The organism is Flavobacterium sp. UW10123 (assembly GCF_040538975.1).
Lineage (GTDB): Bacteria > Bacteroidota > Bacteroidia > Flavobacteriales > Flavobacteriaceae > Flavobacterium.
This window is the reverse complement of sequence record NZ_JBEWQE010000007.1, coordinates 1-57671: the sequence shown is the minus strand read 5'-3', so window position 1 is coordinate 57671 and position 57671 is coordinate 1. Positions and strand designations below refer to the sequence as shown.

Genomic DNA, 57671 nt, shown 5'->3' with positions numbered 1-57671 from the left:
GCTTTTAGGGATAGGAAGAACGGGACATATCGGGTTTAATGAACCTGGTTCTCATGTTAATTCAGGAACAAGAAGCATTACGCTTGATCATATTACGAGAGTTGACGCAGCTTCTTCTTTTTTAGGAATAGATAATGTTCCGAGAAAAGCTATTACGATGGGAATTGGAACCGTTAGAAATGCAAAAAGAATTGTTTTACTAGGTTGGGGAATTAGTAAAGCAGGAATTATAAAAAATACAATCGAAGGAGAAATTTCTTCGCAAGTGCCAGCTACGTATTTACAAGAGCACAACAACACAACATTTGTTCTAGATACAGAAGCTTCGTCTGAATTGACAAGAGTTAAAACGCCTTGGCTGGTTAAATCTTGTGTTTGGACAGATGAATTAAAATTAAAAGCGGTGGCTTGGTTAAGCGAACTGACTAAGAAAGCCTTCCTAAAACTGACAGATAAAGATTATAATGACAACGGAATGTCAAGTCTTTTGACTGAGGAAGGAACTGCATATGATTTGAACATTAAGATGTTTAATAAAATGCAGCAAACCATCACGGGATGGCCGGGCGGAAAACCCAATGCTGATGATACGTACAGACCGGAGCGTTCCACGCCGGAAAAGAAAAGAATTATCATTTTCAGCCCGCATCCAGATGATGATGTTATTTCGATGGGAGGAACTTTTGATCGTTTGATCGAGCAAGGACATGAAGTTCATGTGGCGTATCAGACATCTGGAAACATAGCCGTTTCAAATGATGAAGCTTTGAAGTTTGCAGAAATTTCTAAAGCATTGAATCCAGATTCAAGAATGTCTGATAAATTAATCGAATTTCTTCAGAACAGAACTGGTAATGAAATTGATTCACTTGAAGTAAGAAAATTAAAAGGACTAATTAGAAGAAGTGAATCTTTTGGAGCAACACGCTATTTAGGTTTGCCAGATTCTAATGTTCACTTTTTAGATCTTCCGTTTTACGAAACAGGAACAGTTAAAAAGAATAATCTTTCGGATGCAGATGTCGACATTATGTGCGATATCATTGAAAGAATAAAACCGCATCAAATTTATGCCGCTGGGGATTTAGCAGATCCGCACGGAACTCATAAAGTTTGTTTAGACAGTTTGTTTGAAGCGCTAAAAAGATTAAAACACAACGACTTTATGAACGATTGCTGGGTTTGGCTTTACAGAGGAGCTTGGCATGAATGGGAATCGTACCAAATTGACATGGCTGTACCAATGAGTCCTGACCAGGTTTTAAAGAAACGACATGCTATTTTTTATCACCAGTCTCAAAAAGACGGCGTTATGTTTCAAGGTGATGACAGCAGAGAGTTTTGGGTTCGAGTTGAAGACAGAAACAGATTGACTGCAGAGAAATATCACAACTTAGGATTGGCTGATTATTCGGCTATCGAAGCGTTTAAGCGTTATCATTTCTAAGAGCTTTTTGCAGCAATAAAGATAATAGACTATTTCATGGTTTATTTTGGTTAGTTACCTATAATTGAGAGAAAATGCAGCTGTGGTTGGCTGCATTTTCGTTTTTATATGGTTTTGAAGTAAAAAAAGTTATGGGTTATAAGTTATACGTTGAAGAAACTTTAATCTCAAACGTATAACTTATAACCCATAACGTATAACTTTTAACTTAAATAGAAGTAAAAAAGTTATGGGTTATACGTTATGCGTAAAAGAAACTATTATCTCAAACGTATGACGTATAACCCATGACGAATAACTTTTAACTTAAATAGAAGAATTAAAGTTATGGGTTATACGTTATACGTTATGCGTAAAAGAAACTTTAATCTCAAACGTATGACTTATAACCCATAACGAATAACTTTTAACTTAAATAGAAGAATTTAAAATTTTCTGTTTTACTTCGTCTATATAAGATCTTCCTATAACGTATCTTAAACCTTCAATTTCAATGCTGTTTCCTTCTACGGCATCAATTTTATCAATGGCAATTGTATAGGATCGGTGTATTCTGATGAAATCTCTTTCTGGAAGCAAGCTTGTAAAATCTGATAAAGTGCTGTGAATAATGAACTTTCCAGAAGTAGTGCTTATTTTTAAATAATCCTTTAAACTTTCAATTACTAGAATTTCGTTCAAGAAAATCTTCTTCATTTTTTTCTTGTCGATTTTAACGAAGATAAAAGGGTTTTCTTTGCTGTTTTCTTGCGGAAGTTTGCTCCCCGCATTATTAAGACGTTTGTTGATTTTGTTGACCGCTTTCATCAAACGCGGAAACTCAATTGGTTTTACCAGATAATCCAATACATCCAGTTCGTAAGTCTCAATTGCAAACTGATCGTAAGCACTTGTAATGATAAGCAACGGCGGATTTTCTAAACTTTTAATAAAATTAATACCGTCTAAAACAGGCATATTTATGTCCAGAAAAATTACATCTATGGTATTGTTTTTTAAGAAATTTAATCCTTCAATAGAATTACTAAATGTGTTTACTAATTCTAAATCCTCAATCTGTTCAATATAATTTTTAATAACGTTTATTGCCAATGGCTCATCATCGATAATTAAACACTTTATTTTCATTTCTAAATATTATTTTAGGCCGATATTTGGTTTTTTGTAGGTATAGTTTTCTAAACCGATAAAAGCTAGGGCTTAAGTGACTTTTATAACTAGTTTAACGACAAAAATATTCTTTTTATTTTTAAATGAAAGCTTATAGTCATTTTTATTATATCCTAATTCAAGTCTTTTCTTTACGTTTTCAATACCTATACCACTTGCCTTGTTAAAATTATCTTTATGTACGGTAAATTCGGGCATAGGGTTTGAAATTGTGAAATATAAAAAGTCTCCTTTTACTTTAAAGCGAATATCTATAAGTACATTTCCTGTGTTTTTGTTAACGCCATGTTTAAATGCATTTTCGACGAAAGTCAATAATAGAACAGGTGAGATTTCTTTATCGTGAATATCTCCCGAAATAGACATATCTACTTCCAAACGTTCTCCGTTTCTAATTCTTTCCAAATCAAGATAATTCTGAATGCATAAAATTTCATTCTCCAAAGACTGTTTCTTTTCTTTTGTTTCATAAAGCATATAACGCATTAATTCTGAAAGCTTCAAAACTATTTTTGGAGTTTTATTTGATTTTTCTACAGAAAGCGAATAGATATTATTTAAGGTATTGAAGAAAAAATGCGGTGAAATCTGAGTTTTTAGAAACAAAAGTTCCGTTTCCAGCTGAGATTTTTCCAAATCGGTTACACGTCTCTGTTCCTGCAAAAGATCCAGTGTGATTTTAATGGCAGTCACAAAAGTCATTACATACAATTCGCCCATCATCATATCTATTGTATAGTTTAATGTAAGCGTATTAATAGTCTGCGGACCTTCTGGCCAAACATTGTGTGTGATTAATAAATAAGTCAAGTTGAATTTTAAAACCACCATGACAAAAATCGCTGACAAAACGGTAACTATATATAGGAAGTATTTTTTTTTGTATACCAAATGAGGCATTAAAACCAAAATATTCAGATAACATAATGCCATGTGAATAGGGAATCCTAGTAAAGTGGTTTTTAATGAATAAACATAATCGTTAAAATAACTTCCCCATCGGAATGTATTGAACACAAAATATGTCAGCCAGAAGTAAACATGGTAGCGTACAGGTAAGCTGTAAGATTTGCTTGAGTTGAAAATCATAATCGTAGAAAAGAAATGTCGTTTGTTACTATTTTTTGATGTTTAGAGCTGTTTAAATGTCGTCCGTCTAAAAATATTTTGGTAAAAGTTGAATTTATCTAAATTTAAAGTTAAATTAATATTGTTTTGATATGAAGAAAATTACTCTGCTCTCTTTAACGGTAATTTTTGCTGCAAGTTGCAAAATAAATGTTGATAAAAACAAAGATCACAAAAGTTTTGCAACAAATTATGTAGACCCTTTTATTGGTACTGGTGGCCACGGACATACGTATCCTGGCGCAACAGTTCCTTTTGGGATGCTGCAAGTGAGTCCAGATAATGGAATTTCAAGCTGGGACTGGTGTTCAGGCTATCATTATTCTGACTCAATAGTTTCTGGGTTTAGTCATTTACACTTAAGCGGAACAGGAATCGGTGATTTGGCAGATATTTTATTTATGCCGACAAACAAAAAATTAGACTTAACCGCCAAAGCCGCTTCACGCGATTTCCTTCCGTATAAATCAAAATACAATCATGTTAACGAAAAAGCAACACCGGGTTCTTACCAAGTTTTTCTTGAGGATCCTAAGATCAATGTAGAATTAACTTCTACGCAAAGAACCGCATACCATAAGTATATCTATAATAATAACGACACACAATCTGTTGTTGTCGACTTAGGTTTTGCTATAAATTGGGACAAAGCAACAAAAACAGCTATCACAGTTGAAGATGAAAATACTATCAGCGGATACCGTTATAGTACAGGTTGGGCAAAAAATCAGAAAGTATATTTTGTTGCCAAATTTTCTAAGCCAATAACAGAATCTATTATCACAGCTGATAAAAAAGTAGTTTCTGGTCAAAGTGCTGAAGGCGAGAATACAGCTTTGCAATTATTCTTCGATTCTAAAAACTCTAAAGAATTAGGCGTAAAAGTGGCGCTTTCTTCTGTGAGTGTTGAAAATGCAAAAGGTAATTTAGATGCTGAAGGCTATAGTTTTGAGAAAGCAAAATCGGATGCCACTTTAGAATGGAATAAAGCTTTAAGTAAAATTAAAGTTGAAACTCCAATTGATTCTTTAAAAACAATTTTCTATACCGCTTTATATCATGCACAAGTTGCGCCTGTAACATATAGTGATAAAAACGGACAATTTAGAAGAGAAGACGATAAAATTATTACAGCTAAAGATTATACAGCATATTCTACATTATCACTTTGGGATACGTTTAGAGCAGAAAACCCATTGTTAACCATTTTAGAACCAACAAAAGTTTCAGATTTAGTGAGCTCAATGTTAGCCTATTATGAAACTAAAAAAATACTTCCGGTTTGGACATTATATGCTAACGAAACCAATACGATGACAGGATATCATTCGATTCCGGTTATTGTGGATGCTTACATGAAAGGTATTAAAGGTTTTGATGCCGAAAAAGCTTTTGAAGCGATGAAAGCAACCATGATGCAGGACGAACGCGGATTGAATTTCTACAAAAAGTACGGTTATATTCCGTATAACTTATTAGATGAATCAGTTACGATTACTTTAGAATATGCTTACGACGATTGGTGCGTGGCACAAATGGCAAAAGCATTAGGAAAAACTTCTGATTATGAGTTTTTCTCTAAACGTTCAAAAGCATACGAATATTTATTTGATTCGAAATCTGGTTTCATGAGAGGAAAATCGGAAGATGGAAAATCTTGGAACGAACCTTTCGATCCAAAACACTCGAATCACAGAGAACATACCGATTATACAGAGGGAAATGCTTGGCAGCACAGCTGGTTTGTGCCTCATAATGTAGATGATTTTATTAAACTTCACGGCGGAAATGACATTTTCACCAAACGTTTAGAGCAATTGTTTACAGAAAGTTCAGAGATTACAGGAAACAACGTTTCGGCAGATATTTCTGGTTTGATCGGACAATACGCGCACGGAAACGAACCAAGTCATCATATTGCTTATATGTTTAACCACGCCAAACAGCCTTGGAGAACACAATATTGGGTACGTCATATTTTAGATACGCAATATAATACGACAGCAAACGGTCTGAGTGGAAACGAAGACTGCGGACAAATGTCTGCCTGGTATGTATTCAGTTCAATGGGATTATATCCAATGAATCCAGCTTCAGGTGAATACGAAATTGGAAGTCCGATTTTTGAGAAATCAACCTTGAATCTTCCAAACGGAAAAACTTTTGTAATCGAAGCAGAAAATGTTTCAGAGAAGAATTTCTATATCCAATCAGCAACCTTAAACGGAAAAGCATTTAATAAAACAGCAATCTCTCACCAAGATATGCTAAACGGAGGTGTATTGCATTTTGTGATGGGAGCACAGCCAAATCAAAACTGGGGTTTAAACTAACTAATTCAAAAATAAATTATTAATGAACATTATTGACGTATCAATCATTTTAATCTATATCGTAATGTCGGTCGGTATAGGAATCTGGATTTCAAGAAAAGCATCTAAAGGTTTAGATGATTATTTCTTGGGAGGAAAATCTATCAAATGGTATTTTCTTGGTTTAAGTAACGGCTCTGGAATGTTTGATGTTTCGGGAACTTCCTGGATGATTGGCGTTTTATTTCTTTATGGAGTAAAAAGCTTCATGTTTATGTGGCTTTGGCCAATTTGGAATCAGATTTTCGTCATGATGTTCCTCGCAGTCTGGATCAGAAGATCAAAAGTAATGACAGGTTCTGAGTGGATTCTAACTCGTTTTGGAAGTGATAAAGCGGGGAAAGCATCGCATATTATTGTAGCCATTTTTGCAATTATTTCTACTATTGGTTTTATCGCTTATTTCTTCGTTGGAATTGGAAAATTTGTAACGATTATTCTTCCTTGGGATTTAACGGTTCACATGAATGGTTCTGTTTTCTTGACTTCAGAACAAGCTTATGCATTGTTAATCATTTTCTTAACGACAATTTATACGGTTAAAGGCGGAATGTTTTCTGTGGTTGCTACAGAAGTTGTACAATATATTATTATGATTGTTGCCGGAGTTTTAATCGCTGGTTATGCCTTCATTAATTATACTGATATTCAAATCAATTCGGTTATTACACCAGAATGGAAAAATGTTTTCTTCGGATGGGAATTTGAAACACAATGGAGCGATAAATTCGAAACTTTCAATAAATTAATTGATACAGAAGGTTACAAAATGTTTGGCGCTTTCATCGGAATGACCTTGTTCAAAGGATTCTTTGCCAGCGTTGCAGGACCAACTCCAAGTTATGATTTACAGCGTGTTCTTTCTACAAAATCGGTAAAAGAAGCGGCTTATATGAGTGGTTTTACCAACTTGATTTTATTCATTCCTAGATATTTATTAATCACGGGAATTGTGGTTATTGCTTTAGTGAATTTAGCGCCGGAATTAAATGTAAACGTAAATCTAACAGGAGCAGATTTAGAATTATTAATGCCAAAAGTGGTTAATCTTTATATTCCAGTGGGCATTAAAGGAATTCTTTTAGCGGGATTATTAGCGGCGTTCATGTCTGGATTTTCGGCTTTCGTAAATGCAGGACCAGCTTATATTGTAAATGATATTTATAAAAAATACTTTAAGCCAGTTGCTTCAAACAAACACTATATCAAAGTAAGTCAGATTTCTTCTTTCTTAGTGGTTGGTCTTGGAGTTTTCATGGGATTCTTTGCAGATTCGATCAACTCATTAACACTTTGGATTACAAGTGCTCTTTATGGAGGTTACGTTGCAGCTAACTTCCTCAAATGGATTTGGTGGCGTTTCAACGGATGGGGTTATTTCTGGGGAATGGTCGGAGGATTAATCGCTGCTTCTCTTCAATTTATTTTGGATCAAAACAAAGGAAATTTAGCAGCGGGAACATTCTTGCATGACCTTTCGCAAGTGCCATCGATTTACTTATTTCCATTAATTTTCGGAATGTCAATCTTAGGTTGTCTTTTAGGAACTTACCTAAGCAAACCAACCGATATGGAAGTTTTAAAATCTTTCTACAGCAATGTTAGACCGTGGGGATTTTGGACTCCGGTTTACAAAGAATTAAAAGCGGAAGATCAGTCTTTCCAAAAAAATAATGATTTCTATTTAGATATGATGAACTGTGTAATCGGAATTATTTGGCAGTCAAGCATGATTCTGCTTCCGATTTACTTTATTATCAGAGATTATCCGAAGGCCGGTGTTGCTTTAGCAGTGTTCTTAGTGACGACTACGGTATTGAAGTTTACTTGGCTGGATAGAGTTAGGAAGATTGAAGAGTAGATTTTAGAAGAAAGAAAATAGAAGCAAGAAGCAAGATTTTTGAGTTAAGAGTTTCCTCAAAGTTTGTCATTCCGAGGAACGAGGAATCACACTCGAAACTCTACAAAGATTGGCGACAAAGATTGCAACATAGCCCATAGTTTCAACTATGGGAACGCATAGGAAATCTACAAAGATTGGCGACATATATTGCGGAGCTTCTAGTGTGATCCTTCCTTCGTCAGGATGACAAAAAAGACGAATAAAAAAAACAAAAAACTAATAAATAAAAAAAAACAAAAAATGAGTACTATTCCTTGGCAAGACAGACCCGAAAACAGTAAAGATGTAATGTGGAGATATTCTGAGAATCCAATTATCGACAGATATTCGATTCCTTCATCAAACAGTATATTCAATAGTGCAGTTGTACCTTTTGGAGATGGATATGCTGGGGTTTTCAGATGTGATAACAAAGCAGTTCAGATGAATATTTTTGCTGGATTCAGTAAGGATGGTATCAATTGGGACATCAATCACGAGCCAATTGCAATGCAGTCTGGAAATACAGAAATGATCGAATCTGCTTATAAATACGATCCGCGTGTGGTTTGGATTGAAGACCGTTATTGGATTACTTGGTGTAATGGTTATAATGGCCCAACAATAGGTATTGGTTATACTTTCGATTTTAAAGAATTTTTCCAATGTGAAAATGCCTTTTTACCATTCAACAGAAACGGCGTTTTATTTCCACAAAAAATCAACGGTAAATATGCTATGTTAAGCCGTCCAAGTGATAACGGACATACGCCTTTTGGAGATATTTGGATCAGCTACAGCCCGGATATGAAATATTGGGGAGAACACAGATTGGTGATGAAACCTAGTCCGTTTGAGCAAAGCGCCTGGCAGTGTACAAAAGTGGGAGCAGGACCAATTCCAATCTTGACAGACGAAGGATGGTTAATGATTTACCATGGAGTTATCAATACTTGCAACGGTTTCCGTTATGCAATGGGTTCAGCACTTTTAGAGGTTGATTCGCCAGACCAAGTAAAATACAGAACACAGCCTTATTTATTAGGACCAGCTGAGACCTATGAAATGGTTGGTGATGTGCCAAACGTAGTTTTCCCATGTGCTGCTTTACATGATATTGAAGAAGATAAATTAGCAGTTTATTACGGTGCTGCAGATACTCACGTAGCTATCGCTTTCGGAAAATTAAGTGAAGTAATTGAGTTTACAAAAAATAATAGTTTATAATATCAAGATGCATAGTAGAAGTAATTTATTGTCCCTTGCCGTTTTTTTTGTTGGATTGATGAGTTATGCGCAATCTGAAAAACCGGTTACACCGAAAAGTTATATTGCCTATAAAACTTCAAAAGAAATTGTTATTGACGGAGACGGAGCAGATAAAGACTGGGAAAAAGCATCTTGGACAACTCCTTTTGTCGACATAGAAGGTGTTGAAACTCCAAAATACAAGACTCAGGTTAAGATGCTCTGGGACGATAATTACTACTATATTCTGGCAAAAATAGAGGAGCCTCACGTTTGGGCAAATCTAAGACAGCGTGACACTATTATTTTTTATAATAATGATTTTGAGATTTTTATTGATCCAGATAATGATACTCACAATTACTATGAATTAGAAATTAATGCCCTGAATACAGCTTGGGATTTATTCATCAATAAACCGTACCGAGAAAAAAACACCGTTTTAAACGACTGGAATATCGACGGATTAAAATCGGCGGTAAAAGTGGACGGAACTTTAAATAATGCTTCAGATATTGATAAAGGCTGGACATTAGAAATTGCAATTCCGTGGTCGGTTTATAAAACATCATATTTTGATGATATTGTTCCGAAAGATAAGTTTTGGAAAGTCAATTTCTCTCGTGTGAATTGGCAGCATTCTGTTGTTGATGGAAAATATGAACGCAAAAAAGATTCAGAAGGAAAGTTTCTCCCAGAATACAATTGGGTTTGGTCGCCTATGGGAGTGATAAATATGCATGAGCCCGAAAAATGGGCTTATGTATACTTCTCTTCAAAAGAAAGCGATGATAAATTTACAATTCCACAGGAAGAAAAAGTAAAATGGGAACTATATACATTGTACCGTGCTCAAAAGAGATATTTTGATAAAAATAAATCATGGGTAAAATCACTGCAAAGTATCAGTAAAAAAAATATAGTTGTTGATGGAAAAGTTTTAAAACCAGTTTTAGAAAATCATTCATCAGGATTTAATATCTTGGTAAAGAGTCCTTTTTCAAACAAAACCTTAATAATTAAAGAAGATGGTAAAATTATTACGAACGAATAAGCTGCAAAAACTATCAAAAGTTTTAGTGTTAGCGCTTTCGCTGAGTTTATTCTCGTGCGGACAAAAAGAAAATAAAGATCAGCAAAACGGTAAATTCACTTTTGGTGTTTGGACAACAGCTGACGCTAAAAAATCGGATGCAGATTATTCGAAAGAATTCAAAAAATATAAAGACGGCGGTATTGACGAAGTTTTAATTAACACGCAAACCGATCCGAAACTATTAGCAAGATTAGTTCCGCTTGCAAAAAAAGAAGGACTAAAAGTTCACGCTTGGATTATGGCCATGAATCGTCCAAACGATTCAGTTGCGTTACAGCATCCAGATTGGTATCAAGTAAGCAAAGAAGGAAAATCTTGTTTTGATAACCGTCCGTATGTAGATTATTACCAATGGCTTTGTCCAACTAAAGAAGAATCTAGAAATCACGTTTTAGGTTTAGTTGAAGGTTTAGCAAAAGTTGAAGGAATTGAAAGCGTACATTTAGATTACATTCGTTTTCCAGATATTTTTCTGCCAATCAGTTTATTGCCAAAATACAACTTGGTTCAAGATGTAGAATTACCACAATTTGATTTCTGTTATTGTGATGCCTGTGTAAGCAAATTCGAAAAAGAGCATCATAAAAATCCAAAAGAAAGCCACAATACTTCAATCGATATGGAATGGAAAAATTTCAGATTGAATGCAGTAAAAGCAGTGGTTGATGATGCGTATAAAATTGTTCACAAATACAATAAAAAATTAACAGCAGCAGTATTTCCTTATCCAGAAATGGCAGACCACATGGTGCGTCAGCGTTGGGATAAATGGAATATTGACGAAGTATACCCAATGATTTACCATAGTTTTTATGATGAAGAAATTGACTGGGTTGGTTACGCAACCAAACAAGGTGTAGCCGATTTAGAAGGAAAACCGACAAAAGTAAATACAGGAATTTATATTCCAGGATTGAAATCGGATGCAGAATTGAAAGAAGCAATTTTATTGGCTAAGAAAAATGGTGCAACTGGAGTTTCATTTTTTGACGGAAATGCTTTATCTGATAGTAATTTAAAAACAATTAAGTCGGTAAAAGAGTCGTTATAGTCGATTTTACTCGGATTAAAAATTTTTACGAAGTAAATTGCAGCGTCAAGAACAATTGAATTCTTAATGTTGAACCAAAAAATAAGAAAACCAGATGTCAAATAGAAGAGATTTTATCAAGAAAACGGCTTTAGGCACATTAGCTGTAAGTTCTGTTTTGGGCGTAAGCGGATTTGCTGCGAATCATGAAAACGAAGTTGAAGAGCCAAAAGAAAAAAAGCAGACCAAACCAATTATTATTTCGACATGGAATCACGGTTTACCTGCGAATAAAGAATCTTGGAAGAATTTAAAAGAAGGAAAATCGGCTTTGGATGCAATCGAAGCCGGAATGAAAATACCTGAAGCCGATCCGAATGTCCGCAGTGTTGGTTATGGAGGATATCCGGATCGCGAAGGAAAAGTGACTCTTGATGCCTGTATCATGGATCACAACAGTAATTGTGGATCTGTTTGTTTCCTTCAAGGAATTAAACATCCAATTTCTGTCGCAAAAAGAGTGTTGCAAAATACGCCTCACGTAATGTTAGCAGGGCAAGGTGCATTGCAGTTTGCTTTGTCTGAAGGTTTTAAAGAAGAAAACTTACTAACGCCAGAATCGGAAAGAGACTGGAAAAAATGGCTGGAAGATTCTAAATACAAACCAGTCATTAACATCGAAAACCACGACACCATAAGTATGCTAATGTTAGACCAAGAGGGCAATCTTTCTGGCGGCTGTACCACAAGTGGAGCAGCTTGGAAAATGCACGGACGCGTCGGTGACTCCCCAATAATCGGCGCGGGTCTTTTTTTGGATAACGAAGTTGGAGCAGCGGCTGCAACAGGATTAGGCGAAGCGGTTATTAGAACTGCTGGAAGCGCCATGGTGGTTGAATTAATGCGTCAGGGAAAATCGCCTTATGACGCTTGTAAAGAGATCACAGAGCGTATTTACAACAAACACAAAAATCATAAGGACATGGAGTATCTGCAAGTCGGTTTTATTGCTTTAAATAAAAATGGCGAATATGCAGGTTACAGTCTAAGATCAGGATTTAATTACGCTGTTTCTGATGATGTAAAAGGTCACAGAATGGAAGACGCGAAATTTAAAATGTCTTGGGATAAATAATTATAACGTTTAGAACTTTGTCAAAGTTTGAAACTTTGACAAAGTTTTACACAACAGTTTTGTCATCCTGAGGAACGAAGGATTACACAAATTGATCAACAAAGATTGGCGAGTTACTTTGAGGAATTCCTAGTGTGATCCTTCGTTCCTCAGGATGACAAACTAAACCTAAAAAACTAAATCTTTAAATGTTCGAACAAACACTTAAAGAAACCAAAAAACAAAGAATGAAAAAAATAGTATTCCTATTAACCCTAATCTCTTCAATTTTCTCGGCTAACGCACAGAAAATTTACACGGAAAGTGATATTCGTATCATTCCTAAACCGACTCAGACCCTTATTAAAACAGGTGTTTTTGAATTCACAAAAGACACAAAGTTTGTGGTTAACGGCGATTTCCAAAAAGATGCTGCAGATGCTTTGGCTTCTAAATTTGGAACTGCCGCAGGATGGAAACCAGAAGTGACTACAAAAGCTCCTGTAAGTAATTATGTTTTACTGAAAACAGATCCGAACTTAAAGAATGAAGCATACGTTTTAGATGTAAATCCAACCAATATTACTATTTCTGCGAAAGGAAATAACGGTTTTCTATACGCTTTAGAAAGTATTAGACAATTACTTCCAGAAGCAATCGAAAGTCAGTTTGCAATTACTTCTGCAAAATGGGAAATTCCGAGTTTGACTATTAATGACGAACCTCGTTTTAAATGGAGAGGTTTAATGCTAGATTTTTCACGCCATTTCTTCGATAAAAATTATGTTTTAGCTACAATCGATCGTTTGGCAGCGCACAAAATGAACGTTTTGCACATGCATTTAGTAGACGATCAAGGCTGGAGAATCGAAATCAAAAAATATCCGAAACTAACAGAAGTTGGTGCTTGGAGAGTAGATCAGGAGAATTTATCTTGGAATGCGAGACTTGCGGTTACGGCAGATCAAAAAGGAACTTACGGCGGATTCTTCACTCAAGAAGAATTAAAAGAAATTGTAAAATATGCCGCTACAAAAGGAATTGAAGTAATTCCTGAAATCGAAATGCCGGCTCACGTAAGTAGCGCTATTGCTTCTTATCCTGAATTGGCTTGTTTCGATCAGAGAATTGGAGTTCCGTCAGGCGGAGTTTGGCCTTTGACTGATATTTATTGCGCGGGAAAAGAAACGACTTTTGAATTTTTACAGAATGTAATCGATGAAGTAATAACTATTTTCCCTTCAAAATACATTCATATTGGTGGTGATGAAGCGACTAAAACGAATTGGGCAAAATGTCCGCACTGCCAAAAAAGAATCAAAGACGAGCGTTTAAAAAGTGTTGACGAATTACAAAGTTATTTTGTAAAACGCATGGAGAAATACATTAATTCTAAAGGTAAAAAAGTTATCGGTTGGGACGAAATTCTAGAAGGTGGTTTAGCTCCAGATGCAACAGTAATGAGCTGGAGAGGAACAAAAGGCGGAATTGAAGCTGCAGATCAAGGTCATGACGTGATTATGACACCTGAAACTCCTTGTTATTTCAACTTTTACCAAGGACCTCAAAATGAAGAACCTTTAGCATTTGATGCGTATAATCCTTTAAGCGAAGTGTACAAGTTTGATCCTGTGGTTTCTACAATGACACCACAAGAAGCAGCACACGTATTAGGAGGTCAAGCCAATTTATGGGCAGAACATATTAAAGGTCCAAAAGATTCTGAATACATGATTTTCCCGAGATTAGCGGCTTTATCAGAAACATTATGGAGTCCGAAAGAGAAACGTAACTGGAACGATTTTACTTCAAGATTATTCTCAATGTTCAAACGTTACGATTATCAGGGATTAAATTATGCGAAAAGCGCTTATTTGGTAACCGCTTCTTCAACAGCAGATTTGGGTAATAAACAAATTAAAGTAGAGTTGAAAAATGAGTTCCCAAATCCAGATATCCGTTATGTTTTAGGAAATCAAAACATTGATCATCATGCAATAAAATATACAGCACCAATTGAAATCAAAGAAACTACAGTTTTAAAAGCTTCTTTATTTCAGGACGAAAAACCAGTTGGAAAAACATTTACAGATACTATTGTTTTCCATAAAGGATTTGCTCAAAAAGTAAAATATTTGACTCCGTTTAATCAGAGTTATAAAGGAGATGCCAATACGATGGTCAACTCAATCAGAGGAAGTAAAAACTTTCATGATGGACAATGGCAGGCTTGGCTGGTTAACGATATGGAATTGGTAATCGATCTAGGAAAAGTAGAAAGTATAGAACAAGTAATTGTGGGAACTTTAGAAAGTCAGGGAGCAGGAGTTAATTTCCCAATTCAGGTGAAAGTTTTAATTTCTAATGATGGAGTTAAATACAATCAAGTTGGAAAAGTAATGCGTCCGTATGCGGTAAATCCAATTCCGGAATTGAAGGATTTCAAAATTAATTTCCAAAAACAAAATGCACGTTTTGTAAAAGTAATTGGAGGCAACTTAAAGAAAAGTCCAAAAGGAGAAAGCTCTTGGTTGTTTGTGGATGAGATTTTGGTGAATTAAATATTTTAAAAAATGAATAAGATATTATTTAAGCTCGGAGTATTATTGATTTGTTTGATGCCGTTTTTTACAAACGCTCAAACAAAAGGATTTTCTATATCTAATGGAGAATTTCAAAAAGATGGGAAAACTATAAAAATACATTCGGGAGAAATGCACTATGAGCGTATTCCTAAAGAATATTGGAGACATAGACTGCAAATGATCAAAGCTATGGGATTGAACACCGTGGCAACTTATGTGTTTTGGAATTATCACGAAATTGAGCCAGGAGTATGGGATTTTAAAACAGGAAATAAAGATTTAGCTGAGTTTTTACGTATTGCCAAAAGCGAAGGATTATATGTAATTCTTAGACCAGGCCCTTATGCCTGTGGTGAATGGGAATTTGGAGGTTATCCTTGGTGGTTACAGAATAATAAAGATTTGGTAATTCGTACCAATAACAAAGCATTTTTAGAAGCTTGCAGAACTTATCTGCAACAGTTGTACGCAGTGGTAAAAGGAAATTTTGCTAATCAAGGAGGGCCAATTATCATGGTTCAGGCTGAAAATGAATTTGGTTCGTATGTTTCTCAAAGAACTGATATTAGTGCTGAAGATCATAAAGCATACAAAACGGCAATTTACAATATACTTAAAGAAACGGGTTTCCCAGAGCCATTTTTTACTTCTGATGGATCTTGGTTATTTGAAGGCGGTATGGTTGATGGTGTGTTGCCAACTGCAAATGGAGAATCAAACATAGAAAATTTAAAGAAACAGGTAGATAAATTCTATAAAGGACAAGGACCTTACATGGTCGCAGAGTTTTATTCTGGCTGGCTGGATCATTGGGCAGAACCATTTATTAAAATTGGATCTGAAGAGATTGCAAGCCAAACTAAAAAGTACCTTGATGCAGGCGTTTCTTTCAATTATTATATGGTTCACGGCGGTACTAATTTCGGATTTACCTCTGGAGCAAATTATAATGAAGAAAGTGATATTCAGCCGGATATTACAAGTTATGATTATGATGCGCCTATTAGCGAAGCAGGTTGGGCTACACCAAAATTTATGGCTATTCGTGAGGTAATGCAAAAGTATTCTAAAACAAAATTAGCATCGATTCCAGAGAAAATACCAGTTATAAAATATCCTAATCAGCCTGTCAAATCAAGTATGGATGTTTTAAGCTGGATCAAAAAAGAAAAACCTGTTGTTGATGATCAACCTTTAACATTTGAAAAGTTAGGTCAGGGGCATGGATATGTTTTATATCGCAAACGATTTACACAGCCAATTTCCTCTGGCAAATTAAAAATTGAAGGATTGAGAGACTTTGCTACCGTTTATGTAAATGGAGTTAAAGTGGGTGAATTGAATAGAGTTTTCAAAAATTACGAGTTGACAGTTTCTATTCCTTTTAACGGTATTTTAGAAATTCTGGTTGAAAATATGGGTCGTATTAATTACGGAGCTGAAATAGCGCATAATACTAAAGGAATTATTTCTCCAGTATTCATTAATGAATATGAAATTAGTGGCGGATGGGAAATGTATAAAATGGCAATGAGTGAAGTTCCTGCTGTTAAAAATGAAACGGTAAAATCGGGACGCCCAGTTTTATATGAGTCTACAGTAAACATTGATAAACCAGCCGATACTTTTCTTGACATGACCAATTGGGGAAAAGGAATTGTATTTGTTAATGGACACAATCTTGGACGCTACTGGAAAGTAGGCCCACAACAAACACTTTATGTGCCAGGCTGTTGGTTGAAAGCGGGCGAGAATAAGTTTGTTGTATTCGAGCAACTTAATGAAAATGCTCAAACAGAATTAACTTTTACAGATCAACCGATATTGGATAAACTAAACTAAAAACAAAGAATAATAAATTATAAATTAGATTAAAGATGAAAAAAGGAATATTCATAATCGCCCTTTTATTTTCAGCTCAGATATTCGCTCAGGCGATTTATGAAGATGAAAGATACGTACCAGAAACTGATCCATTAGTTCTAAAGAACTTAGACGAATGGCAAGGCAAGAAATTTGGTTTGCTAATGCACTGGGGAACTTACAGCCAATGGGGTATTGTAGAATCTTGGTCTATCTGTCCTGAAGATTACGGATGGTGTGAACGTAAAAAAGGAAGTAATCCGTCTAATTATAATGATTATATCAAAGATTATGAAGGTTTAAGAAAGACTTTTAATCCAGTAAAATTTGATCCTGCAAAATGGGCTAAAGCAGCTAAATATGCGGGTATGAAATACATGGTTTTTACCACCAAACACCATGACGGTTTCAATATGTATGATACTAAATATTCTGATTACAAGATTACTAGTAAAGATGTTCCTTTCCATACAAATCCTAAAGCAGACGTTTTAAAAGAAATTTTCAACTCTTTTAGAGGTGAAGGAATTTCAACTGGAGCTTATTTCTCTAAACCAGACTGGCACAACGAAAACTACTGGGATCCTTATTTTCCTCCTTTCGACAGAAACGTAAACTACGATCCGTCTTTATATCCAGAAAAATGGCAGAAATATGTTGATTTCACGCACAACCAAATCTTAGAAATTCTTTCTAACTACGGAAAAGTTGATATCTTATGGTTAGATGGTGGATGGGTTAGAAAAAGAGACCAAGTGAACATCAAAGAAAACTATGACGAGAAATTTACTGAAAACGAATCTAAAAACGGTTTCATCAAACACAGAGTAGTAGATCAGGATCCAAAAATGGATGAGTTAGTGATCAAAGCGCGCCAAAAACAACCAGGTTTAATTGTAGTTGATAGAGCGGTTCATGGTAAAAACCAAAACTACTTAACTCCAGAGGGACGTGTTCCTGCTAAAACTTTGCCTTATCCTTGGGAATCTTGTATTCCAGCTGGAGGCGGATGGTCTTATTCTCCAGGTGTAACTTACATGACAGGAAGACAAGGAATTCACTTGTTGATTGATATCGTTGCAAAAGGCGGAAACTTATTATTAAACGTTGCTCCAAGTCCAGAAGGAGAATGGGATAAAGGTGCTTACGATTTATTGCAAGCTTATGGTGATTGGATGAAAGTAAACAGTACAGCGATTTACAATACAAAACCAATCGAGCCTTACAAAGAAGAAAACATCTGTTTTACACAAAACAAAGCTGGAAATGTATTTGCATTTTATTTAGCTAAAGAAGGAGAAGACAAAATTCCTGCAGAAGTTACTGTAAAAGCTATTAGTCCTAAAAAAGGAACTAAAATTACAATGTTAGGTTCTAAAACTTCTTTAAAATGGACCAAAGAAGGAAACGGATTTAAAGTAGTAATTCCAGAAAGCTTAAGAAACAATCTTCCAGCAAAAGAAGCTTGGACTTTAAAAATTGAAGCGATCAACAGATAAAAATGAAACCTATGGTTTTAAATACAAATAAATTTAAAACAGCATGTATTTTTTACATGCTGTTTTTTAGCATTACCATTTTTGCGCAAGAGCCAGCAGATTTTGTAAATCCGTTTATTGGAACTTCTAATTATGGCGCAGCTTTTCCCGGACCAATCGCTCCACGCGGAATGGCAAGTATCAGTCCGTTTAATGTGGCTGGAGTAAAAAATACTCCAATGGAAAAAGATAGCCAGTGGCTTTCGAATCCATATGTGAATGAAAATACTTTCTTGACTGGATTTTCTCAAGTAAATTTAAGTGGAGTTGGCTGTCCAGATTTGGGGGTTATTTTATTGATGCCGACAACTGGAAATGTAGAAATCGATCATTTAAAATACGGATCTACTTATTCTAACGAAGTTGCAAAAGCTGCTTATTACAGTGTAAACATCGATAAGTACAAAGTAAAAGGCGAATTCACCGCTTCAAAACGAGTTGGGATTAGCAGATTCACTTTCCCGAAAGGGCAATCTAATATTTTACTAAATCTTGGATTGGGATTAACAAATGAAGAAGGCGCGATGGTAAAAGTCGTTTCTTCTACAGAAATTGAAGGAATGCGTTCAGTTGGTTCATTTTGTTACAACAGTCCAGAAGATGCTTACCCAGTTTATTTTGTGGCTCAATTTTCTAAACCTGCCGATAAATTTGGGGTTTGGAAAAAACCTGCAAAATACAACGGCGTTGAAGCGCAATGGATGGGTTACAACGGAAAATCGAGAATAATGGAAAACACCATTAAAACCGTAGTAGGTGATAGTATTGGAAGTTATTTTACGTATAAATTCGAAAAACAAGAAACGGTTGAAGTGAAGATTGGAATTTCGTATGTAAGTATCGAAAATGCCCGTGAAAACTTAGCAAAAGAAGTGGGTAACAGATCTTTTGATGCAATTTACAAAGAAACCTACAACGAATGGAACGAAGAATTGTCTAAAATTTTGGTTGAAGGCGGTACAAAAGAGGATAATACGATTTTCTACACAGCTTTGTATCACACTTTAATTCACCCAAATACTTTAAATGATATTAACGGACAATATCCCGTAATCAAAAGAAGTAAAATTGCTAAAACCGATGACACTCGTTATACCGTATTTTCTTTATGGGATACGTACCGAAATGTACACCCATTGATGTCTTTGGTTTATCCGAAACAGCAATCTGATATGGTAAAAAGTATGTTGACTATGTTTGATGAAAACGGCTGGTTACCCAAATGGGAACTGAATTCTACTGAAACTTTTACCATGGTTGGAGACCCTGCAAGTATTGTAATTACGGATAGTTATATGAGAGGAATTCGTGATTATGATGTTAATAAAGCCTATTATGCAATGTTGAAAGGCGCAGATAATATTGAAAATAATCCGCTTCGCCCTGGATTGAAAGATTATATCAAAAAAGGATATTTGACAACCGACAACAAAGGGCCAGTTTCGACGACTCAGGAATATAATATTTCAGATTATTCTATTTCGCTTATGGCCAACGAATTTGGTGATAAAGACAATGTAAAACGTTTTAAAGAACGTTCATTATCCTACAGAAAATTATTCGATAAAAACTTAAATCTGCTTCGTCCAAGAACGCCAGACGGAAAATGGTACGAACCATTTGATCCTGCTTCGGGAGCCAATTTTGAAGAAAATGTTGGTTTTATCGAAGGAAATGCTTGGCAGTATGCTTTTATGGTTCCTCACGACATTATCGGATTGAAAAAATTAATGGGAGGTGATATACCATTTTCGGCACAATTGCAGAAAATCTTCGATAGCAAACAGTTTGATATGGCAAACGAACCAGATATTGCCAATCCGTATTTGTTTAATTATGTAAAAGGCGAAGAATACAAAGCTCAGGATATGGTAAAGAAATTGGTTCACGAATATTTCAAAAATGAACCAAAAGGATTACCAGGAAATGACGATACAGGAACAATGTCCGCTTGGTTGGTGTATTCGATGATGGGAATTTACCCAATATCGCCAGGAGATCCAATTTATACGATTACGACGCCAATGTTTCACAGAGTGACTATTAAATTAGATCCTAGATATTATAAAAAAGAAAGCATCATCATTGAAAGACAAGAAAATAATGGTGGAAAAATCAATTCGATTGAGCTAAACGGAAAATCACTTAATACCTTTTTTATTTCGCACGACGCTTTTGTGAACGGAACAAAACTTAAAGTGATTCAAAACTAAACACAACACAACTATGTTACAATTAAGAATGAAGAAAACGGCCATTATTTTTGTAATGGCTGTTGGTTTTTTAAACCAAACCCATGCCCAGAAAAAGTATCTGTATCAGGATGCGAAAGCGCCTGTTGAAGACAGAGTGAAAGACTTATTAAGCCGTATGACGCTTGAAGAAAAAGTGCGTCAGATGGATATGTACAGAGGAGATTTTTTTAAGGATAAAGAAGATTTTGCTAAAGGTAAATCGGCTGAAAAAATCGGCAAATTAGGAATTGGAGCGATTCATGATTTGTATCCGCGTTCAGCGAAAATGATTAATGATTTGCAGACTAATGTAATCAAAGGAAATCGTTGGGGAATTCCGGCGCTGATTATGTGTGAAATGCTTCATGGATATTTAGACGAAGGAAGTACCGCTTTCCCAATGAATATTGGTCTTGGTGCCACTTGGGATATTGCTATAATGGACAAAGTAGGAAAAGTTATTGGTATGGAAGCCAGAGCGCATGGCGTTCATTTTGGTTTTGGACCAAATTTAGATTTAGGACGCGAGCCAAGATGGGGACGTGTTGCTGAAACTTTTGGTGAAGATGCTTTCCTAAATAGTGAAATTGGTTTGGCTTTCATTAAAGGAATGCAGGGAGACGATTTAAAATCGGATCGTTCTATTATTGCAGAACCAAAACACTTCGCGGTTCACGGTATTCCACAAGCGGGAGGAAATTCTTCGCCGATTTTAGTTGGAGAACGTTCTGCGAGAGAAGATCATTTACCATCTTTCGAAAAAGCATTTACAAAAGGTGGTGCTTTAGGAACAATGTGCGCATATTCTGAGTTAGACGGAATTCCTTGTGCAGCCAATCATTGGTTATTGACGGATGTTTTAAGAAAAGAATGGGGCTTTAAAGGTCTTGTAGTTTCAGATTTAGGAGCTATTAAATATATTCAGACAACTCACAAAGTGGCAGATTCTCCAAAAGATGCTATTAGAGAAGCGGTTTCAGCTGGTGTAGATATGCAGTTTTATGATTTTTCGAACGAGTTCTGGCAGAGTACTGTTATTGAATTAGTAAATGAAAAGAAATTGACAACAGAAAACATCGACCGTGCGGCGGGAGCAGTTTTACGTTTGAAATTCTTATTAGGATTATTTGAAAATCCGTACACAGATAAAAATCTGATTAAAGAGCGTTTTCATACTCCAGAAAATCAAGCTGTTGCTTTAGAAGCGGCGCAGAAATCAATGGTTTTATTGAAAAATGATAACAATACTTTGCCTTTAAGTAAAAACTTGAAAAACATTGCGGTTATCGGACCAAATGCAAATGCTTCAAGATTGGGAGGTTATGCTCCAAAAAATAGTGTTGGAATGACGGTTTATGAAGGAGTTAAAGAATTGGTTGGGAAAACTGCAAATGTGGTTTATGAAGAAGGAGTTCCGTTAATCGTAAAAGGACAAATTATTCCATCTAAATATTTATTTACTCCAGACGAATCTCAAAACGGATTAAAAGGAGAATATTTCAATAACAGAAACTTAGAAGGAACGCCAGCTTTGACTCGTATTGATAGTCAGTTAGAGTTTGACTGGCCTTGGGCGCCTGGTGATGGAGTGAATGTAGATGATTTTTCTATCAGATGGACAGGATTCTTAAAATCAGATCAAGCATTAGACGGGTGGTTAGGTTTAAGTTCTGATGACGGAATCAGAATGTATATTGATGATCAATTGGTTATCGACAACTGGACAAAAGGAGCTACAAGCATGGTTACCGTTCCAAAAAACATTGAAAAAGGTAAAAAATACAAAGTCCGCATTGAAATGTGGGAAGGAGGCTGGGGAGCCAGAGCTCATTTCCGTTGGAATTTAGAAAAAGTAAATCTACAGCCAGCAATCGATGCTGCTAAAAAAGCAGATGTTGCGATTGTAGTGTTGGGAGAATCTAACGAATTGGTTGAAGAAAACAGAGACGTAGCTTCTTTAGACTTATTCGGAATTCAACAGCAATTGATTGAAGAAATTCAAAAAACAGGAACTCCTGTAGTTTGTGTATTATTAAACGGTCGTCCGCTTTCTACAAACTGGATTGCTGAAAACATTCCTGCAGTTTTAGAAGGATGGTTCCCAGGAGAATTAGGAGGAAGAGCAGTGGCTGATGTTTTATTTGGAGATTACAACCCAGGTGGAAGATTACCAATTACAGTTCCAAAATCAGTTGGGCAGTTACCTATATATTATAACCAGAAACCATCTGCGATTCATAAATATGTTGCAGAAAGCGAGCATCCTTTATATTCATTCGGTTACGGATTGAGTTATACGAAGTTTGAATATTCTAATTTAAAACTGAATACTACCGAAATTAAGCCAAACGGAGAGGTAAAAGTTTCTGTTGATGTTAAAAACGTTGGAGATAGAGATGGAGATGAAGTGGTTCAATTGTATATTAATGATGTTTACAGCAGTACAACAACTCCTGAAAAAACATTAAAAGGATTCAAAAGATTAAATATCAAAAAAGGCGAAACAAAAAATGTTGAATTTACACTTACACCAGATGAGCTATCTCTTTGGAACAGAGAAATGAAGCGCGTTGTAGAGCCCGGAGATTTTGAAGTGATGGTCGGCGGAAATTCGACCGATTTGCTTAAAACTAAATTCAAGGTTTTGAACTAAAAACCCAAAAACGCCGAAGATTTTTCGGCGTTTTTGCTTTAAAAAAATGAATACAATTATAAAAGGTTAAAATAACTTCAATTAATAAAGTTTTAGACTTTAAAATAAGGCAGAGTAGGATTACAAATGAAAACGTTTTCTTTCAATTAAACGGTAAACATTTACCAACACCTTTTCAAAAATGTCATTTGTCGAAATAATATTTTGTTAACAGAATGTATTCTTAAGTTTAACATGTTATTAACTCTAAAAAAACAACTAATATGATTAAAAACGTACTAAAATTACTGTTTGTCATATGCCTTTTCGGGTTTCAAGCCCTAGAAGCGCAGACAACAGTAAAAGGAACGATAACAGATGCTCAAAGCGGGATCCCGATTCCTGGAGCAAATATTATTGTTAAAGGAACTAAAACAAGTGCTTCAACAGATTTTGACGGTAAGTACAGCATTAGTGTTCCTAATCAGTCAGCAGTTTTGGTTTTTACTTATGTAGGATCTGCTACAAAAGAAGTTGCTGTGGGTGCACAAACTACAATTAATGTAACTCTAGGGCCAGATACACAGCAGTTAGGAGAGGTAGTGGTTACAGCTCTTGGTATTAAGAGAGAGAAAAAAGCTATTACGTACTCTGCACAAAACGTTTCTGTAGATGAGTTATCAGAAGCAAGATCATTAAACGTTGCCAACTCACTTTCTGGTAAAGTTGCAGGTCTTAACTTCTCTACTACTTCAAACGGTGTTGGTTCTTCTTCTAGAATTACTTTAAGAGGTAACAGATCTCTTAATGGTAACAACCAACCTCTTTATGTTGTAGATGGTGTGCCAATTAGTAACGGAACAACAAACACAAATCCTGATATTGATACAGGAGGAACTACTCAGCCTGATGGTATCTCTAACATTAACCCAGAAGATATTGCTTCGATGACTGTTCTTAAAGGACCATCTGCAGCGGCTCTTTACGGTTCTAGAGCATCAAATGGTGTAATCGTAATTACAACTAAATCTGGTAAATCTGGAAAAACTTCTGTTTCGTTATCATCTAACTTTATGGCATCTTCTGCTTATAACTTGATGAATTTACAAAACGAGTATGGTCAAGGTACAAACGGAAACTATGTTTCTAACTCAAGCTCAAGCTGGGGTGCGCCTTTAGACGGACGTCAGGTATCTGCTTGGCAGTTGGTTCGTAATCCAAATTATGCTGGACCTGCGACACAAAGCTATTCTCCACAGCCAAACAACGTTATTGATTTCTATAAAACAGGTTATAACTTAGCAAACACGTTAACAGTTACTGCTGGTAACGAAAAAGCGCAAGGTTATTTCTCTTATACTAACACACGTGCAGAAGGTATTGTGGGCGGAAACAAAATGGATAGGCACAATCTTAACTTAAGATTGACAAGCAAGATTTCTGATAAATTATCATTGGATGTTAAAACAAACTACATCGTTCAGGATATCGATAACTTATTGAGAACTGGTGAAGAGTCTATCGGAACATCTGCTTATTTACTGCCTCGTAGTATCGCTTACAACGATTATAAAGATTTCGAATATTTTGATGCTGCAGGACAAAGACAAGTAAACTATTTTCTTGATGAAACTGGTGCTCCAGGTGGAAACCCATTCTGGTCTGCTTTAAGAGATGATGCTCGTACAGATAAAAGAAACAGGTTTATTGGTTTAGCTTCTCTTAAATATGAGTTTACAAAAACGTTAAGCTTACAAGGTAGAGCTGGTTTAGACCAAATGACAAACAAAAACGTAAGAAACAGATATGCTACGGCAGCTTTCAATAGCAACCTCGGTTCTTATAGCGAATCTTATGAAACAGTAAGCGAATTAAACGTAGATGCTTTACTTTCTTACAATGAAAAATTCGGAGATTTCTCTGTTGGTCTTAATGCTGGTGCGAGTTCATTGCAGCAAAACAGTTCAGCTTTGAATTCTGGAGGCGTTTTAAGTAAAAGAAATTACTTCGCTTTATCAAATGTTCAGACGGTTCAATCTACTTCTACAGCTTCAGAAAAAAGAATTAATTCTATTTATGGATTTGGTCAGATTGGTTTCAGAAACTACTTATTCTTAGATTTAACGGCTAGAAATGATTGGTCATCTACTTTACCAGAAGATTATTTCTACCCATCTTTCGGACTTTCAGCAGTTATTTCAGATATGGTTACATTGCCAGAAGTAATTAGCTTTGCTAAAGTTAGAGCTTCTTACGCAGAGGTTGGTAACGATACAGATCCTTATCAGACACAGCAAAGATTCTCTTATATTGGAGGAAATGGTGGTATGCTATACGGACAGAATACAAAAGCAAATCCAAACTTAAAACCAGAGATTTCTTCTTCTACAGAGTTTGGTGCCGATGTTAGATTTTTCAACAACCGTTTAGGTTTAGATTTTACATATTTCAATACATTGACCAATAACCAAATTTTCTACATTAATACACCAGAGTCTTCTGGATTCTCTAGAGCTATCGTCAATGGTGGTGATATTGAAAATAAAGGTATTGAGTTAACACTTACTGCTACTCCAATTCAAACAGAAAACTTTACTTGGGATATTACAGCAAACTACGCTTCTTATAAGTCAAAAGTAAAATCAATCTATGACGGAAGAGATGAATTAGTAATTGGTGAAGGACGTTTAGTGAGAAGTAAAGTGGTTGTTGGAGGTGAATATGGTGATTTATACATCAAAGGTTTCCAAAGAAATGAAGCTGGACAAATTCTTGTAAATAGTGCTGGTATTCCATTAGCTACAAATGGTTTTGACGTTCGCGCTGGTAACTTTAACCCAGATTGGACTGCAGGTTTCAAAAATAATTTCAAATACAAAGATTTCTCATTAAGCTTCTTAGTTGACTTCAGAATCGGTGGTGAAGTTATTTCATACACTCAAGCTAGACAAGCTGGTTTAGGGGTTAGCGATATTACTTTAGCAGGAAGAAATGGCGGAATCATTGTGGATGGTGTTGTAGATAACGGAAACGGAACTTACTCTCCAAACACAACAAGCATCAATGCTGAACAATACTGGACAGCAATCGGACAGAGAACTCCTATTGCAGAACCATTTGTTTATGATGCAACAAATATCAGATTAAGAGAGCTTGTTTTTGGTTACTCAATGCCAAAACGTTTATTAGGTAACTCAGGATTTTCAAGTATCGATTTCTCATTAGTAGGTAGAAATTTATTTTTCTTCTTGAATAAAGCAGAGCACTTTGATCCAGAAGCAGGAGCAGGTACAGGTAACTTACAAGGTATAGAATCTTTCAATATTCCATCGACGAGAGATTATGGAGTGAATGTTAAATTCGGATTTTAATTAAAAAAGAGATATCATGAAATATAGTTTTAAAATAAAAACACTAGGAGTTGCATTAATGGCAGTTTCGATTTTATCAAGCTGTACTGGCGATTTTGATGAAATAAACAAAGATCCTAATTCATTGACTGAAGATCAGTTAGATGCTACATTGGCAGGACCGGCATTTGCATCTGCGTTATATGCGGGTATACATAACGGGTCTTATTCATCTCCAGGTGTTGATGATCATGGAACATGGGGTATCGCAACTGGTATTTTGCCATCCACTTTTGTGCAATATAATAGTGTTCCTTATGGTACAGAAAGAAATGCTTTTGTTAATGGGTATGAAGGACGTGCATGGTCAAAATTTTATACGGTTGCAGTTCCAGCTTTAAACAATGCAATTAAGGCGTCTGAAGGAAATGCTGAAGCATTGGCAGTTTTAAAAATCTGGAAAGTTTTCATGTACAATCAAATGGTTGATGCTTATGGACCAATTCCTTATAGTCAAGCTGGTAATGGTAAAGAAAGTGTACCTTATGATAGTGTAGAGTTTATTTACGACGACTTTTTTAAATTATTAGACGAAGCAAATGCAGCATTAACTTCGACTTCTGTAACTTCGGTTGCTTCTCTTGCCCCAAATGATAGAGTTTATGCTGGAAGTGTTGATAAATGGAGAGTTTTTGGAAATAGTTTGAGATTGCGTTTGGCTTTAAGAATTTCTGATAAAGATTCAGGAAGAGCAAAAACTCAAGCTGAAGCCGCTGTAGCTGCTGGAGTTATGCAAGCAAATGATCAAAGTGCCTACTTTAAAGCGAGTAATATTACTCCGAACAACCTAAATATGATTGTAAATAGTTGGGGTTATGTAATGACTTCTTCTATGGAAAGTATTTTAGTTGGATATAACGATCCGCGATTAGCAAAATGGTTTTCTCCAATTGACACTGGCGTTTACAGAGGAAGACCAGTTGGAGGATTGCAAGATCAGTTTGGAACTACTAAATTCTCTACTTTTAATAATGATGTTTTAGGAAATGGAGCAGCTAACAATCTTAGTGAAACTAAAAACATTGAAATCTTTATGGCTTCTGAGAACTACTTAAGCAGAGCAGAAGGAGCTTTAAATGGATGGAACATGGGTGGAGATGCCAAAACTTTGTATGAAACAGGTATTAGATTATCTATGATACAATGGGGAATTAACGATCCAGCAGTAATTAGTGCCTATATTTCGGGGTCAACTTTGCCAACTTTGCCAAATGTTTTAACGGTTTATCCAACATTAGATTTACAAGATATTCCAGTAAAATTACCAGTTGCTTGGTCTTCGACAGAATCGAATCAAAGAACACAAATAGCAGTTCAAAAATATTTGGCAATTTTCCCTGAATCTTGGGAATCTTGGGCAGATTTACGAAGAAGTGATGCTAAAGTAATCTACCCAGTTTTAAACACTGATAATCCAGATGCTGGAGTGGGCAAATCTTTGATGAAAAGAATTATTTACACGACAAACGAGTACTCAGCAAACAAAGTTGGCGTAGATGAAGGAGTTTCTAAATTAGGAGGTCCAGATTCAGGTGGAACAAGACTTTGGTGGGACACAAAATAATTAATTTGGTAAAGTAAAAGATCAATCGATTTGTTACTTGAGCAGAAGGAGAGGTAACTCTCCTTTTGTTTTTTATGAAGGCCAGTGAATTTTTGCCCCAACTTTAATTCATAACATACAATATTAATTTTCATCAAAATAAAATGATTTTAAAGACAAAATATACTGTTGCAGCATTGTTTGCTTTATTTCTTTTTTCTAATGGAATAAAAGCACAGATAAAAGCTGTAAATATTGAAAGCAGTTATATTGCCGATCCGCGTGTTACAACCAATAGCCATGCCTCAACTTTGGTCGAATACAAACCAAACGAAATTCTAGCCGCTTGGTTTGGCGGAAAATACGAAGGTGCAAAAGATGTCGGAATTTACATTTCGGCTTATAAAGACAAAAAATGGTCTGCGCCTAAAGAACTGATTCAGCCATTGATTAAAAACGGAGATACATTGCCATGTTGGAATCCAGTTTTGTTTAAAAGCAAAAGCCAGAATTTGTATTTGTTTTATAAAATTGGAAAAAATCCGAGAGAATGGTTTGGCGCTATGATGGTTTCAAAAGATAACGGAACAACTTGGGGAGAACCAAAATATCTTCCAGACGGAATTTTAGGGCCAATCCGAAACAAACCAATCGAAACCACTCCAGGCATAATTTTATGCGGAAGCAGCACAGAAAGCGTCAACACAGACGAATGGCGTGTACATGTTGAAGAATACACAGAAGCAACAGATTCTTGGAAGAAAATAGCGGTAGAAAATAACCAGAATTTTGATGTTATTCAGCCGACATTTTTAATTCATAGTGCCAGTGATATTCAAATGCTGTCTCGAAGCAAACACAATAAAGTAGTTTCTAGCTGGTCGGGCGATAATGGTAAAAGTTGGATAAGAACCAATACCATAAATGTGATCAATTCTAATTCTGGTATTGATGCTTTGACAGTTAATAAAAACCTGTTTTTGCTAGTAAATAATCCGCTTCCAATAGGTAAAGATTGGTTTAACGGACGAAATATTCTAGATGTTGAATATTCTAAAGATGGTTTAAATTGGACTAAACTATTCGATCTAGAAAAACAAGAAAAAGGGGAGTTCAGCTATCCAGCCATAATCCAAACCACAGACAAAAGAATACACGTTTTGTATACTTATGATCGAAAATATATTAAACATACCTCTTTTGAATTATAAGATAATGGAACGCTGATAAAACGGATTCACTTCGTGAAAACGCTGGTTTTTACGGATTTTTTATTTTATTTTTTTAAATCTGTGGTTATCCGCGTCTTTGCAAAGCAAATCCGTTTCATTTGTGTCTCATTTTATAGATTAACAATTATGAAATTAAAACTTCTTTTTACCAGTGTATTTTTTTGCTGCGCTTTAGTGAATGCACAAAAGGCAGAGACCTTTTACAAACATGATAAATATCTTTCATCTGATCAATTAGAAGGCCGTTTTGTGGGGACTAAAGGAAATAATGATGCAGCGGCATATATCAAAAAATATTTTAAGAAATATGGTTTGCAGCAATTCAATGATAGTTATTATCAGCCTTTCAAAGTCTTTGTCAAAGAAGGAATAAATAAAATGAAATCGGATAGTGTGGCAACGCAAAATGTTGTTGGTTATATCGAAGGTTCAGATTCTAATTTGAAAAACGAATACATAGTAATCGGTGCACATTACGATCACTGGGGCTGGGGCGGACAAGGTTCTGGAAGTAAAAAGAAAGAAGCTTTTGCCATTCATAACGGTGCAGATGATAATGCGTCTGGAGTTTCGGCTTTGTTGTGCATTTTAGAAGAAATTTCAAAACAGAAAGTAAAACCAAAACGAAGTATCATTTTTATTTCGTTTAGCGGAGAAGAAGAAGGATTATTAGGTTCAAAATATTTTGTAAATCATCTTCCAGTTCCTAAAGAGTCAGTAAAAGTAATGCTCAATATGGATATGGTCGGAAGATTGAATGATAAAAAAGAACTTTATATGGGCGGAGCAGGAACTTTTCCGAATGGAGTTGAATTAATGAAAAAACTCCAAGAAAACTCAGGACTAAATCCTGTTATTCACGCAGGAGATGTTGGAGGTTCAGATCATGTTTCTTTCTACAAAGAATCTATTTCTGCGGTTGGTTTTCATACAGGCGGACATCCGCAATACCACACGCCAGATGATGATATTGAACTTATTAATTCAGATGGAGGAGCATTGGTTTCAAAATATATTTTTAATGCACTTATAGAAATAGCCAATTACGAAGGGGCTTTGTTTTTTATCAAACAGAATTAAAACAGAATAGTTTTAACTAAAAAATAAGTTGTTGGCTAATATAATTTAACACATAGAAACATAGTTTTTGTAAATTTAAAAAAGGCGTTTCACTCATTTAAATACACATAGCTATGTGTTAAAGCTTGCTTTTTCTCTACTATTAAAAAGAAACAATAAAAATCTATGTTTCTATGTGTTGAAATTAAATTTTGTTCAATTTCACAAAATGAGTTAAGTTAATTAGTTTTTGTTTGTTAGAAAAGACGGTGTCTATTAAGTGCTATAGACGCCGTCTTTTATTTAAAGTTTAAGTGATTGTTTCAAAATTCTAATTATAAAAAAACATTCCGCTTACTATAAATAGAAGCGGAATGTTCGATTAAAAAAAAACTCAAGTGATGAATTTTTCACAGACTGCTTTCACAGTCGTATATTTTTAGAATACTCCAATGTAGTGGTTTCCTGGTTTGTTCAATAATTTGGCACCTTTAGTAACTTTTCCAGAAGGAATATCAATTACATAAATGTTACCGTCTTTTCCAACTGGAGTTACAGCAATGTAGAAATTGTTTCCATCAACTACAAAACCTTGATATTGACCGAAATCTAAATCAGCATCATAATCAATGCCATCTACTTTTTGAGCAGTTCTTGCATTCAAATCAAGTCTTGCTAAATAACCTTGGTTCGTTCCTTCAAAAGTATAAACCGCATAAGCAATTCCGTTTCCAACATATCTCCAAGCGTCGATATAGCTTCCTTTAACTCCTAAAGCAGTATCTAAACTAAATACATAATTGTCGTCGTATTGATTGTTCTGGTTAATTTTTAAGATATAAGAACCTTTTTGAGTATCTCTTTGAGTTGCTTGGTAAATGTTTCCGTCAGTAGCCACAAAACTGTTGAAACTTCTGTATCCGCTAGTATCACCAAATCCAACTTTTGAAGTAATTACTACAGGATTTTCTAAAGAAGGATAATCAACCACAACAGACTTAGATCCTAAACGTGTAAAAGAACTTTCGTTTTTAGAAGGGTCAGCAGTGTTTGTTTTACGCATCCATGTTCCGATGATTAATTTGTTTCCTGCTTTGTTTAATGTTGGAGCATCTAAACGGAAAATATGGTGACCTTGTGCTTCTTCTTCAGCGCTCAACGGAATATCGTATTGTTTGTAAGCTGAGATTAAAGTATTCTGCATATCCAAAGATAATACAGTTGCTTTTCCTCTTGTGTTTTTATATGATTTGTCTTCGTTTACATTCACAACGGGAGCAGTTACATTTACTGCGATACCAGTTTTATCTCCATCAAAAAGTTTTACCCATCTAGGAGTTACTCCTGCATATTGGGAAATGTTAACTTTAGCAGTCGATTCTAAGAAATTATTGGCTCCGTTAACTTTATAAGTCATAAACTCACCGCCATTTGCGCCATTATAAGTAATGTTAAAAAGCGTATTTCCGTCTACAGAAGATTGCAAACGAGCTGTTCTGCTAGATTGAACTGGCGAACCTTGATCGTAAACGTTTACAGAAAAGTTTGGGTCAATAGCGTTTTGTTTGCTGATAGCATAAATTTTAGTTCCGCCGTTTCCGTCTCCTGGATCTGTCTGCATTAGTGCTCCAGCTACTGTAATCCAACGACCATCTGTTACTGGATTAACAGGTTCAGAACTTTTGTTATCGTCGCTGCTGCAAGCTGTGGTCAATGCAAATGCACCAACTAGCAAGCTAGAAGTAAATAATTTAATTGTGTTTTTTTTCATTTTTATTGCATTTAAAAATTAATTATGTATTGAATGATTAAAATTTATTTAAGGTATAGTTGAGTTTTACATAAAAGGCTCTTCCCGGTTTTTGGGCAGCAAAATTGTCATAAACCTGTTCGTCAAATACATTTCTCGCATCAAAACTTACTGTGATTTGCTTGTTCGGAAAAACATAGCTCAAACCTAAATCTTGCGGAAATTGCGCTGTAGTTCTGTCAGTTTCAAGCCAAGAAGTATAAAATGGTGCAACGTAACCGCAGTAGTAATACAGATTAAGTTCTGATTTGCTCTGAATTACATTTCTAAAATTGTATTGAAGATTTGCATTTAAATTGAAGAAAGGCTCATTTGGAAGCTGTTTGTTGTAATTCGGAAGAATGTTTCCGTTTTTATCATATTTGTCTTTAAACAGCGAATTGAATTTTGAAAGATTCATACCTGCAAAAAAGCGATTGTTGTAGGAGTACTGAAAAGAAGCTTCAAAACCAACAGATTGCGCTTTTCCTAAATTTACGAAAGGCGAAGCTTGAATGGCCTCATTTACACGATCGCTAATTTGGCGAACAATTTTGTCTTCGGTATTTCTCCAGAAAGCATTTCCTGAAATGGTAAATTTGTGATGATTAATATCGTATGGACCAAAACGGAAACCAGCATTAAAATTATTGCTCTGTTCAGGTTTTAAACCAGAATTGCTGATGATGTTTTCTCCAGGATTACCAAATATTTCATTTTCTGAAGGAAGTCTGATAGCCTTTTCGGCAGAAGCCATAACCATTATTTTAGGAAGAATAGAGTAGGAAGTTGCCATTCCGTATCCATTGTAATTTGTTCTTTTAGATGTAACCACTTCTTTTACGACATTTTGCCCATTTTCAGTTACAATCTGAGGATCTCTCTGTTCGTTTTTCATATTGTAATTTTTCAAGAAAAGATTGGCTCTCAATCGAGATTGAAAGGCTGTCATTTCATAAGCAAAAGAAGAAACGGTTTTAGCTAAATCTCTTGTAATTATAAAATTTCGAGTGATTTCTGGCTGCATTTCATCATAATCATTTCGATCCAATATGTACGTCATAACATTCACCAAAACCTTATGATTTTCTGTAATCGTATAATTTAATCCTGCACGGGTATTAAAAATATCCGATTTCATGTGATTGATGGTAGGTGCGCCTTGCTGTGCTCCAGTATTGGTTAAAATAGGTTGGCCATACAAACCAAGTGCTTTTTCGCCATTCCAATTGTAGTTCCATTTTACGGTATCATTGATTACATCATTTCTATGGCTGTAAACCGAGATAAGAGAAAAGTCAAGATTTTTAATTAAGAAATCTTTTTTGCTATAATTTAAACTGAAAACATGAGCAGCAGATTCACTAAAACGCCCTTTATATGGTTTCGTCATGTATTGTCCATGCTGAATCTGATTGTAATCCTGAGAACCATTATAGCTAATAAGAAGATTATCTGCCCAATCGACATTAGTAAAACCAGCTTCCAATCTTCCGCCAAAAGAGCGATACATACTCTCAAATCTTTTGGCGCGAATGTATTCGTAACGCCCATTTGGGGCGATATTATAAACCCATTTTCCCCAAACTTCATAATCATTGTCAGAGTAATTCTGGAATGCATTTGCTTTTACAGTAAAGCCATTTTTATCTCTAAAAGATGCATTTACATTAGATTGGACAGTATTAAAAGATCCGTAAGAAACAGAAGCATTTAAACTATTTTTAGCTCCTTTTTTCAAAACCACATTAATAGCGCCTCCAAGAGAATCATCGGCTAAATAAGCTGGAACAACTCCTTTGAAAACCTCAATTCTTTCAATTAATGCGGGCGGAATACTATTTAAGCTGAAAGAAGCGCCATAAGTCTGAATAGGAACTCCGTCAATGAAAATTCTGATAGCATTTCCAGACATTCCGTTGATGTTGTACGTTACAGCAGAACCTAAACCTCCATTTTGTCTAATTCTAACACCACCAGAACGATCTAATAAATCATTAGTCTGAAGATTCCTTTTTGCAGCTTCTTGCGTTTCGATGACATTTACCGCAAATCCTTTTTCTATAATATCTTTCTTGAAGCTCTTTTTCTCTATTTTAACTTCTTTAAGCGCTTTCGGATCGGTTATTTTTTCTAATTCAATATTGATTTGATGAGATGGACGATTAACAGAAACGTTTACTTTTTTGGGTTTAGCTTCCATTGACGAAATTTCCAAGTCGTAACTTCCGTATGCTAAACCTTTTATTTCAAATTGACCGTCATTATCAACGACAACAAATTTTTTTGTTCCCGTTATTTGAACCGACGCTCCAAAAGCGGTTTCATTATTGGTAAAATAGACTTTTCCTGTAATTTTTCCGGTTTGAGACCACCCAGAAAAAGTCATCATAAAAAGGAGAGCGTAAAGAATTCTCATGTAAGTTTACTATTTATCGGACTGCAAACTTATACGATAATTTAAATTTAATCTAAATAAAGTAATTAGAAGATTATTAGAATTTAGAGAGAGGTTCTAATGTTGTTTTAATGTTATTAGTGAAATGTGAATTGTAAAATATGGATTTGTGTTTTGTCTTCCTGAGCGAAGTCGAAAGATATTTACAAAGTGAATCTTTGAATCTCGCAAAGTCGCTAAGGCGCAAAGTTTAATTTTTTTGTCTTTCTGAGCGAAGTCGAAAGATATTTATAAATTGAATATTTTAATCTCGCAAAGTAGCTAAGACGCAAAGCTTATCTATGAGTTGCCTCCAGCTTTAGCTGGAGGTTATTTTTAAAGTAAATAAAAAGGCTTTAGCCGAAATAAGTTTGGCTAAAGCCTTATATAGCTTTATTTTTCACCTCAAGCTAAAGCTGGAGGCAACTGATTTTGAGAAAAAACTTTGCGACCTTGCGACTTTGCGAGATTATTTCATTTCAATGATCAAAAATATACTTTGCGTATATCCTTCGACTTCGCTCAGGAAGACAATCGAATTATCAATTGGCAACTCATAACTCATAACTTATAAGTGAAATTCTTAGACTTAACTATTTTCCCTTTATCTGTAATTAGAACACAGCTGTAATCGGGGAATTTTTGAAGTAAAAGCAATCCTTCTTTCTGACCTAAAACCATCATTGAAGTGCTCAATCCGTTGGCGGTTTCGGCGTTCGGACCAAAAACGGTTGCACTGCATAAGCCCGTTGCAGGATAACCCGTTGCGGGATTTATAATGTGCGAATAACGTTTTCCGTTAAAAACAACAAATTTTTCATAACTGCCCGAAGTAGTGACAGCACCTTCTTTAAGCGGAACTGCCGCCAGAATCTTCTCCGGCTTAAACGGATTTGTGATTCCGATTTTCCAATCTTTTCCGTTAGGTTGTTTTCCCCACGTGCTCATATCTCCAGAACCATTTATAATTCCGGCTTGAACACCTTTTGCAATCATCATTGCGCGGCATTTGTCGGTTGCATAACCTTCACCTAAAGCGCCGAATCCAATCTTCATTCCTTTTAATTTCAAGAAAATAGTCGATTCTGTGCTGTCTAGAATAATGTTTTTATAACCTACTTTTTCCACCGATTTTTTTATGGCTTCCGCCGAAGGCATTTCGGTCATCGAACCATCAAATTTCCAAATTCTGTCCATTGCGGCAAAACTAATGTCAAATCCGCCATTGGTAATTTCAGAAAATTGAATCGCCCTTTTGGTCAATTCAAAAACTTCACGATCCACTTTTATAGGTTTTATTCCAGCATTTTGATTGACTTCAGAAACTTGAGAAGTTGTTTTCCAATCGGAAATTAAATTTTCAATTCTGGTGATTTCAGCAATAACTTCATCAATGTTCTTTTCTGCCGAAAGCGAATCTTTATCTACAATAGAAATATCAAAACGTCCTCCCATAAGAAGAGTCGTTCTTTTTCGTAATATTTGTGAATGTGCTGATAAACAGTAAATCATTACAAAAAATAATGAAATTTTATAGGATAATAATTTATGCATAATATATTTTATAAGCTCCAGAGGAGTAAAATATTTATAAATAATTGATTGATAACGGAAAACAAAGCTCCAGCGGAGCGATATATTTTAAGAACAATTATTTCACTCCGCTGGGGCTTTAACTGTTTGTAGATCAAATTTAATCTATAAATATGTCATCCCTCTGGGATTTGTACATAATCTAAATCAACAATTAATAATTAATAATTAACCATCAACCATTAACCACTAATAGCAATCCGTTAAAAATTGTTTATTCGCTTTGTATTCTTCAAGTGTTTTTAATCCTTTTGCAGAACATAATTCACTTAAAATATTTTCCACATCTTTCTGCATGGCAAGCGAACCGCAAATCATAATTACGCCGTCTTTTTTTAATAAATTCACAAAGAAATTAGCATCTCTTTTAATTAAATCCATTACATAAATATGTTCTGCTTCGCGCGATAGCGCCACATGAAAATTATCCAGATGCTCTTTCTGAATCATAATTCCAGCGAACTTTTTATACGCCATTAATGTTGGCGTTTCCATTCTAAATCCGCTATAGAGATGAAGTTCCTGTTTGGTTTTGTTCTGCTCGATCATTCCTAAGAAAGGAGCAATTCCTGTTCCGTTAGAAATAAAAGCCACTTTAGAAGCTTTTTTCGGAAGATGAAAAGCTAGATTTTTTACAATTTGTGCTTTAATTACATTGCCAGGTTCTAAAGCATTTAAGAAACTAGAACCTAATCCGTTTGGATGTAATTTTACAACCAACTGAATATTTCCAGAATGATTTCCGATAGAGTAGAGACGTTCTCTAGAATCGTCGGCAGGATAAATTGCAAGCAAATCGCCTGAACTGAATTTAGTTCTAGCATTAGATTTTAAAGTCAGAATAAAAGTATGTTCAGTTTCTGAAATTGGTGTTTTATCCAAAACCATAAATTTTTGCAGACCTTTAGGAACATGATTGTATAAAGATGGTGTGGTTGCCAACGCGATTCCGGTTTTCTCACTCCATAATTTTACCCATTCTACAAATTCGGCAGCCGATTTATCATTCACAGTTTTTAAATCCAAATAACGATCTGCCCACTTTTGTTTTCCTAAAAGCTGATCTATTTCAATAGCAAATTGGCAGAAATCAGGATACGATTTTGAACCAAAACCAACTACAGAGAAATTAATGTTCTGTTCCTGATTTTGTTTTTCTATTAGCGATTTGAATTGTGTTCCGTTAGAAGGTGCATCTCCTAAACCGTGAGTTGAAGTAAAAACGATAATATGTTCTGCTTTCGGATAAACTGAAAATTTATTCAATTCGCTTACAAAAACCTTTTGTCCATGGTCAATTAACTGTTTCTGAATTGAATTGGCAAATCGGAAAGTGCTTCCGTTTTCTGAACCTACTAAAAGTATAAAAGTGCTTTCGTTTGCTTTAAATTTATTCTTAATTCGGCTTGATCTTCTTTTCAAAGTAATAGCAAAACCAGAATAAATAAAGAACAAAATATTAATGCAGGCAATGGCTAAAATAACAGCCCAAATTCCGTTAATTCTTCCCGTATGAAGATCAAGACTTAACGCTGCAAATTGCGCTGTCATTGGCGAGCGTTTTTCAGAAATAATAGCGCCTGTAACCTGATTTACTTCAACTTCCCGATCTTTTAATTCAATAATATAATATTCTTCAGGATCATCTGTAAAAGGAAATTCGATTTTCTTTACATCAGATAATAAAGTGGTATTGAAGATTGAAGTTGTTTTGGCTTTTTCCGAAAGTTCTGTTTTTATAGGCTTAGCTTTCTCTTCGCCCATAAAAAATTTGAATCTTTCTAACGATAAATAAGTTCCAGTTAGTGCAATAATCAAAATCGGAATTAAAGCCAATCTTCCTAAAAGCACATGGTAATATTGAGCAAAATATTCTTTGATTATTTTAGAAAAGAAATTTCGAATGCCACGCTGTCTTTTTAAAACCAGCACAAAGCCCGAAATTGATATTAATAATAAACAAAAAGAAATTACACCCACAAAAAAACGTCCTGCCTCATGAAGAAACAGCGAACGATGTAAACTCGTTATCCAGTTTATGAATTCGGATTTCTTTGCAGGAGTTCCTAATGCTTTTCCAGTTTTTGGATCAATGTATGCTTTAACATCATTTCCGTCGGCATCAATTGCTTGAAGCGTTACAAACTGATTGTAATCGACACTCAATTCTGTAATTTCAGAGTACTCTTTTTTTAAAATTGAAAGTGTTTCGCCCAAAGTTATTTCGTTAAAATTTTCAGCTTTATACGGAAGTGTTTTTTCCTGAACTGCATCAACCGCAAGAATGATTCCTGTTGCAGAAGCCAAAAGCAAAAAAATAGAAGAAAATAAGGCCAGAGCCAAGTGTGCATAACGCCAGAAAGAAAGAGTCATTGAGTGTATTCTATTATAAAAACGTTTAAAGCTTTGTCAAAGTTTAAAACAATGACAAAGCTCAGATTTCAATTACAAGTACAAAAATAAAATTTGTACTCATTGTAAGGTTAAAAAATAATGTGCTAAAGATTATATTTTGTTTAATCTTACATATTTGATGTAGCCTTTACCGTCTGTTTTTTCAGCAAGACCTTCAGTTGTAAGCGGAACTTCAAGATCGCTTACATAGTATTTTTGATCCTCTACAGCCGATTCAAAACGCAATTTATATCCTTTGTTGATTTTAGAATTTTCAATTTCGATTGTAGTTACGCTGCGGTCTCCGCCAGTTACAGAAGCACCAGTTTTGGCACTGATATCATCATTTTTCTGAGTGTGGAATTTGTTCCATTCTTTTAATGATTTATACCATTTTTTATCATCGCCCATTACATAAAGTGTTTTTTCGTATTCACCAGCCGAATTAACAAGAGAAACAACGATATAAGCACCTTCACCCATGTAATTGTTCATTTGAAGCATGATTTTGTATTTGCTCGATTGTGCCTGCGATTGGAAAGAAACTAAAAAGATAAAAGCGCTCGTAAGAGCAATTTTTAATATTGATTTCATGAAATTAAGATGTGAATTATAAGTTATGAGTTATGAGTTATGAGTTATGAGTTATGAGTTATTAATTGTGGAGTTCGTTTTTCAACTCATAATTCATAACTCAAAACTCATAACTATTAAAAGTTATTTTAAAAACTCTACTGAGATATTATTTTTCGTAAGCAGTTCGTTTTCTTTTGCTAAAGCATAAGCCGTTTCATCAAACTCTGTACTGATGTCTTTTTTAGCTCCAGCAGAAACTAAATATTTTAAAATGGCATCATCTTTAGAAGTCATAGCAGCTCTGTGTAAAGCTGTTAAACCATCTTTATTTTTGGCATTGATGTCTACTTTTAAGTCAGTGATTTTTTTAAGAAGCGAAACATCGTTTTTAGTAATAGCTAAATGATATAAAGTGTTTCCGTCTTTTTGAGGAGCAGCTAAGTTTAATCCTTTATCTTGAAGTAATTTTGCTTTTGCATCAAAAGGATCTGTCGCTGTTTTTTCTCTTCCTGCTGGACGATATGATTGTACCAAATAAACGCCTAAATTGTTTCCGTCTTTGTCTTTTACATTCACGTCGGCGCCTTTTGATAAAAGTAAATTTACAGCTTCTGGAGATCCGTTTCTAACAGCAAAAGTTAAAGCTGATTCTCCTTTTAGATTCTGAGCATTTATGTTTTTAGCTTTAGGAAGAAAAAGTTCCAAAACTGCTGTTTCTCTTGCCGATGCTGACGCCATAATTGGAGTATTTCCTTCTTTATCGGCTTTGTTTACATCAACACCTTTTGCCAAGAAATATTGAATAATTTCTGTTTGGTTTGGTTTTCCTGCCAAAATATGCAATACATTTTGTCCCGCTTTGTTTTGAGCAGTTGGCTTGATTTTTACTTCGTCAACCAAATATTTATAGGTTTCAAGAGTGTTGGTTTCTCTACGGCTTCCTTGCGCAGCGAATAAAAGTGCGCCTTCAGTTGGTTTGATTCCTTTTTCTAAAAGTTTTTTCAAAAGAGCAATATTTCCAGATCTTGCTGCATAAGAGAAAGCTGTGTTTCCGTCATTATCCACATCTTTTAAAGACATTCCTTTAGTAGAAAAATATTCTGCAGCTTTCAAATCTTTATCAGAAGCAATAGCCAAAAGCAAAAGGTTTGCACCGTTTGCATATTTCTTTGTCGGATTAAGACCTGCTTTAAAGAAAGCATCATACATCGCAGCATCTGATTGGCCGTTTGAAGCGGCGAAATCTGCTGGAGCTGTTCCGTGGCTGTCTTCAAAGTTTACATCAGAACCTTTACCGATTAAGTATTGTACTAATTCAGTGTTGCCTCTATAGGCAGCCCAATGCAAATAAATACGATTATCGTGAGTTAATTTTGTGATTGAATTTCCTGGCTGTTCTACTAAAAATTTGATAGTTGCAAAAGGAGCATCGTTATTAATGGCTAAAGTCGTAACGTCAAAAGCATTGGCATTCGCTTCAGCTGGATTATTTCCTTTAGCGATTTCTGCCTGAACAGTTTCAATAGATGGAGAAGTTTTCCAGAAAGCCGCATCTAGTAATGAGTTTTTTTGTTGGGCACTTACAAATAAAGTAGCCGCAAATGCAAAAGAAACAAAAAGGTTCTTTTTCATATTTCGATAATTTATGGTTATTGAATTGTACAAGATTGATTTATTTTTCGGAATATTTTTATCTATTTAGAATAAATAAAAATAAAAGCAAATGTAAAAATTAATATTCTTAAACCAAGAATAATTTGCTGTAAAAAGGCTTTTTGAGTATAGTTTTTTAAAAAATTAAGGATTGCTTAAGTAAATTTTAATTTTGTTTTAATTCGGACTGTTTTAAATCATTAAGAAAAAGTGTTTATCCTAAATGAAAATGTTTTCTTTTTAGAAAGAGAATTGACGCTTTTTGTTCTTTTCTAATGTTAAAAGTTCTAAAAGCAAAACAGGTCTTGATTATAGAGCTTTATTCAATCTTTTTTCAAGGAATCCTGAAGGTTTTTTATTGAGTGTAAATTTTAAATAATTGTTATCAAGAGTGTTATGTTTTTTAAAGGCTGAATGCTATTTAGAATAATTATTAATAGATAGCGTTTTTTGCAGGTGAAATGATCCTTAAAATTTCTATTTTCAAAAAGAGAATGTTGATAACTGTTATTATTTTTCACTTCGAAAAGCTCACTTTTTGATGTTGATAACTTGATATTAATTTTAGGGAAAATGCTAGTTCAATGCGAATTACAGAATATTATTTTCGTGTTGATAAGATTTATAAAATCACAAATTTTTGAGGTTTTAAAACTGTTGATAATTGGACAGATTTTTAACATCTAAAACTAGACAAAAGAATAACTGTGGGCTAAATTTGTAATTATAGAAATCACGCTAATACCACTCCCCAAATGAAGCGACTCGTATTTCTATTTCAAAACAGTCACTTAAAACTCTCTATATATGTCAATTTTTGATAAAAGAATCAATTATAAACCTTTTGAATATCCTGAGGTTCTGCAATTTACCGAAGCTATTAATAAAGCTTATTGGGTACACACTGAAGTAGATTTTACTGCCGATACGCAAGATTTTCATGCGCATTTAGATTTGGCAGAAAAAACAGCAATTAAAAACAGTTTATTGGCGATTGCGCAGATTGAGGTAGCTGTAAAAAGTTTTTGGGGTAATATATATGAGCATTTTCCAAAACCAGAATTCAACGGTTTGGGAACTACTTTTGCAGAATGTGAATTCAGACATTCTGAAGCTTATTCTCGTCTGTTGGAAGTTTTAGGATATAATGACGAATTTGAGAAATTATTGGATGTTCCTGTAATTCGCAGACGTGTAGATTATCTTTCGAATGTACTAAAAGACACAAAATCTCAGGACAACAGAAAATACATGGTTTCGCTGATTTTGTTCAGTATTTTAATTGAAAACGTTTCATTGTTTAGTCAATTTGCCATTTTATTGTCTTTTACAAGATTCAAAGGATATATGAAGAATGTGAGTAATATTATTGCTTGGACTTCAATCGACGAGCAGATTCATGCTAATGGTGGAATTTATATCATTAATAAAATCCGTGAAGAGTTTCCAGAATATTTCGATGCAGAAACTTTAGAGTTAATTAGAGAGACTGTTAGAGAATCAATTACTGTGGAAGCCGATATATTAGATTGGATTTTTGAAAATGGAGCAATTGAAACGATAAACAAAGAAGATTTGGTAAACTTCATGAAATTTAGAATTGACGAAAGTTTGAAGCAAATCAATATCGAAACTATTTTTAATGTTTCTCCAGAAGAATATTCAAAAATGACCTGGTTTGAAGAAGAGGTTTTTGCAAACAGTCTAGACGATTTCTTTGCGAAACGACCTGTGGAATATACAAAACACGATAAGAGTATCACAGCAAACGATCTTTTCTAATACAAGCCTATAATACATTATGAATACAACAGACATAAACCCTGAAAACAACAATTTCGAACCACAAAACGACAGTAAAATGTGGTGGAAAAATTCTGAAAGTGAACAGATTTTAAATCGCGGTTATCTTTTAAAAGGAGAAACTGTAGAAGGAGCAATCGATAGAATTTGTACGGCTGCAGCAAAAAGGCTTTACAAACCAGAATTGAAAGAATCTTTCATGGAAATGATTGAAAGAGGCTGGATGAGTATCAGTTCACCAGTTTGGGCCAATATGGGAACAGAAAGAGGTTTGCCAATTTCTTGTTTTAATGTGCATGTTCCAGATAAAATTGAAGGAATTACTCATAAACTGGGTGAAGTAATTATGCAGACCAAAATTGGAGGTGGGACTTCTGGTTATTTTGGTGAATTACGCGAACGCGGAAGTGCTGTAACCGACAACGGAAAGAGTAGTGGAGCAGTAAGTTTCATGAAGCTTTTTGATACGGCTATGGATACGATTTCGCAAGGAGGAGTTCGTCGCGGAGCATTTGCAGCTTATTTGGATATTGATCATCCAGATATTGAGGAATTTTTGAAAATTAAAAGTATCGGAAATCCAATCCAGAACTTATTTACAGGAATCTGTGTGCCAGATTATTGGATGCAGGAAATGATTGATGGTGATGGAGAAAAGAGACAAATTTGGGCGAAAGTATTAGAAAGCCGTCAGCAAAAAGGATTGCCTTATATTTTCTTTAGCGACAACGTAAATAAAAATAAACCGCAAGTTTACAAAGATCAGAATCTAAGAATCAATGCAAGTAATTTGTGTAGTGAGATTATGCTTCCATCAACTCATGATGAATCATTTATCTGCTGTTTATCTTCTATGAACTTAGAATTATATGATGAGTGGAAAGATACTGAAGCGGTTAAATTGGCGATCTTTTTCTTAGATGCTGTTTTACAGGAATTCATCGAAAAAACAGAAGGAAACTATTATCTTTCTGCAGCGAATAAATTTGCTAAAAGACACCGTGCGCTTGGTTTAGGTGTCTTAGGATGGCATTCTTATTTGCAGAAAAATATGATTCCGTTTGAAGGAATGGAAGCTAAAATGAAAACTACAGAGATTTTCAAACATATTAGTGATAAAGCCGATAAAGCAAGTCAGGAATTGGCTAGAATTTACGGTGAGCCAGAATTGCTAAAAGGTTACGGAAGACGTAATACCACCACAATGGCAATTGCACCAACAACCTCTTCTTCTGCAATTTTAGGACAAACTTCGCCAGGAATCGAACCTTTCAGTAGTAATTATTACAAAGCAGGATTGAGTAAAGGTAATTTTATGCGTAAAAACAAATACCTTAAAAAACTGCTTGAAGAAAAAGGTTTAGATAATGAAGAAGTTTGGAGAGGAATTATGCTAAACGGAGGAAGTGTTCAGCATATGGAACAATTGACTAGAGAAGAAAAAGATGTTTTTAAAACGTTTAAAGAAATTAGCCAATTAGAAATTGTGCAGCAAGCAGGAATTCGCCAGAAATTTGTAGATCAAGGACAAAGTTTGAATCTTAATATTCCAGCAGAATTGGCAATTAAAGATGTAAACCGTCTAATGATTGAAGCTTGGCAACAAGGAGTAAAAAGTTTGTACTACCAAAGAAGCCAAAGTGTTTCTAAAGAATTAGTAACAAGTCTTGTTTCATGCAGCAGTTGTGAATCATAAAAATATGAAAGCCGAATCTGGAATTAAGATTCGGCTTTTTTGTGAATTTTTACCGCTAAGATTTGTTAAGATTTACTCGTAAGAAACGCAAAGGGTTTCACGCAGATTCTAAAAGATTTAAGCTAATTAAGACAGATATGAATTGCCTCCAGCTTTAGCTGGAGGTTTTTGTTTTATATTGTAAAAGGCTTTAGCCAAATTCAAAGTTTGGCTAAAGCCTTCTTATTTTCCTTTTTATCTCCAGCTAAAGCTGGAGGCAATTCATGTAAAAAAAACGTAGAGCCTTCGCGCCTTAGTAGCTAAAAAAAAACTCTAAACCTTAGACTTCAACCTACTCAAAGTTTCCTGAGAAATATTAATATAAGAAGCCACAATTTTATTCGGCAATCTTTTCACAATCGCAGGATTTATCTTCAAAAGCTGATTATATCTCTCCAAAGCATCCATTGTGGTAAAAGACATCAAACGATTGGCATTATTTACATATGCTTTTTCCAAATAATTGCTGTAAAACTCACGCCATTGCGGAATTATTGCCATTAAATGATTAAAATCTTCGTGGGAAATGCTTAGTAATTCTGATTTCTCAACAACTTGAATATTTTCAAGAGCCGGCATTTTAGTAATAAAACTCACCAAAGCTGTAGCAAACTGATTTTCGAAAGCAATATATCGTGTAGCATCTTTTCCTTCTTCATTAATAAAAAAGATGCGTAGACAACCTTTAGCTACAAAAAAAGTCTCTTGACTAATTTGTCCTTGAGCTAACAAAATCTCATTTTTACCTTTTTTTACAAGTTTAAAATAAGAGAGAATGGTTTCTAAATCTTCATCAGAAACATTTATGCTTTTTCGAATAGAATTGCCAAGCTGTTCGTATATCATTTAATTATAATCTCTAACGAATTTGCGGTAATAAATAATATCTTCAATAGATAAAACTACCAAATCGTGTTGTTGTGCAAAGCTAACGATTTTGTCTAGTTTTGCCATGCTGCCATCTTCGTTCATCAATTCGCAAAGGACAGCTTCAGGTTGTAAACCCGCCAATTTCATTAAATCGACACTTCCTTCTGTGTGGCCATTTCTTCCTAAAACGCCCTTGTAATTTGCTCTAAGGGGGAAAATATGTCCAGGTCTTGCCAGATCTTCTGGTTTTGCATTTGTTGCAACAGCTGTTTTAATAGTGGTAATTCGATCTTGTGCCGAAACTCCAGTTGTAACTCCGTTTTTCGCTTCAATAGTAATGGTAAACGGAGTCTGAAAACTGCTCGTGTTTTCTTTTACCATATACGGAAGTTCCAATTCATCGGCTTTTTCATTAGTAAGACAAAGACAGACAATTCCGCTGCATTCGCGAATCATTAGCGCCATATCTTGAACGTTCATGTGGTGCGCAGAAAATATAAGATCGCCTTCATTTTCTCGGTTTTCATCGTCGGTTACCAAAACGCCTTTTCCGCTTTTAAGCTGTTCCAAAGCATTTTCAACACGCTCTTTACTTGAAATTCCAAATTGCACTAACGGACTTAATTCTGTACTTATCATAAAAACTTTTTAGAAATAATAAGAAGCAAATCTAAAGCTGTTTAAAACCAAAAAGTTTGATATAAGTCAATAAATTGATGTCCTATTTTTTTTATGCTAATTTAATTTAGTTGTCATAAAATCTTAATTTAGTAGCCAAATTCGATAACCAAAAACCAATAAATACCGCAATAAATGGAGAATATTACCGTAATCATCATGCTTCTTTTCGGTGTAGCTTTTCTTAGTCTTGTTAGTAAAAGATATAATTTCCCGATTCCGATTGTTTTGGTCTTATGTGGCGTTGTGATTAGCGTTATCCCAGGACTTCCGGTGATAGCTTTAAGTCCAGAAATAGTGTTTATTATATTTTTGCCACCACTTTTGTATCACGCTGCGTGGCATACTAGCTGGTCAGACTTTAAGCAATCTATACGTCCAATAACTTTTGCCGCTGTTGGTTTGGTTTTCTTTACAACAGGATTAGTTGCTGTTTTTGCACATTGGCTTATAGATGATATGTCTTGGCCGTTAGCTTTTTTACTCGGTGCAATTGTTTCGCCTCCCGATGCAGTTTCGGCAACAGCCATTACAAAAGGTCTAGGGCTTAATCCTCGATTAATTGCTGTTTTAGAAGGAGAAAGTTTAGTAAATGACGCCAGTGGTCTTGTTGCATACAAATATGCCCTTACGGCGATCACAGCAGGAAATTTTGTTTTGTGGCAAGCCGGATTAAATTTCGTCTTAATGTCAGCTTTGGGCATAGGGATTGGTTTGGCTGTTGGCTTTATCATGTATTACATTCATAAAAGATTTGTTTGCGACGATATTATCGAAGTAACACTTACCTTATTGACACCATTTGCGTCTTATCTCCTTGCAGAACATTTTGAAGGCTCGGGAGTTCTGGCGGTAGTAACAACAGGACTTTTTTTAGCCGCAAGATCAGGAACTATTTTTTCTCATGAAAGCCGAATTATGACCAATACTATTTGGGATGTGTTAAATAATATTCTGAACGGCTTGATTTTTATTTTGATAGGACTTCAATTGAGACAGATTATTGCAGGAATCAGCAATTACTCTGGCAATTCCTTATTTATCTGGGGTGCAGTTATTAGTATCGTAGTGATTTTGGTTCGTTTCTTATGGGTTGTTCCCGCAACGATGATTCCGAGAATGCTTAGTAAAAAAATTCGTGAAAAAGAAGCTTTTGATTATCGAAACATGATCATTTTTGGATGGTCAGGAATGCGTGGAGTTGTTTCTATGGCCGCGGCTTTAGCACTTCCATTAATGTTGAATAAAACAGAAGAATTTCCGCTTCGAAATCTAATTATATACTTGGTTTTCTGTGTTATTCTTTCAACTTTGGTTATACAAGGTCTTACGCTTCCGTGGCTGATTAAAAAGCTTAAGATTGAGCGATATTCGATACTTGCAGAAGAATATAATATTCGAAATGTGATTGTCTCGGAAACTATTGCGCATATAGAAGATAATTTCTCACTGCTGAATGACGAATTGCTTCATAACATTAAAAGTAAATACGAAGTAAAATTCAATCGCCTTCAAAAAACAGAACTTCCAGCGAATTTCTTCGGAAATGGAAAACTTCTTGGAGGTGAAATTTTTAATGATTTTACTAAAATTCAAATTGATTTGCTAAATGTAGAGCGTGGAAAATTAGAATCAATGCATAAGTTTGGTTCTGTAAACGAAGAAATCTTCCGCAAAATAGAAAAAGAACTAGATTTGGAAGAAACCCGTCTGTGGATGGAAATGTACGAGGAAAATTAATTGTTAATGATTAATTGTTAATTGTAAATGGTTAATTGTGAATTAAGCTTTACGCAAAGAGTAAATTAATAATTCACCATTTACAATTAACAATTAAATAACCCCCATTTTCTGCATTAAGAAAGTAGCACTTTTGTTTTTACAGATTCCATTTCGGAGTTTATAATCGAAATGTAAATCGTTGTTTTGAATCTCAACTTCGAAACATTGATTGGTTAAAATTTCAGGATATTCGTTTGTAGTCAGGCAAACTTCAATGTCGTGAGTTGCAATGGCACCGATTGCTTTTTTAGAAATTATCTTTTTCACTACTTCAATAGTTCCATTTCTTTTATCATCAGAGTTTGTACCTCTTAAAATCTCATCCAATAGAACAAATGCAGGCTGACTTTCAAGCGCATCCATAATTTGTTTTAAACGTTTAATTTCAGCAAAAAAATACGATTCAGAATCTGATAAAGAATCGGATAATCGCATTGAAACTAATACTGGAAGTGGGTGTACTTTAGCTTCTGATGCGCAAATAACAGAACCAATTCCGCCAAGAACCATATTGATTCCTAAGCTTCTCAAAAATGTACTTTTTCCGGACATATTAGAGCCAGTTAAAATCACAAAAGATTGTGGGTAAAATTGAGTGTCATTTCCAACTCTTGTTGCTGGATTCAATAACGGATGGCTTAGATTTTTAAACTCAATTTTATAATCAGAATTAATTTCAGGGAAAACGAAATCTTCATTGTTATAAGCTAAATTGGCTAAACTGTTTAAAGCCTCAATTTCACCAATTATAGCAATCCAATGATTCATTTCAGAAGCGTAATCTTCTTTCCATTTTAATAATGCTCTTAAAACATGAAGATTGAATAAGAATGTTCCGTTGAATAATGTAGCTGTTACAAAGTTATTTATCGTGTCCATTCTTGAAAACAACTCAGAAAGTTGTTTTAAATGCTGGCTTGCTTTTGCATTTTTAAAATTAAGCTGTTTTTGCAAGTGAATCAGCTTTTTAGATTGGAAAGATTCGTTTTCAATTTTTTCAATCAGTAAGCTGTATTGTTTTATGATGTTAGCGACATTATCAGCTTTTGCTATTTCCGATTGAATTCTCTTTACAGCTCTTCCTAAAACAATTAAATTGGCAATAAAAACATAGGTCAAATAAGAAAGAATAATGGTTTTTGATGTAATAAAATATGCAGCCAGAAATCCAAAAAATGTTACAGGAAGAATAAATGATAATGCAACTAAAACTTTAGGCAGTGAATTATTTGTAAAAGAAGTCCAGTGTTTTATCGCTTCATAAGATTGTTTTGAATCTTGACTTAAAATTGCCAGAGCCTGAAATTCCTGTCTCCAATCAATTTTAGTTTTCAATTCGTTTACTGCTTCCTGATTTTCTAAAATTTCTGTTTCAGGCAGAGTAAGCAGCAATAACTCAGCAAGTGTTTTTTTTCCAATAAAAGAAGCTGTTCGGTTTAGGTTTTGAAATAAAGAGTGATCTCCAAAAATATCCAAATCGTAAGCATACGGATGATGAAAATCGATGAATTCGGCTCCGTTTTCAAAAGATGTTTTTTCTCTTTTTAAAAAAGAAATTTCATTCTTATTAATTTTCAAAAGTGTTTCTGCCATCAATCTTTGAAATGATACTCGAGAATGTATTTTCATAAAAAAAATAAAACCAGCAAAAGATAAAACAGCTAGAATAACATAAAGTATTTGATCGGTCTTGATGTAGTAAAACATAAAAATCAAGAAAAGAAAGATACTTAATAACCTCAAAAGGCTTATGCTGTTGTATTTTTTGTTGGTTTTATTATAGAGTTCTGAGTATTTTGCAACGTTGTCTGGATATGCTTTCATTCTATTATTTTGCTTGAATTACAAATATAGCTTTTAAGTTACAAAATCGTCAAAATTGTTATTTAATCTTCATGCATAACCAAAATCGGAATGGTCACTTCTTTGGCTATTTTTTTTGAAAAACTGGAATCGAAAAGACTTTCAAAAAAGGAACGTTTGTGTGTTATCGTTGTCAGAATATCAATGTCTTTATAAAGTACAAAATCTAGAATGGTTTCTTTGACATCATCACTTGGTAAAACTAAAAATTCAACATTTTCTCCAGCGAATTCCTTTTCAAATTCTTTTCTTGTTTCTTCTGTAACATCAGAATTAGATGTTTTTACATATAAACTTTTAACCTTCGCATCGGTTTTTTTGGCAATTTTCAAGACCTTTTTCAGTTCTTTTTTGTCTTTCTCTCTGTAGCGTGTGGTAAAACCAATTGTTTTTACCTTTTTGTATTTAGCATCAATAGGAATACATAAAACCGGAACTTCAACTCCTGAAATCACAGATTCGGTATTAGAACCCGTGAAAAATTTTGTCCAATCAGAAACGCTGTTTGTTCCCATAATTACAAAATCAACTTGGTCTTCTTCGACGGCATTTTTGAGATTATAAATAAGATCACCATCCATTAGACGGTGTTTGATCACAATATCTTCTAAATTACGTTCAGTAGCAATAGTTCGTAGTTTAGGAATTTCATCTTTAAACATTTCAAATTTTGCTAATTCGATTGAACTGTATATAGAAGCATAATTCTCTGGAAAGAATTGGCTGTCGTAAACGGGAATCTCGAATGTATGAAGTAAGATTAATTCGGCGTTTACCACTTTAGCAAATTCTAAAGCATGGACAAATGCATTGGTAGCGGCATCAGAGAAATCGGTTGGAAATAATATCTTTTTCATAGTACTTAAGATTAAGGTTTGTCTCTCAAATTTACTCATTCTGTGAAGAAAACAACCTGATATTTATCAGTATTTTAACAATTAATGATTTATTAATTTCAAGTAATTTGAAGATTTCTTGTCTGAATGGGGTTGAATTAGCGCAGAAATGAAATTGAACGTTTTTTTATACCTTTGCAGCATGATAAATCAAGATTCTATAGTTGCTTTGGCTACACCTTCGGGAGCTGGAGCTATCGCCATAATTCGTATTTCTGGAGCCGAAGCCATTACAATTGGTAATTCGGTATTTAAATCTATTAAAAACAAAGATTTAACTAAGCAGAAGACGCATACACTTCACTTAGGGCATATTGTAGACGGAAACAAAACATTAGACGAAGTTTTGGTTTCGGTGTTTAAAGGTCCAAATTCTTATACAGGAGAAGATACAATTGAAATTTCATGTCACGGATCTACTTATATTCAGCAGCAGATTATTCAGTTATTGCTTAGAAATGGCTGTAGAATGGCTGATGCTGGTGAATTTACATTAAGAGCATTCTTAAATGGAAAATTAGATTTATCACAAGCGGAAGCAGTTGCAGATTTGATTTCGTCAGACAATGAAGCTTCTCACCAAATTGCGATGCAGCAAATGCGTGGCGGATTTAGCAATGAAATCGCAAAACTTCGTGAAGAGCTTTTAAATTTTGCTTCTTTAATTGAATTGGAATTGGATTTCGCAGAAGAAGATGTAGAATTTGCAGATAGAACTCAGTTTCATGAATTATTAAACCGAATTGAATTTGTTCTAAAACGTTTAATCGATTCGTTTGCTGTTGGAAATGTGATTAAAAACGGAATTCCGGTTGCGATTGTTGGTGAACCAAATGTTGGGAAATCGACTTTATTGAACGCTTTATTAAACGAAGAACGTGCAATTGTTTCGGACATTGCAGGAACAACTCGTGACACAATTGAAGACGAATTGGTAATTGGCGGAATCGGATTTAGATTTATTGATACTGCAGGAATTCGTGATACAAAAGATGTTGTAGAAAGTATCGGAATAAAGAAAACTTTCGAAAAAATTGATCAAGCCCAAGTGGTGATTTACTTATTTGATGGATTAAAATTTCAAACTTCAAGTTCTGAATTTGTAAATGAAATTGAACAGATTAAGAATAAATACCCACTAAAACCACTGCTTATTGTGGTGAATAAAAAAGATATTCTATCTGCCGAAGAAGTGGCAAATATTACCAATCAGTTAGAAAATTTAAATGCGAAACTATTATTGATTTCTGCGAAAGAAAAAATAGGAGTAGAGGATTTAAAAAATGAATTATTGTCTTTTGTAAACACAGGAGCGCTTCGTAATAACGAAACGATTGTTACCAATACTAGACATTATGATTCGTTGTTAAAAGCTTTAGATGAAATTCAGAAAGTAAAATTTGGTCTAGAATCTGGTCTTTCCAGTGATCTTATGGCGCTAGATATTCGCGAAGCTTTATATCAATTTGGATTGATTACTGGACAAGTTTCTAATGATGAGTTGTTAGGGAATATTTTTGCAAACTTTTGCATCGGCAAATAGAAGGAGCAAAGAAACGCAAAATATAAACAAACAAAATAGCTAAAATGTTGGTAATTAACATTTTAGCTATTTTTTTATTCAATTGTTTTTTGGAATATTTAAGTGTTGTTTTGTTAAAATTTGTACCTCATTTGTACCTCGGGTTTCGAGGTACAAACTTTGTGACAAAAAGGGATTAATTATGACACACTTGGGTCCTTTTTAAAGGTTTTATAAAGCGTTAATTTCGGGTAAAGAAGTTAGCAAAAATATTTAAAACAACCACATCGTTAGTTATCTGTCCAAAGATATTTCTAAAGAATATATTAATGCGTTTGGGAGATGATTGCGACAGTTAAAAGAGCTTTTAAGTAATGTAGGAAACCTAAATTTTAAAATTATGAGTTCAAACATTAGGATTACCAAAGTCTGCCAATTCTGCAATAATGAATTTACGGCAAAAACAATCAAAACAAGATTCTGCTCCCCTGTCTGCGGGAGTAAGAGCTACAAAAAAAGGAGCAGAGATAATAAAAAAGAGGCAGCAAGACTGCAAAGGGAATCGGTTAATAATGCCGAAATTCAAAGACTTGGAGAGCTTGACTTTCTCAGCATTGATGAGGCCAGCATTTTTATAGGAATAAGCAGAAGAACACTTTACAGAGCCATATCTAGAAAAGAACTTAAGACCGGTAAGTTTGGTTCTAGAACTTTTATCGAGCAGTCAGATATCGCTCAGTTTAAAGAGAATCTGCATCAAAGCAGTACAGACAAAGAAGCAGCAAGAAAATTTCCAGGAATTAAAAACTGCTATACAATGTCCGAAGCGCATATAAAATTTAAGGTTTCCCCTTCTGCTTTATATGGTATACTGAAGAGAAAAGGGATTTTGAAATTTAATTATGGCAAGTTTGTCTATATTGCCAAGAGAGATTTAGATGAATTATTTAACATTGAGAGCCATGAGTAAAAGTATCGTAACACTTAGAAAAAAAGCTATTTCTCAGGGGAGGATGTCTCTTTATTTAGATTTTTATCCTCCCGTATGGAATTCGGCAATTAACGATTATACCAGACGCGAGTTTTTAAAAATCTACGTATATCAAAAACCAGCTGACCAGTACCAGAAAATAGCCAATACAGAAAGTCTACATACGGCCGAGCTTATTCGCGCGCGTAGACAGAATGAAATCAACAAAAGTGAAATTTATTCCGCATTTGAAAAAGAGCAGCTGGTAATTCAGGCAGTCGGAAATGAATCTTTTCTGCAGTATTATAAAAATTTAGGGAATAAAAAGGTTGGTAACAATTTATCAATCTGGGCCTGTGCTATTGTTCATTTTGAGGCTTTTTTAAAAGGGAGGGATTTATCATTTAAAGAGGTGACAGTTACTCTAATTGAAGATTACAGAGATTATCTTTTGAAAGCTAAAAGTTTAAGGAAGAATAAGAAGCAGCTGTCGCGTAACACTGCTCTCTCTTATTATAACAAGATTAAAACTACTCTAAAAGCAGCCTATAGAGAGGATAAGCTTAAAACAGATATCAATGCAAAGATAGGATCAATAAAGGAAATGGAATCCCAACGTAATTTTTTGACTCTCGAGGAAACCCGAAGGCTGTTTGAAACTCCCTGCCCGAAATTGATTGTAAGAAGAATTTCTATGTTTTCTGTTCTTACAGGCGTGAGGTATTCCGATATTGCCAAGCTGACCTGGTCAGAATTGCAACATGTTGAGAATGACGGGCACTATATTATTTTCAGGCAAAAGAAAACGGAAGGCACTGCATCCATACCGATCTCCGATGAAGCTTTCGAATTGCTTGGCAAGAGACGGAGAGAAAATGAGAAGGTATTTAAAGATTTGAACAAATGGGATGTTGACCGTACGCTTCCTGTATGGGTGGCATTGTCAGGCATCAATAAGCATATTACCTTTCACTGTTTCAGGCATACTTATGCTACATTACAGCTGACGGCTGGAACTGATATTTTTACCATATCTAAAATGCTTGGTCATAAGAACGTTAAGACAACGCAGATATATGCGAAGGTAATTGACCAGAAGAAAAGGGACGCAGCAGGCAGAATTTCTTTAGAATAAAGTTTTTTCTTTAGCAATTTTTTTAACGCTTTACCCAAATAGAGGTAAGGCGTTTTTTATTTTTTTTAGGATTAAATGATTTTTAGATTTTTTAGAAATTATTATTCAAAAAATTGCAGGTTTTACAATAGGTTATCTTTTTATATGGACTCTTTAGCTTTATTTTCTTGTTTTTATTTTCGAGATTTTCATGTAAAGCTTCTTCTTCTTTTGTAATTTTATTAGTTTCCGGATCTTCTAAGATTTTTTTAACGCTAATTCCAGCTATTAACCTAAGAAATGACAATATTTCGGCTGTTTGTGCAAGAGTAACATCCATTCCTTCGTCAGTTAACATTTTTAGTGCTTTTTCAGGTGTGATTTTTCCAGTATGATTTTGATTAAATTCCATTTTTTACTTTTTTATATTTTGTAATTAATGTAAAGATAATCAGTTGTTTATGTGGCTTTAGGAAGTGGTTTATTTTGTCCTGTTGGGGGACGGGGGCAGGACAAATTTCAACATCATTTTTGGATGATTTGAAGAAAGTGGCTTTCTATATGTAGTGTCTGTCTTCCATTGACTTGGTTATTTTGGTTTAGATGTCCTGTTGGGGATTGATGTGAAAAATTATAAAAACTCAATTGGTTCATGCCGGTAAACTAAAATACAATTCTACAAATATTATTGAGGATTTGAAAAGATTGTTATGCTTAATGTAGAGTTGTCTTTCTTTGGCTCTATTAATTACTTTTATGCGATTTAGTTTTGTGGCAGAAAAGTAATTCCTTTCACTTTTTGGATACGCAGAGCATTATGTTTTTTGAAGCCGATGAGGGCGTTGTGTTTGCCTATGATCATCAAGAAAAAAAAACTGCTGTCCGAACGCACTTTAAAGGAAATAGAAGAACAACTCAATCCTTTAGACTTTTACCGCATCAATCGAGCAGAACTAATCCATAAATATTATATTGAAAAAATAGAACATTATGATAAAAACACACTGGCTATTAAATTAAAAGATTGCAAAAACTATCTTAAAACTAGTCAAAGTCAAACTGCCGCATTTCGAGAATGGGTAGGGAAATAGGGTTCTAAGAGCAGATTAGTGTAAAACTCAGTGATATTGACCACTGTTTTCCAATTTAAAGTGACCACTTCGTTTCGGTTTAAAGTGACCATCTAATTTCGGTGCAAAGTGAGCACCTAAAAAACTACTTTTTTTCGTGTGTTAATTATTGTTTCAAATATAGATAAATAATTATTCCTTGATTATGCTTTTTTTCTTTCTCATTGATTCCCCATGCAGCTCAACCCTGTGGGCCTGATGTATTAATCTATCAAGGATTGCATCTGCTATGGTTTTCTCGCCGATTATGTCATACCATCCCTGAACGGGGATCTGCGAGGTTACAATAATAGAACCATTGTTGTGCCTGTCTTCGATGATCTCTAAAAGTGTGATTCTGTTCTGGCTGTCCAATGCCTGGAGTCCAAAGTCATCTAGTATGATAACATCCTGCCTTTGTATTTTCATCAGTTCTCTCAGGTATGTACCGTCTGCTTTGGCCATTTTCAGCTTTGCAAACAATTTTGCAGTATTAAAATAACTTACTTTATAGCCTTCAATACAGGCCTGATAACCAAGTGCTGTTCCTAAAAAACTTTTGCCGACACCTGTGCTTCCTGTGATTAGTATATTTTCATTCTTTTCTACAAAACTGCATTCTGCAAGCCGGAGTATAAGATTTCTGTCAATATTCCGGGACTGGTCAAAATTGATGCTTTCAATATTTGATTTGTAGTGGAAGCGTGCATTGGCAATACTGCGTTCAATACGCCTGTTGTGGCGTTCATCCCATTCGGCATCTATTATCATTGACATAAACTGGTCAATGGTATAATGATCGGTTTTTCCGCTCTCGATAGCTGTCATGAAGGCGTTATGCATTCCATGAAGCTTCATCTGTTTCATTTTTGCTACAGTAGATTCATTCATTGTAAATTGATTTTAGTTATAATAATTTTTTCCTCTGATATTGCCGTGGTCGGGAAGATCCTGATCTTCTTCCTTTTCGTGTTCCATGGGTATCTTATCCAGACTGTTTTCCAAGATGTTCTGTATGGTTTTAAAATTATAAATCTTAAAGTCCAGAGCACGTTTGCAGGCATTTATCAATCTTTCTGCACCTACTTTCTTCTCAAAAGACAATATGCCTAGGCAGCTTTTATAGGCCTGCTCGGGGTGGTTCCTGCTTTCTATTATCTGCATGATATATTCTCCTACTGCCGGATCAATGCTGTTGGCCCATTCAATAAACCTTAAGGCATTCCACTGCGCTACAAATTGATGTGTGCTTGCCATATGTTCTGGATTTGTGGTATAGATGTAGGGCTTTGGATTTCTCATGTGTGTGGCTATACGGTTGTATTTGAAGTATATTTCGACAGTAGAGCTGGTGTACAGCAGCTTCACTTTTTTCTTTAAATATTGATAAGGCACGCTGTAGTAGTTTTTGTCCTGGCTTAACTGGACGTGTCCGTTCTGCATTACTGTTGCCAGAGACTGGTATTTAATCTCAAAGCGTTCCAGAGGAAGAGGCTGCAGTTCATGCCTTTCATCTTCCATGAAGAGTTCAAAACGAGAGTATGGTCTTCCGGTAAGTTTCTTGTTATTATGCGCATCGAGCAGATTCCATATTTCCTGGTTCAGATCTTCTATGCTGAAGTATTTAGAGTCTTTCAGATTTGCATAAATTCTTCTGTAAAGTATCTTAACAGCGCCCTCGACTAAAGATTTGTCTCTGGGCCTGTATGCTCTTGCAGGCAGAATAGTAGTTTCATAATGTTCAGCTAAATCTGCAAGAGTTTCATTAATGGTAGGTTCAAAGCGGCTGGTTCTGACTACGGCAGATTTTAGGTTGTCGGGCACAATTGCGGCAGGCGTTCCTTGAAAAAAGCGCATTGCATTCTCCACCGAAGCTACAAAATCTTCCTTCTGCTGGCTCATTGAAGCTTCTGCGTAAGTATACTGGCTGGCACCGAGTATGGCAACAAAAAATTGCACTTCCTGAACCTCGGACGTGTTTTTGTCTATAATTGAGAGTGTCTTTCCAGCATAATCCACATACATTTTATCGCCAGCCTTGTGATTCATATGCATCACAGGGTTTACCTTGTTGCTCCAGTCTCTGAAGCGATTCCTGAACTGCGTTACTCTAAGACCATCGGGATGGGTTTCAATATACCTTTCCCACATGGTTTGTATGGTGATGCCCACCTTTTTTAATTCCCGTTCCATCTGAGGAAAATAAGCATACAGATCTTCGATTCTTGAGGAAACAACTTCTGTCGGACCCTGAGAAAACAGCTCGTCCAATTCAGTGTCAGTTTTCTTGTTGACAGTTTCCAG

38 protein-coding genes (1 of these 38 running past the window's edge) are annotated in these 57671 nt (G+C 34.9%); 23 read left to right on the top strand and 15 right to left on the bottom strand.

Annotated features, from left to right (window positions below; all coding sequences use genetic code 11):
• On the top strand, positions 1–1447 hold the 3' portion of the coding sequence (gene nagB, locus ABXT06_RS09655; protein ID WP_354590567.1) for a glucosamine-6-phosphate deaminase. 467 nt of this gene lie to the left of the window's left edge; the window shows 1447 of its 1914 coding nt (coding positions 468–1914); the start codon falls outside the window, past its left edge; the stop codon is at positions 1445–1447.
• 411 nt (positions 1448–1858) lie between these two features.
• Here nagB and ABXT06_RS09650 read toward each other — a convergent pair whose 3' ends face one another.
• Positions 1859–2575 carry a LytR/AlgR family response regulator transcription factor gene (locus ABXT06_RS09650; RefSeq protein ID WP_274257297.1) on the bottom strand — a complete coding sequence of 239 codons (717 nt, stop codon included), beginning with the start codon at positions 2573–2575 and terminating at the stop codon, positions 1859–1861.
• 72 nt (positions 2576–2647) lie between these two features.
• Entirely contained in the window at positions 2648–3706 is a 1059-nt protein-coding gene (locus ABXT06_RS09645) for a sensor histidine kinase (protein ID WP_354590566.1), read from the bottom strand.
• A 131-nt stretch (positions 3707–3837) separates the two neighbouring features.
• On the opposite strand from ABXT06_RS09645, the gene ABXT06_RS09640 reads away from it, so the two are divergent.
• The 15 genes from ABXT06_RS09640 to ABXT06_RS09570 all read left to right on the top strand — a co-directional run bounded on the left by ABXT06_RS09640 (position 3838) and on the right by ABXT06_RS09570 (position 30604).
• The gene (locus tag ABXT06_RS09640) at positions 3838–6078 is read left to right on the top strand and encodes a GH92 family glycosyl hydrolase (RefSeq protein WP_354590565.1); all 2241 of its coding nucleotides are present in this window, start codon (positions 3838–3840) and stop codon (positions 6076–6078) included.
• Positions 6079–6100: 22 nt separating this feature from the next.
• The gene (locus ABXT06_RS09635) at positions 6101–7978 is read left to right on the top strand and encodes a sodium:solute symporter family protein (RefSeq protein WP_354590564.1); all 1878 of its coding nucleotides are present in this window, start codon (positions 6101–6103) and stop codon (positions 7976–7978) included.
• Positions 7979–8260: 282 nt separating this feature from the next.
• A complete protein-coding gene (locus ABXT06_RS09630) occupies positions 8261–9226 on the top strand; it encodes a glycoside hydrolase family 130 protein (RefSeq protein WP_354590563.1) in 966 nt (321 codons plus the stop codon).
• 7 nt (positions 9227–9233) lie between these two features.
• Positions 9234–10301: a carbohydrate-binding family 9-like protein gene (locus tag ABXT06_RS09625; protein WP_354590562.1), complete on the top strand. Its 1068-nt coding sequence runs from the start codon at positions 9234–9236 to the stop codon at positions 10299–10301.
• Positions 10276–11394 carry a putative glycoside hydrolase gene (locus ABXT06_RS09620; RefSeq protein ID WP_354590561.1) on the top strand — a complete coding sequence of 373 codons (1119 nt, stop codon included), beginning with the start codon at positions 10276–10278 and terminating at the stop codon, positions 11392–11394. The genes ABXT06_RS09625 and ABXT06_RS09620 overlap by 26 nt, the downstream gene beginning before the upstream one ends.
• A 94-nt stretch (positions 11395–11488) precedes the next feature.
• Complete coding sequence (locus ABXT06_RS09615) at positions 11489–12508, top strand: isoaspartyl peptidase/L-asparaginase family protein (protein WP_354590560.1); 1020 nt, start codon at positions 11489–11491, stop codon at positions 12506–12508.
• Positions 12509–12735: 227 nt separating this feature from the next.
• Positions 12736–15048, top strand: coding sequence for a glycoside hydrolase family 20 protein (locus ABXT06_RS09610; RefSeq protein WP_354590559.1), 2313 nt, complete (start codon positions 12736–12738; stop codon positions 15046–15048).
• 12 nt (positions 15049–15060) lie between these two features.
• Positions 15061–16914: a beta-galactosidase gene (locus ABXT06_RS09605; RefSeq protein WP_354590558.1), complete on the top strand. Its 1854-nt coding sequence runs from the start codon at positions 15061–15063 to the stop codon at positions 16912–16914.
• A gap of 35 nt (positions 16915–16949) precedes the next feature.
• Positions 16950–18434: an alpha-L-fucosidase gene (locus ABXT06_RS09600; protein ID WP_354590557.1), complete on the top strand. Its 1485-nt coding sequence runs from the start codon at positions 16950–16952 to the stop codon at positions 18432–18434.
• Positions 18435–18445: 11 nt separating this feature from the next.
• Entirely contained in the window at positions 18446–20686 is a 2241-nt protein-coding gene (locus ABXT06_RS09595; RefSeq protein WP_354590556.1) for a GH92 family glycosyl hydrolase, read from the top strand.
• Positions 20687–20699: 13 nt separating this feature from the next.
• Positions 20700–23360 carry a glycoside hydrolase family 3 protein gene (locus tag ABXT06_RS09590; RefSeq protein ID WP_354590555.1) on the top strand — a complete coding sequence of 887 codons (2661 nt, stop codon included), beginning with the start codon at positions 20700–20702 and terminating at the stop codon, positions 23358–23360.
• Positions 23361–23623: 263 nt separating this feature from the next.
• Positions 23624–26710: a SusC/RagA family TonB-linked outer membrane protein gene (locus ABXT06_RS09585; protein WP_354590554.1), complete on the top strand. Its 3087-nt coding sequence runs from the start codon at positions 23624–23626 to the stop codon at positions 26708–26710.
• 16 nt (positions 26711–26726) lie between these two features.
• Positions 26727–28313 carry a SusD/RagB family nutrient-binding outer membrane lipoprotein gene (locus ABXT06_RS09580; protein WP_354590553.1) on the top strand — a complete coding sequence of 529 codons (1587 nt, stop codon included), beginning with the start codon at positions 26727–26729 and terminating at the stop codon, positions 28311–28313.
• A 143-nt stretch (positions 28314–28456) separates the two neighbouring features.
• On the top strand, positions 28457–29503 hold the full coding sequence (locus ABXT06_RS09575) for a sialidase family protein (RefSeq protein ID WP_354590552.1): 1047 nt from the start codon (positions 28457–28459) through the stop codon (positions 29501–29503).
• A 147-nt stretch (positions 29504–29650) separates the two neighbouring features.
• The gene (locus ABXT06_RS09570; protein ID WP_354590551.1) at positions 29651–30604 is read left to right on the top strand and encodes a M20/M25/M40 family metallo-hydrolase; all 954 of its coding nucleotides are present in this window, start codon (positions 29651–29653) and stop codon (positions 30602–30604) included.
• Positions 30605–31022: 418 nt separating this feature from the next.
• Here the strand turns inward: ABXT06_RS09570 and ABXT06_RS09565 are convergent, their stop codons facing one another.
• The 6 genes from ABXT06_RS09565 to ABXT06_RS09540 all read right to left on the bottom strand — a co-directional run bounded on the left by ABXT06_RS09565 (position 31023) and on the right by ABXT06_RS09540 (position 41004).
• Entirely contained in the window at positions 31023–32354 is a 1332-nt protein-coding gene (locus ABXT06_RS09565; protein ID WP_354590550.1) for a DUF4374 domain-containing protein, read from the bottom strand.
• Positions 32355–32391: 37 nt separating this feature from the next.
• Positions 32392–34791: a TonB-dependent receptor gene (locus ABXT06_RS09560; RefSeq protein ID WP_354590549.1), complete on the bottom strand. Its 2400-nt coding sequence runs from the start codon at positions 34789–34791 to the stop codon at positions 32392–32394.
• A gap of 579 nt (positions 34792–35370) precedes the next feature.
• Positions 35371–36363 carry an FAD:protein FMN transferase gene (locus tag ABXT06_RS09555; protein WP_354590548.1) on the bottom strand — a complete coding sequence of 331 codons (993 nt, stop codon included), beginning with the start codon at positions 36361–36363 and terminating at the stop codon, positions 35371–35373.
• Between the two features lie 228 nt (positions 36364–36591).
• The gene (locus ABXT06_RS09550; RefSeq protein WP_354590547.1) at positions 36592–38775 is read right to left on the bottom strand and encodes a PepSY domain-containing protein; all 2184 of its coding nucleotides are present in this window, start codon (positions 38773–38775) and stop codon (positions 36592–36594) included.
• A gap of 132 nt (positions 38776–38907) precedes the next feature.
• Complete coding sequence (locus tag ABXT06_RS09545; protein ID WP_250836299.1) at positions 38908–39390, bottom strand: DUF2271 domain-containing protein; 483 nt, start codon at positions 39388–39390, stop codon at positions 38908–38910.
• Between the two features lie 123 nt (positions 39391–39513).
• On the bottom strand, positions 39514–41004 hold the full coding sequence (locus ABXT06_RS09540; RefSeq protein ID WP_354590546.1) for an ankyrin repeat domain-containing protein: 1491 nt from the start codon (positions 41002–41004) through the stop codon (positions 39514–39516).
• 828 nt (positions 41005–41832) lie between these two features.
• Between ABXT06_RS09540 and ABXT06_RS09535 the strand changes: the two genes are divergently transcribed.
• Positions 41833–42807, top strand: coding sequence for a ribonucleotide-diphosphate reductase subunit beta (locus tag ABXT06_RS09535; RefSeq protein ID WP_354590545.1), 975 nt, complete (start codon positions 41833–41835; stop codon positions 42805–42807).
• Positions 42808–42826: 19 nt separating this feature from the next.
• The gene (locus ABXT06_RS09530; RefSeq protein ID WP_354590544.1) at positions 42827–44524 is read left to right on the top strand and encodes a ribonucleoside-diphosphate reductase subunit alpha; all 1698 of its coding nucleotides are present in this window, start codon (positions 42827–42829) and stop codon (positions 44522–44524) included.
• A 312-nt stretch (positions 44525–44836) separates the two neighbouring features.
• On the opposite strand, the gene ABXT06_RS09525 is transcribed toward ABXT06_RS09530, so the two are convergent.
• Together ABXT06_RS09525 and ribB are read right to left on the bottom strand one after the other, a co-directional pair.
• Positions 44837–45409 (bottom strand): Crp/Fnr family transcriptional regulator, encoded by a 573-nt coding sequence (locus ABXT06_RS09525; RefSeq protein ID WP_354590543.1) that lies wholly within the window; start codon positions 45407–45409, stop codon positions 44837–44839.
• Positions 45410–46072, bottom strand: coding sequence for a 3,4-dihydroxy-2-butanone-4-phosphate synthase (gene ribB / locus ABXT06_RS09520; protein WP_354590542.1), 663 nt, complete (start codon positions 46070–46072; stop codon positions 45410–45412).
• 174 nt (positions 46073–46246) lie between these two features.
• Between ribB and ABXT06_RS09515 the strand changes: the two genes are divergently transcribed.
• On the top strand, positions 46247–47851 hold the full coding sequence (locus ABXT06_RS09515) for a Na+/H+ antiporter (protein ID WP_354590541.1): 1605 nt from the start codon (positions 46247–46249) through the stop codon (positions 47849–47851).
• 93 nt (positions 47852–47944) lie between these two features.
• On the opposite strand, the gene ABXT06_RS09510 is transcribed toward ABXT06_RS09515, so the two are convergent.
• A complete protein-coding gene (locus ABXT06_RS09510; RefSeq protein WP_354590540.1) occupies positions 47945–49717 on the bottom strand; it encodes a MutS-related protein in 1773 nt (590 codons plus the stop codon).
• Between the two features lie 62 nt (positions 49718–49779).
• A complete protein-coding gene (locus ABXT06_RS09505) occupies positions 49780–50613 on the bottom strand; it encodes a universal stress protein (protein ID WP_354590539.1) in 834 nt (277 codons plus the stop codon).
• 181 nt (positions 50614–50794) lie between these two features.
• Between ABXT06_RS09505 and mnmE the strand changes: the two genes are divergently transcribed.
• The 3 genes from mnmE (at position 50795) to ABXT06_RS09490 (ending at position 54279) form a co-directional block, all read left to right on the top strand.
• A complete protein-coding gene (gene mnmE, locus ABXT06_RS09500) occupies positions 50795–52195 on the top strand; it encodes a tRNA uridine-5-carboxymethylaminomethyl(34) synthesis GTPase MnmE (protein WP_354590538.1) in 1401 nt (466 codons plus the stop codon).
• Between the two features lie 379 nt (positions 52196–52574).
• Complete coding sequence (locus ABXT06_RS09495; RefSeq protein WP_091135015.1) at positions 52575–53144, top strand: helix-turn-helix domain-containing protein; 570 nt, start codon at positions 52575–52577, stop codon at positions 53142–53144.
• On the top strand, positions 53137–54279 hold the full coding sequence (locus ABXT06_RS09490) for a site-specific integrase (RefSeq protein WP_354590537.1): 1143 nt from the start codon (positions 53137–53139) through the stop codon (positions 54277–54279). Before ABXT06_RS09495 ends, ABXT06_RS09490 begins: the two co-directional genes overlap by 8 nt.
• 91 nt (positions 54280–54370) lie before the next feature.
• Here the strand turns inward: ABXT06_RS09490 and ABXT06_RS09485 are convergent, their stop codons facing one another.
• Positions 54371–54670: a hypothetical protein gene (locus ABXT06_RS09485; RefSeq protein WP_091135013.1), complete on the bottom strand. Its 300-nt coding sequence runs from the start codon at positions 54668–54670 to the stop codon at positions 54371–54373.
• 442 nt (positions 54671–55112) lie between these two features.
• Here ABXT06_RS09485 and ABXT06_RS09480 point away from each other — a divergent pair, with 442 nt between their 5' ends.
• Positions 55113–55349 carry a LytTR family transcriptional regulator DNA-binding domain-containing protein gene (locus ABXT06_RS09480; RefSeq protein ID WP_354590536.1) on the top strand — a complete coding sequence of 79 codons (237 nt, stop codon included), beginning with the start codon at positions 55113–55115 and terminating at the stop codon, positions 55347–55349.
• 171 nt (positions 55350–55520) lie between these two features.
• Here the strand turns inward: ABXT06_RS09480 and istB are convergent, their stop codons facing one another.
• Together istB and istA are read right to left on the bottom strand one after the other, a co-directional pair.
• Complete coding sequence (istB, locus tag ABXT06_RS09475; RefSeq protein WP_041515719.1) at positions 55521–56258, bottom strand: IS21-like element helper ATPase IstB; 738 nt, start codon at positions 56256–56258, stop codon at positions 55521–55523.
• Between the two features lie 12 nt (positions 56259–56270).
• On the bottom strand, positions 56271–57671 hold a 1401-nt coding region (gene istA, locus ABXT06_RS09470; protein ID WP_354590535.1), incomplete at its 5' end, for an IS21 family transposase.

Bases quoted from the DNA above. Each gene is read 5' to 3' on its own strand.
- ABXT06_RS09530 (WP_354590544.1), top strand. From the start codon at position 42,827: ATGAATACAACAGACATAAACCCTGAAAACAACAATTTCGAACCACAA.
- ABXT06_RS09525 (WP_354590543.1), bottom strand. From the start codon at position 45,409: ATGATATACGAACAGCTTGGCAATTCTATTCGAAAAAGCATAAATGTT.
- ABXT06_RS09555 (WP_354590548.1), bottom strand. From the start codon at position 36,363: ATGCATAAATTATTATCCTATAAAATTTCATTATTTTTTGTAATGATT.
- ABXT06_RS09560 (WP_354590549.1), bottom strand. From the start codon at position 34,791: ATGAGAATTCTTTACGCTCTCCTTTTTATGATGACTTTTTCTGGGTGG.
- ABXT06_RS09650 (WP_274257297.1), bottom strand. From the start codon at position 2,575: ATGAAAATAAAGTGTTTAATTATCGATGATGAGCCATTGGCAATAAAC.
- ABXT06_RS09620 (WP_354590561.1), top strand. From the start codon at position 10,276: ATGGTAAAATTATTACGAACGAATAAGCTGCAAAAACTATCAAAAGTT.
- ABXT06_RS09505 (WP_354590539.1), bottom strand. From the start codon at position 50,613: ATGAAAAAGATATTATTTCCAACCGATTTCTCTGATGCCGCTACCAAT.
- ABXT06_RS09535 (WP_354590545.1), top strand. From the start codon at position 41,833: ATGTCAATTTTTGATAAAAGAATCAATTATAAACCTTTTGAATATCCT.
- ABXT06_RS09510 (WP_354590540.1), bottom strand. From the start codon at position 49,717: ATGAAAGCATATCCAGACAACGTTGCAAAATACTCAGAACTCTATAAT.
- istB (WP_041515719.1), bottom strand. From the start codon at position 56,258: ATGAATGAATCTACTGTAGCAAAAATGAAACAGATGAAGCTTCATGGA.
- ABXT06_RS09490 (WP_354590537.1), top strand. From the start codon at position 53,137: ATGAGTAAAAGTATCGTAACACTTAGAAAAAAAGCTATTTCTCAGGGG.
- ABXT06_RS09545 (WP_250836299.1), bottom strand. From the start codon at position 39,390: ATGAAATCAATATTAAAAATTGCTCTTACGAGCGCTTTTATCTTTTTA.
- ABXT06_RS09495 (WP_091135015.1), top strand. From the start codon at position 52,575: ATGAGTTCAAACATTAGGATTACCAAAGTCTGCCAATTCTGCAATAAT.
- ABXT06_RS09635 (WP_354590564.1), top strand. From the start codon at position 6,101: ATGAACATTATTGACGTATCAATCATTTTAATCTATATCGTAATGTCG.
- ABXT06_RS09480 (WP_354590536.1), top strand. From the start codon at position 55,113: ATGATCATCAAGAAAAAAAAACTGCTGTCCGAACGCACTTTAAAGGAA.
- ABXT06_RS09580 (WP_354590553.1), top strand. From the start codon at position 26,727: ATGAAATATAGTTTTAAAATAAAAACACTAGGAGTTGCATTAATGGCA.
- ABXT06_RS09590 (WP_354590555.1), top strand. From the start codon at position 20,700: ATGTTACAATTAAGAATGAAGAAAACGGCCATTATTTTTGTAATGGCT.
- ABXT06_RS09625 (WP_354590562.1), top strand. From the start codon at position 9,234: ATGCATAGTAGAAGTAATTTATTGTCCCTTGCCGTTTTTTTTGTTGGA.
- ABXT06_RS09595 (WP_354590556.1), top strand. From the start codon at position 18,446: ATGGTTTTAAATACAAATAAATTTAAAACAGCATGTATTTTTTACATG.
- ABXT06_RS09610 (WP_354590559.1), top strand. From the start codon at position 12,736: ATGAAAAAAATAGTATTCCTATTAACCCTAATCTCTTCAATTTTCTCG.
- ABXT06_RS09645 (WP_354590566.1), bottom strand. From the start codon at position 3,706: ATGATTTTCAACTCAAGCAAATCTTACAGCTTACCTGTACGCTACCAT.
- ribB (WP_354590542.1), bottom strand. From the start codon at position 46,072: ATGATAAGTACAGAATTAAGTCCGTTAGTGCAATTTGGAATTTCAAGT.
- ABXT06_RS09550 (WP_354590547.1), bottom strand. From the start codon at position 38,775: ATGACTCTTTCTTTCTGGCGTTATGCACACTTGGCTCTGGCCTTATTT.
- ABXT06_RS09605 (WP_354590558.1), top strand. From the start codon at position 15,061: ATGAATAAGATATTATTTAAGCTCGGAGTATTATTGATTTGTTTGATG.
- ABXT06_RS09585 (WP_354590554.1), top strand. From the start codon at position 23,624: ATGATTAAAAACGTACTAAAATTACTGTTTGTCATATGCCTTTTCGGG.
- ABXT06_RS09570 (WP_354590551.1), top strand. From the start codon at position 29,651: ATGAAATTAAAACTTCTTTTTACCAGTGTATTTTTTTGCTGCGCTTTA.
- ABXT06_RS09575 (WP_354590552.1), top strand. From the start codon at position 28,457: ATGATTTTAAAGACAAAATATACTGTTGCAGCATTGTTTGCTTTATTT.
- ABXT06_RS09565 (WP_354590550.1), bottom strand. From the start codon at position 32,354: ATGAAAAAAAACACAATTAAATTATTTACTTCTAGCTTGCTAGTTGGT.
- ABXT06_RS09640 (WP_354590565.1), top strand. From the start codon at position 3,838: ATGAAGAAAATTACTCTGCTCTCTTTAACGGTAATTTTTGCTGCAAGT.
- ABXT06_RS09515 (WP_354590541.1), top strand. From the start codon at position 46,247: ATGGAGAATATTACCGTAATCATCATGCTTCTTTTCGGTGTAGCTTTT.
- mnmE (WP_354590538.1), top strand. From the start codon at position 50,795: ATGATAAATCAAGATTCTATAGTTGCTTTGGCTACACCTTCGGGAGCT.
- ABXT06_RS09615 (WP_354590560.1), top strand. From the start codon at position 11,489: ATGTCAAATAGAAGAGATTTTATCAAGAAAACGGCTTTAGGCACATTA.
- ABXT06_RS09485 (WP_091135013.1), bottom strand. From the start codon at position 54,670: ATGGAATTTAATCAAAATCATACTGGAAAAATCACACCTGAAAAAGCA.
- ABXT06_RS09630 (WP_354590563.1), top strand. From the start codon at position 8,261: ATGAGTACTATTCCTTGGCAAGACAGACCCGAAAACAGTAAAGATGTA.
- ABXT06_RS09600 (WP_354590557.1), top strand. From the start codon at position 16,950: ATGAAAAAAGGAATATTCATAATCGCCCTTTTATTTTCAGCTCAGATA.
- ABXT06_RS09540 (WP_354590546.1), bottom strand. From the start codon at position 41,004: ATGAAAAAGAACCTTTTTGTTTCTTTTGCATTTGCGGCTACTTTATTT.